Origin of the sequence: Sphingomonas sp. BGYR3 (assembly GCF_025153455.1) — a bacterium.
GTDB lineage: Bacteria > Pseudomonadota > Alphaproteobacteria > Sphingomonadales > Sphingomonadaceae > Sphingomonas.
In genome coordinates this window covers 2,407,946-2,465,220 of the sequence record NZ_JANZNT010000001.1, presented here as the reverse complement: position 1 = coordinate 2,465,220, position 57,275 = coordinate 2,407,946, and the positions used below count along the sequence as shown (strand labels likewise).

Sequence of the window (57,275 nt, the reverse complement as noted above, 5' to 3'; positions counted from 1 at the left end):
GTGTCGACCGGTACCTGGTTGTCAGCCCCAAGGGCGACGACCCCCGGATGCAGCGCGTATCGCACGGCATCACCGTGGTTCGCGGCGTCCTGATCGCCGGGATGATGCTGGTGTCCGCCATTCCGGTGGCGCAGCTCTATGGGGAACCGTCCATCTATCCGTCGCTGATGGTTCTGGCCGTCTATCCGCTGATCGCCGGTTTCGTTCACAATGATGTCCGCACTGTGCAGCGCAACATGAACTTCACACCTGAAGCGATCGTGAACATCTCGGCCGAATGTGTCGCCTTTGTCGTCACCGTGGCGACCGCGTTCGTCACGCAAAGCTATACCGCGATCGTCGTCGGCCTGATCGCCCGGTCCATCGCACAACTGATCGCGACCCATGCGGTCGCGCATCGCCGGTACGAAATCGGCTTTGACCGCGATTATCTGCGGCCGATGGTGCTGTTTGCCCTGCCGCTCTCGCTGAACGGCCTGCTGCTCTATGCATCCGGCCAGGGCGACCGGCTGGTGGTCGGATCGCTGGTCGGCACGCGCGAGCTTGGCCTGTACGCCTCCACCCTGCTGCTGATCCTCTATCCCAGTTCGATGGTCGGCCGGTTTTTCATGAACACCGCGCTGCCGACCATCTCGAAAACGGTGTGGTCAGAAGGCGGCGCCGGGGACAGCGTGCACCGGCTGGGCGTCCGATTCGCCCTGTGGACGCTGGCCATGGCGCTTGGCTTTGCGATCGTGGCGCCGTTCGCCGTCCCCGTCCTGTACGGCGCGGCATTTCAGTTGCCGCTGGTCGTCATCGGCCTGATCGGGATGCTGCAGGGCACCCGATTTGCCCAGCAATGGCTGGGCACGTCGTTCATGGCGATCGACCGGACGCGCGGCACGCTGACGCTCAACATCGTGCGGATTGTCGGCGTGCTGCTGTGCCTGCCGATCATCATTGCCCATCCGACGCTGACCGTCGTCGTCTCGACCGTCTTTGCGGCAGAGGCGGCTGCGCTGTTTATCGGCATCGTGCTGGTCAACCGCGCGATGAAGGTCCGCTGGTATCGCGGCATGGGCAATTTCGGCGCAATCCTGCTTATCCTCATCCTGTTCAACGCGGGTGTCGCGCTGATGATGGAGGGTGGCCAGGCGACCGGCCCGGCTCTGCTGGCGGCATCGCTGATCCTGATGATCGGATGGCTGATCTATCGCCGCACCATCATCCTGGACGAGCTATCGGCATTGCCCGTGATCGGACCACGGCTCATCGCACGCCTGCGCTGAACGTCACCGGGTTCGACCGCAAATGCAGGCGGCAAAGCGGTGCCTGTCCCATCCAATGCTGCATTAATGCTGACTAAGTGCGCACATCCCGCTAGTGCGGTGCGGCGAAAGAGGGAAACGGAATAGATGAACCAATTGCGCTTGGCCCTGCTGTCGAACGAAAAGCTTCATCCGGAGCTGAACTGGACGACGCTGGCCCCGCCAATGTTTTCGGGTCTGTCCGCGCTGGTGCCAACCGAAACCGTCGCACCGGAACCGTTTTCCTGGGATCGCCCGTTGGCGATGATGGAGCAGGTGCGACAGGCACGGACCTGCGATTTCACCTTCGGGCTTCAGCGCAGTTCCCGCCTTGAAACGCCGCTGCTGGCGATTGCCAATCTGGCGCTGGGAACCCGAAAATCGGTGTTCGTCATCGACCCCTGGCGGCATATGCTGTCAAAGCTGACGGTATCGATCCGGGCCCAGAATATCGCGGCCTGCTTCATTCCCTACAAGGAAGCCTTTGCCATCCTGAAAGGAATGCCGGGCGGCGATCGCGTCCATTATCTGCCGTTCGGTATCGACACAAAGGTGTTCACCGAACGAAAGGTGGAAAAGGACGTCGACATTTTCTGGATGGGCCGTCGCTACGCGCCGCTGCACAACGCGATCGAACGGTACTGCGACGCGCATAACCTGACCTATCTGTATCGCGAAAAGACGGGACCGATCGAGGATCCGCAGGAACTGGGCCGGCTGGTCAGCCGCAGCCGCTATTTCGTGGCGACGCCGCCCGATCTGGATGATCCGGCACGCACCGGGGGGTTCAGCCCGCTGGTCATGCGGTATTTCGAGGGGCTGGCCGCGGGCACGCGCCTCTTGGGCGTGCTGCCCCGATCGGGCGAATTCGAGGATTTCGTGCCGCGGGAATCCTTGCTCGCAGTGGCGCCTGATGGTTCCGACTTTGCCGAAAAGTTCGAGGCGGACCAGCAATCGGAAACGGGATGGAACGCATCGCGCGCTGCCGCCAAAACGGTACGCAACCACCACTCGTTCGACGCCCGCGCGAAAGAGATCGTGCGCGTCCTGGGTACCCTGTAAGCCGCTTCCGGCTCAGCTTTTGGCAGCAGCTTCCCGCCGCTGGCGCTGCACGCGTTCGATCAGCACCAGGCTCATGCCGAGCAGGATATACACATAGCTGTGATTTTCCTGTGCGCTCAGCACGGACTTGATGATCAGGAAATTGACCATCGAAATCAGCAGCGGGCCGATAAGCTCGGTTTCGGAATCATGCGCATAGGGCAATGCCCTGGCCAGCAGATAGATTACCCCGATCGTCATGGTGAAAAAGGCGATGAGGCCGATGACACCATATTCAAGCGCCGCGCTCAGATAATAGGAATCGATCGACGCCAGCCCGTTGTTATCGATATATCCCAGCACACGCCCGCCGCTGCCCATGCCCCAGCCCCATGGCCGCTGGATCACCTTGGGCACGCCCAGGCCGTACTGGATCTTGCGCGCCTCGGTGCTGTACTGCGCAGCCCCGCCGCCCCACACGCGGATGCGCACCGCATCCACCGTAAAGCTGGACGCGATGGCCAGCATGAACATCACCGGATAGGCTACCAGGACGGCCATGGCGACCAGGTTCCTGGGCGAGGCACGCCAGGTGCGATACGCCCAGAACAGCAGATACAGGCCGACCGAGATCATCACGCCCAGTACCGCCAAGCGGGAGTCCGTCGCCTTGATGCAGTACAGCATGATCAGGATGGTGAGGACCGCCGCGATCCGGGTGATCCATTTGCGCGACTGAACGACCAGATGCAGCATGAACGGCATGGTCAGCGCCATGAACTCGGCAAAGCCGAGGCTGGTCGTGAACTTGCTTTGCACCCGATAGATGCCGCTGGCCGCGCGGGACGTGCCGGCCAGAAAGCGCTGCACCGCCTCGTCCTCGATCTGCAGAAAGCTGGGGATATGCCCGGCCCACAAAACGCCGCGCTTCCGCGCTTCCAGAACGCCGATGACGCAAACGACGACCGTGATGCCCCACAGCACGCGAACGAGCAGCGTTGCCCGTCCCTGGGGGTACAGCACGATGCACGCCGCAAAGAACACCGACGTCCACGCCATCTGTGCAACCAGAAAGCGGTTCAGCGCCTGGGTCGGCAAAAAGGCGACCGGAATGTTGAGCAGGGTGACGGCGATCATCACCGCCATGGATATCCAGACGATCTTGCCGGCGTTCAGCACGTCGACCACCCGGCGCCGCACCACCGGCGACATGGACAGGGTGACGATCAGCACCAGCATCAACGGCACGCCGGTCAGCCGGATCATCGTGATCCACGGCATTCCGGGCAGCGTCAGCGCCAGATAATCGGGCCAGACGAGCAGGCCGATCAGAAACGTGAACAACAGGATCGACAGCGTGCGGATCGGCGTGCCCGGCACTTCCGGCAACAACCACAGCACCAGGCCGCCGATGATGGCGACCACCGCCCCCATGACGCCCGCCGACACGGGAAAGCCCCAGGACCAGACGCCGCCGGCGACGAGGGCCAGGATCGTCAGCAGCAACGGCATACGGCCGCGCAGGTCCAGCGTCGGGCTGGGCCGGTGATACGGCGGCAGAACGATGTCGATTCCTGCCTGCCCGATCGGCGTCGCGTTGGGAAAGCTAGTCGGTCGGTTCACCCATCACCTGTCTGGCACCTGTGCCGCACGCGCGGCATGCGGGCTATGGCAGCGCCTACACCAACCCTTGCCGCAGTGCGAGGTGTTTATGCCCCGGCACACGGCCGGATGCGTCCCGGGCCGCGACATGGCGATGCCAAAAGGGGGGCCGATCCGCATGGAACGCCCCCCGATTGCACCGTTTCAGCAATGCCGGACGGCGTTACAGCCAGAAATCGCGCGCGGTCAGATCGGTCACGCCATCAACGATGATGGTGAAATCGGCCACCCCGTCTCCATTGACGTCGCCATAAACATGGGTCGAACCGTTGACGACTTCCGTGCGCAGTTCGCCTGCCTTTTTGGTGAAGCTGCTCGTCCCGATAAAGCGGAACGTGTCGTTGGCCGACGTGCGGGTGTTGGCGTCCATCAACGCAAGGTTGATGATGTCGCGATCGGCACGATTGAAATCGGCAATCACATCGACCGTCGATCGGTTGCCTGCATAATCGTCACGAAAGCGGAACTGGTCGGCGCCCGCGTTGCCGTACAACGCGTCGTTGCCGGCCCCTCCCTCGATCGTGTCGTCGCCAAGGCCGCCATAGATCCGGTCGTTGCCGGCCCCGCCCGTCAGCAGGTCGTTGCCGGCATCGCCATAGATCAGGTCGTCGCCATCCTCGCCGCGAAGGTCATCGATCCCGTCGCCGCCATAGATCGCGTCGTTCCCGGCGCCGCCCTGGATCAGGTCGTTGCCGCCAAGGCCGTACAGCGTGTCGATCCCGCCGGATCCGACCAGCCGGTTGTCGAGCGCATTGCCATGGCCGGTCAGGTTTTCCTTCTGCAGCCACAGCTCCTCGACATTGTCGCCAAGCTTGAAACTGACATCGGAATGCACGGTGTCGCGCCCCCTGTCGGCACCCTCCACCACCACGTCATTGGCATGGCGGACGACGTACAGGTCATTGCCCGCCCCGCCATGAAACTCCTCGAACCCCGTCCCGTTCGACACCAGGCGATCCGCCTTGTCCGTGCCCATGACCTTCTTGATTTCTGGCGCTAGGGCGGGCTGGAACTGGGCGGCTGCATCCGCGGTGCCCGCGCTGCCGGCACCGGTTCCCCCCGAACCGCCGCCGCCGATCGCGCCCAGCAGACCAGACAGGGTCGCGGCCAGCAACGATGTCGCCATGGTGGTCAGTTCGGGAACCAGTTTCAGCCGCCCATTGATGTCCGCTGCCGAAACGCTGCTTTCCGCACTGTTGATCAGCTTGTTGTGCGCCTGCTCGACGCTGGACATCGGGCCCCATTCGAAACGGGTCGCCGAATTGTTGCTGATTACCCCGCCGTCGATCACGTGCGGCTTGATCCACGACAGCTGGTCGGCATAGCCGGCAACCTTGTTGTCCGTCACCGTCACGTTCTTGCCGGTGAAGAAAATGCCGTTCCACATGCCGCCGGCGATCAGATTGTTGGTGATCGACAGGCCGATGGGTGGTTTCACACCCGAATTGTCATGGACGAAAATGCCCTGGATCGGCCGCCCTTCGCCCCGGACAAAGACGTTGGAATCGATGTTGATGTTGGTGGCGCTGGCAGTCGTGTTCTCGGTCCAGATCTGGATCGCATCGGCATGGTCGCCGCTGCGCCCGATGTCGCCCTCCGGCCAGAAATTGGTGAACAGATTGCCCTTGATGGTCAAACCATCGACGACGTTGCCGCGAATGCCGTCGACCCGGATGTCGTGAAAGACGTTGTCCGCAATCGTCACGTTCGTATTGCTGACCAGGTTCAGCGCGTTCATTGCCTTGCTGAACTCGCTGTTGGTGAGCGTCACGTCCTTCGACACGCGGATCACGAACGGTTCATGGCTCATGTTGGCGCCGGTGACGTCCAGCCGATCCAGATCGATGGACTTGGAATCCGATACCCGGAACACATAGAGCGGAGCATCGGGCTTGGCGGTCAGATCGACGGTGCTCAGGCTGATGTTCGAGCTGTTCTGGATGCGCAGGTCAGTGAACGTCGCCGGATTGCCGGCATCGGCCGAACGGATATAGACCTTGGACGCAAAGTTCATTCCGATCATCGAAACGTCGGAATAGGTCCCGGCTTTGAGCAGGATCGTTTCGCCGCCCTTCGCCGCCTTCAGTGCCGCAATCAACGATGCAGTCGAATCCACCGTGATGGTCGAACCGATCGTGGGAACAATTGTCCCCCCCGATACGTTGCCACCGAAATAGTTTATCGTTGCAGACTGTTCATTAAAAGCCGTTGCCATCGATTGGTCCTTGCATCGCGATCCGTTGTTCTGGTCGCCCAGATCACCGGGCCCCACATTTGCGTTATGCAGCGCACAATTTGCGATGATTTTAAGCCGCACAGTTAATGGCGGGCACACCATGACGGTTGCTGAATTTGCATTCGCCGAGCATGGCGGACAGCAGTCTGCGGTTAATGCGTAGGCCGCCGCAGAGAAGATCGCGAACAGCGCGAGGGTGATGCCCGCAATCCATCGGAACGGCCGACGGATACGGCTGAGTCGGGTGAAGCGGGGCATGAGGCTGGCCATGCGCCCAAGCTGCGACAAGGATCGTTTCGCTGCAAACGAATTGAGGCCTGTCCGTGCTGCACAGCGACAGGATCAGCGATGACGCTTGTCCGGCTGCTAATTCCGCAGACCGAAGGCAGCGCGAAAGGTTCCAATCCCTGCATAGGGCTGGCTGACCAGATAGCTGCGAGCGGCCTTTGCTGCCCGTGCCCATTGCCGTCCGGCAATCGCCCGCGCCAGTTCATAGGCGATGAAGCCGCCCAGTTCCTGTTTCCAGAACCGCCTTATCGCGGCCCAGCGCGCGGTTCCGATCCCGCCGATCTTCGCCTGCTCGGCCCGGTCGACGACGTCCAGCGCCGCCCACATCATTTCGCTGACATGATGGGTCGCCTGGCCCGGGTGACGCCGGTAATGCGCCACCGGCTCGCCGTGACACAGGCCGGTTGCGCCATCGGCCAGCATCCGCACGTACAGCTCGAAATCCTCGCACATCCGGCGGCCGACCTCGAACCCGCCGGCCCGGCGCACGGCATCGGTCCGCATCACCGTCTGGCTCGGCCGCGGAATGGTGTTGAAGAACACGTCCTCAAGGGCAAAGCGACGAGCGGGCGGCAGCCGCGTGGACAGCACCTTGCCCGAACTGTCGATGTCGTTCGTGCCGCCAAAGGCGATGACGCTTTCAGGATCGTTCCCCAGATGCCGGATGCCCAGGCCAGCCGCATCGGGCAGCAGGATATCGTCCGAATCGAGAAACAGGACATAGGGCGCGGTTACGGCGGCCAGGCCGGTATTTCGCGCCTTTGACACGCCGCCATTGGCTTGCCGGATGACGGTGACGCCGTCGAACCCGTCTGCCACCGCGTGGCTGCCGTCCGACGAACCGTCGTCGACAAAGATGACCTCGACCGTCACGTCCCGCTGGGCAAGCGCGCTTTCAATCGCCTGCCCGCAAAAACGGGCGCCGTTGTAACAGGGTATGACGACCGCAATGTCCGCCCCGTGTCGGGCCGTGACCGGTTCGATGCCGTCCATGCAATGGATCCGCCGATGACACGGCACCACTGCCGCCCGGGGTCATTATCACATGTGTGCGCCGCAGCAACGTCGCTTTGCGTCGGTTCTGGCTCGCCTTATCCCTCCCGGAACGCGCGATTGAACTGATCGGCCAGCGGCTTGAAGAGATAGGAGAGGAACGAACGGCTGCCGGTTTGCAGGAACACCTCGACCGGCATCCCGCTGACCAGCTCGCGCCCGTTCAGCAGCGCAAGCTCGGCCGGGCTGACTTCCACCGCCACCACATAGAAGGACGCGCCGGTGCGTTCATCGACCGTCCGTTCCGGCGCGACGCGCAGCACCCGGCCCTTCAGCTGCGGCGTGGTCTGCGCATTGAACGCGCTGAAGCGAAGCTCCGCCGGCTGATTGACGCGCACCGAATCGATGTCGGTCACCGGGACATGTGCCTCCACCACCAGCCGGTCGCCCGTGGGGACCAGGTTCAGGATGGTCTGACCGGCCGGCACGACGCCGCCGATGGTGGTGAATGCCAGCTTGTCGATCACCCCATCCTGCGGCGCGACGATCAGGCTGCGGTCCTTTTGATCGGACGCGGCGACCGACCGGACCGACTGTTCGTTCAGGCGGCTGGTCACTTCGGCCAGGTCAATGCCCGCCTGTGTGGCCATGGCGATCCGCGCCTGTGCCGCCTGCTGGCGCAATTCGGCGATCTGGGCTCGGATCTGGGCGACCTGTGCGCGCAGGGCGGCACTGTCGCCGTTCAGGCTGACCGATGTGCGCTCGACTTCGTTCAGCCGGGCAACGGTGACCAGGCGGCGCTCGTACAGGCTGCGCAGATTGTCGCGTTCCGGCTCGATCAGGGCAATCTGCCGGCGATTGGCGGTCACCTGGGCGTCCAGCGCCGCGATCTGCTGTTGCGCCTGGCGGATGCGCTCCTCGAACTGGCCGGCCTCGGTCGCGCGCGCCTGACGGCGCAGGGCGAACAGGCGGCTTTCGGCCTCCATCGCCGCCACGGCCGACGGGTTGCTGCGCGACAGCGATGCTGGAAAGGCGATCTGCCCCGCCTGATCCCGCTCGGCGGTCAGCCGCGCCTGCTGCGCCAGCAACTGTTCGACGGTTTCGCCGATCCGCATGACGCTTTCGCCGGTCACGCGGTCATCCAGCCGCATCAGCCGGTCCCCGCGCCGCACCCGATGGCCGTCGCGTACATAGAGTTCGGCGATCACGCCGCCGACGGGATGGGCGATCTTCTTGACCTGATGCTCGACCGTCACCGTGCCCGATGCGACGACCGCTGCCCTGGTCTGGACCAGCGCGGCGGCACCCAGCAGCAGCGCGGCAAGCAGGCCGATGATCAGGATCGCCCGCCGCGCCTGCCCCCGCAACGCGGCCTGGTGCGACTGGAACGGCACGGTCCCGGCCGTCAGGACGGCCGAGGGATGCTGAACGGGGATCAGATAGCTCATGAAATCGGGCCTGCCAGATGAGGGGCGCCATCGCGCGTGTCGGGTTTCTGAAGCGCGGCGCGCACCTGCGCCGGCGGTGCCAGCGCCGCGGCACGCCCGCCGCGAAGGACCAGGACGGTGTCGGACCGGTCGATGATCGTGGCTTCATGCGTGACGACGATCACCATCGCACCCCGTTCGAGCGCCATGTCGATCGCGGATTGCAGCCCCTTTCGCGCGCGCTGATCGGCGCAGGCGGTCGGATCGTCAAGCAACAGCAGGACCGGATCGCCGAAACAGGCCCGGGCAAGCGCAATGCGATGGATCATCGATGCGTTCAGCCGCTCGCCATCGTCGCCGACCTCTGTGTCATAGCCATCGGTCAGGGCCACGATCGCGTCATGCACACCCGCCGTCCGGGCGGCGGCCAGCACTGCCTCGCTGCTGGCCATCGGATCGAAACGGGCGATGTTTTCGGCAATGGTGCCGCGTGCCAGCACGGGCCGCTGGGGCATATAGCCGATGGCCTGATCCAGGATCGCGTCGGTCCAGTGCGGGATCAGCACGCCGTCCAGCCGCACGCCGCCGATGGCAACGGGCAGTTGCCCGGCAATGGCGCGCATCAGCACCGATTTGCCCGCGCCGCCCGGCCCGATCACGGTCAGCATCTGACCGGCATCCAGCGTAAAGGCGATGTTGCTCAGCAACACCCGATGATCCCCCGGCGAGCCCAGCAGGGTAATGTCGCATTCCATCCGCGCGCGCGGCGGCGGCAGATTGGCGGCAGCGGCGGTCTGCACCGGCAGCGCAAGCCAGGTACGGATCGCGCCCCAGCCGGTCAGGCAGGCCGCGATCGTGCCGCTCTGCATGACCAGCACGATCAGCGGCAGCATCCCGATCATCGCCAATGCCTGTGCCGCAGCGATCAGCGGCATCGACGCATGATCGGCCAGCGCCATCCATCCGCCCGCGATGAACAGCGGCAACCACGTCGCCAGCAGGGCAATGGCCACGGCGACCGGCGGCGGACCGGCCGATTGTGCCGCATCCTCGATGGTTCGGCCGGTCAGCAGAACCGGCGCCCAGCCGCTGCGCATCCGCTCGCGCATCCCGGCAGGACGCAGCATGGCGATGGTGCGCACGTCAATTTCGGCGGCACCGGCCGCTTCCTCACGCGCCATGATGGCGTAGCGGGACCGGATACCGCGCCACGACAGGAACAGCATGGCGCCCGCCGCCGCCAGCGCGACCGCGCCGATCCAGGGCACGATCAGCGCCAGGATCAGGCCCGACAACAGGACGCCCGGCACATCCATCAGCGCGCCCGCCGCCGGTCCGTTCAGAAAGGCGCGGATCGCCCGCAGATGCCGCCCGTCATCCTGTTTGATGGCGCACAGCCGTGCCGCCACCATCGGCGGCACGCACGCATCGGCGACCGCGGACATCTGGCCCAGCATCCGCGCACGCGCGGTCCAGGCGACAGCCATCGCAACCAGCGCGATCAGGCCGATTGCGCCGACACCGGCCAGTGTCGGCACGCTGCGTGCCGGCACGGCCATGGCAATCATCTGCCACCCCGTCAGCGCGGCGATCAGAGGCGCGATCCAGATGACCAGGCTCAGCACGGCAAGCCCCGCCCATCCGGCCTTCATCACCCGCTGAAAATCGTTGAAACTGGCCGGAATTGCGGGCGCGTCGGCTTGCTCGATCGCCTGATCGATCCGTCGTTCCCATTCGGCGCGGCGTGATGGATCAAACATCGCTGTGCAAAAAGCCCCTTACTCGTCAGCCCCTGTTTGCCGCAGACCGGTTAAGACGCCCCTAATCATGCTTCAGCAAATATGCAGGAAAGGCATGGTTCAACGCCGTTGAAACTGGCCGAAGCTGGAACAGGGATGCCGGAAAATAACATGGTTCCGCGCTTGCTTGACTTCCGCTAGAGAGACACCGCTTTGGGATGTGCCGGGGGAGAGCCATGAAGATCAGGACAGCGGTTTGTGCGACCGCCCTTTGCTGGAGCGCGACGGCGACGGCGCAGAATGTTTCGCTGCCTTTCGTGGCGAACCAGACGCGGCGTATCGACGTGACGCTGCAGGCGTCGGCCGCGTATGACACCAACGCTGCCCGGCTGACCGATCAGCGGGCCGAGGAACTCGACCTGCAACCGGAAGATTTCCGGTTTTCGCCATCTGCCTCGGTCGACATCTATGTTCCCGTCGGCGGGATTGGCGTCGCCAGCCTGAGCGGCGGCGCGGCCTATGACATCTACAGCCGCAACAGCGGCCTTGATGGCGAACGGATTTCGCTGGATGGCGGCCTGGCATCGCGGCTGTCGATCTGCGACACCACGCTGGGTGCGGGCATTTCGCGTCGACGCAGCAATCCCGGCGATCTTGGCCTGACCGCCGATCAGACCGACGACCGGGTCAGCTTCAGGAACTTCGAGACGACCAAGACGGCGTCGCTGACCCTGGCTTGCGGACCGCAGGTCGGCTTTCGCCCGGTTGCGCAGATTTCGTACACCGACGGCAAGAACACCAACGATCTGCGGCGCGGCGCCAATTACAACACCGTCCTGTATGGCGGCGGCCTGCTCTACGCTCAGCCGTCGATCGGGGAAATCGCCCTGCTGGTCGGGCAGGCGGAAACGGATTTCACCGAGCGTCAGGACAATCCGCTCACCTTTCTGGGCATTGACGGGTTCAAGGTGCGCAGCTTTGGCGTGTCCTTCACCCGCGCCGTCACCCCGACGTTTCAGGGTCAGATTCAGCTGAACTACACCGATGTGATCGCCGGCGGGATCAAGGCGTTCGACGGCATCACCGGCCGTGCCAATGTGCGCGTCTCGCCCGGCGGCCCCTTTGCCGTGTCGTTTACCGGCGTGCGCCAGGCGGTGCCCGCGCTCAATTTCGATATCGATTATTTCATCGAAACCGCGCTGCGCACCGACCTTACCTATGCGCTGTCGCCGCGGCTGAACCTGGTGGGCAGCTATACCTATCGCACGCGCGATTATGTCTCCACCTTCCCGCGTGCGCTGCGGCCATTGACCGACGATACCCAGCATGTCGTAGGTGCCGGCCTGCAGTTTCAGAAGACCCAGCGGCTGTTCTTCGGCCTTGGCGCAACCTATGACACACGCCGCGCCAATGACCCGTTTTATGACTATGACAGCGCTCGCATCGAATTCTCAGTGAGACTCCTTCGTTAAGCTAGAGTAGGGCTTCGCGCATGCACAAAACTTCCAACGCTCTCATCGTCGCGCTTTCGGTGACGGCCATGACGCTTTCCGGCACGGCCGGCGCCCAGACCGCCGGCACCGCGCCGGTTCAGCCCCCGCGTGCCGCACAGGGCGTTCCTGCCGCCCCGGCGGCGCAGGAAAACGTGTCTCTGGTCGATGGCTATGTCCTTGGCGCGGGCGACATCATCGAGGTGAGCCTGCTCGGCCGCGAGGATTTCAAGCCCCGGGTCCAGGTGCAGAGCGACGGAACGATTGCCCTGCCACTGATCGGCAGCATCCGCGCCGCCGACCTGACCGTGCTGCAGTTGCGAGATCAGATTCGCGCCGCCCTGGTCAGCGGCGGCTATTATTCGGCTCCGGTGCTGAACATCTCGATCGTCACCTATGCCAGCCGCTACATCACGGTCCTGGGCCAGGTGGCCAATCCCGGCGTCGTGCCGATTGACCGCGCCTATCGTCTGTCCGAAGTCATCGCGCGTGCTGGCGGCGTGCGCGAAACCGGCGGCGACAAGATCACGCTGACCCCGGCCGGCGGTTCGCCGCGCGAATTGTCGCTGAAGGCGATTGCGACCGGTCGCGGTGAAGAGGATCCAATCGTCAATCCGGGCGACAAGGTCTATGTGGCCGAAGCCGAGACCTTCTATATCTATGGTCAGGTGACGGCGCCCGGCACCTATCCCATCGATCCGGGCATGACGTTGCGCAAGGCGCTGGCCCGTGGCGGCGGCCTGACCCCGCTGGGGTCGGAGCGCCGGACCAAGCTGATCCGCGGACAGCAGGAAATCGGCAGCGCAAAGCTCGACACCATCGTCGAGCCCGGTGACGTGATCGTCGTCGGCCAGAAGTTCTTCTAAGCACGAGGGCCGGATGTATTTTGTCAGCTTCTTTCGTGCACTATGGGCCCGGCGAAAGCTCATCGTCAGCATCATGCTCGCCTGCCTGATCGGCGCCAGCGTCGTCTCGATCTTCGTGCCGACCAAGTACAAGGCGCAGGCCCGCGTGATGCTGGACGTGATCCGTCCGGACCCGGTCACCAATGAAGTGATCAATGCCGGCTTTGCCCGCGCCTTTGCCCAGACTCAGGTCGAACTGTTCGCCGATCCGGCGCTTGCCGCCCGTGCGATCACCGATCTGGGCTGGCCCAAGCGTGAGGATCTGCGCGCCGCTTATGTCGCGTCGACGGATCAGCCCAGCGAACAGGGCTTTATCCGCTGGTTGGCGCAGGGCGTGACGCTGAACACCACCGCCCGGGTGATCGAGGGGACAAACGTCCTCGAAATCGAATTTGTCGATACCAACCCGGATCGGGCGCGCACCATCGCGGACGCGCTGCGTCAGGCCTATATCGAACAGAGCATCGACCAGCGCCGCGAAACCGCGACCCGCAATGCCGACTGGTTCGCCAACCAGACCGAAAAGATCCGCCGCGAACTGAATCAGGCCGAATCGCAGCGCACCGCGTTCGAACGCGCGAACAACATCGTGCTGCAGGACGATTACAGCGACACCGAAAGCGCCCGGCTGAAGGCGCTGGCCGGAACCACGCCGATGCCCTCCATGCCCAGCGTGTCGATCCCGGTCGGTCCGGGGCCGGCCCAGACCCAGCTGGCGCAGATCGATGGGCAGATCGCGGCCCTGTCGCGCGAACTGGGGCCGAATCACCCCGACCTCGTTGCCCTGCGCCAGACCCGGACCGCAGTGGCCCAAGCCGCAGCGCAGGAACGCGCCGCTGCCGCCGCATCGCGCGCGCCTGCGGCCACTGGGCCGTCCATCGCGTCGCAAGTGTCGCAGACCCAGGCAAAGGTCATCGCCCAGCGTGACGAGATCGCGCAGCTGCGTCAGATGCAGGCCAGGATCGACGGCCTGCGCGAACAGTTCAGCAAGGCCGCGTCGCGGACCGCCGAACTGCGTCAACAGGCACAGGCGCGCGAAGGCGGCATCACCTTGCTGGGACAGGCGACCACGTCGAACAAGCCGGTCGGCCCGCTCAAGGCAGTGATCATCGGCGGCGCTGCTGCGTTCGGTCTGGTGCTCGGCATCCTGCTGGCGCTGCTGTTCGAACTGCTTCGCCGCCGTGTGCGCAGCGTTTCCGATCTGTCAATCGAATCGGTGCCGGTGATTGCGATCATCCCGTTCACCAACCCGGATCGTCGCGTTCCCGCGACGGGCGCCTGACCCCTCAAGGCTGGAGCATCATCGTGTCCAAAGCTGCCTCAGCGATTTCTGAGACAACTACACCGGCCGCCGGTGCGGGCAAGGCGCCGCTGCCGGAACCCGTCACCTATTCGGTGTCGCCCGACGTCGTGGTGCTGGATCAGCAGGGCGGCGCCCAGGCCGAATCCATCGGCTCGCTGCGCACGCACCTCATCGCCACGCATATCCGCAACGGCCGCCGCGCGCTGGGGATTTGTTCCAGCGATGGGGAAAGCGGGTCGGAATTCGTGGCCGTCAATCTGGCGGTCAGCCTGGCTCAGGCGGGGATCCGCACCCTGCTGATCGACGGCAATATGCGCACGCCGTTCGTGGAAACGGCCATCATCCCGTCGCGGCCCGTGCCCAATCTGCGCCAGTTGCTGACCGACGAGACCCTGTCGATCAGCGACACGATCCAGGCCGATGTGATCCCGCATCTGTCCGTGCTGTATTCCGGCGGCCCGGCTGCCGATGCGCAGGAACTGCTGAACGGCGCGCGGTTCAAACAGGTGATCGACACCTGCATGCGCGATCACGAATTGACGCTGATCCTGACGCCACCGACCAATCGGTGCGCCGATGCCCGCCGGATCGCATCGGTGGTGCGCTATGTCCTGATCGTCGCGCGCCGCGACGTCAGCTTCGTTGACGACCTGTCGACCCTGGTCACTCAGCTGAACGGCGATGGCGCCATGGTCATCGGTTCGGTGATGAACGTCTGATCCCGCCCCCTCCTCCGGACGCACATCCGGAAGAGGGGGATGAGACGTCACACCCAGCCGCGCGATATCTTCCAGTCGATGACGGCCTGCGCCATGATCGCGTGATGGAACGGGCCGGGGTGCAGGCCGCTGCCATGCGCTGTTGCCCGCACCGGGTTGCCGACCGCCTTGGCCGCCTGCCCGCCCTGCCAGATGATGCCGACGACATAGGGGCCGGTTCCGGTCACACTGGTCACGACGCCATAATGGAACGCCGCCCCGCCCACCGCCAGATAATGGCCGACCAGCGGCGCATCGGTCAGGGTGATGTTGCCCGAGCCGCCATAGGCGGCGGCGACCGTCGTGGTGAACGACTGCACCGGCAACAGGTCACGATCCGCCGCCGTATCCGCGCTGCCATAGCGCCACGGGGCAAAGCTGCCCCGGATGCTGCCATCGGCCCGCAGCTCGGCAGAGGGACTGCCCAGGCCATCCGGCCCGCCAATCGCCTCATTCACCTGCCAGCGGACGCCCGTAGGATAGGTGTTCGGCGCGGTCGGCGTCTGGTTGGCCAGCGTGGCATAGCCATCGGTTGACGCGGGAAGCGCGATCATCTCCACCTGCGTCACCGGCATGGTCGCGCCCAGCACCGCGCGGAACGTCGAATAGACGTTCTTGAGGTGGCCGACCAACTGCGCCTTGGTGACGGTGCCGTTGACGCTGTTGGTGCCGTGCTGGACGACAATCTCGTCAACCGGCGATGCCCCGCCGTTCAGCGCCATCGCCTTGGTCAGGATTTCCAGCTTCAGCGCCACCCGCGATGGCGTGCCGTAATTCTCCGGGTTCTGCCCGGGCACACAGAAGTTGAAGCAGGGGATGCGTTTGCTGGTGCTGGCATCGTCCAGGCCAAGGCCCAGATAGCCGAACTCCGCACGGGCCGACATGACGGCCGCGTTCGCGTACTGATCGGCGCCCGCCCCGATGCTGTCGCCCAGCGCCAGCAATGCCGGGCGACCATCGCCCCCCTTGCCCATCATGGCACAGGGCCGCCAGTGCACCGCATTGCTGTTGTTCAGCGATACCGTGGTCAGCGTCGATGCCAGCGAGGTCGAGCTGCCCCGCTGCGCCTCGTTCGGTGCCGCTGCCGGACCACCGGGACAAGTGCCGGTGCGGGTAAACTCGGTCGCCACGCGCATCGACAGGACAGTGTTTGCAGGCAGAGGGGTTGCGAACGCGCACCGCACCCATTTGCCCGCCCCATCGGTGTTGGGATCAATCGTCTCGTCCCCGGCCGTGATGGTCGCATCCACCCATGTGCCAGAGATCAGGACGGAAATCCGCTCGATCCGCAGCGCGCCCGTCACCTTTGCCTCATGGTCGGCAACGCTGGTCAGGTTGGCAAAGGTGGACCAGAAAAACGCCGCCTCGTTCGTTGCCCATGCGCCCGTCGCAAAGACATGGGCATAGGCCTGGAACAGGAAGCTCGCGTTGATCGTCTGCGTCCCCGTGGGCAGGCGGAACCGCGTGCCCATCGGGCTATACCGCGCGGGCGACGTGCCGCCCGGCGTGGGCGTCGGCGTGCCGCCACCGCCCCCGCCGCTCACCGGCCGTGGCGGCCAGGCACCAAATCCGAACCCGACCATCAGGCGTATGCCATGACGGGAACAGTGGTGCCGGTCTGGCGCACATGGCTGACCCGCACGTCGATGCGCTCGCCATTCAGCACGGGGTGCTGCGTATCGGCGGTATCGCCAATTGCCCGGAACGTGATTGTCCCCGCCCCGCCCGCACGCAAAGCCTTGGTCACATGGGGCAGCGGCTGGCTGTCGCTCGGCACGACTGCAAAGCAATGGCGCGCGGGCGCATCCACGCTGTCCTTAAAGCTGACGAATCGATCGGTCATGAACATTCCCCACCAGTTTGTTTCTGGTTTGTTCTATTCATGGGGATGCGATGTAGGACAGCGGAAAAATGCCGACCCGCCGGTCCGCCCGCCCAACTCAATGCCGGGAACGGTTAATCCTGCGGCGCCTCGTCGATCCGACGGGCGGGATTGCCGATCACCACCGCGCCATCCGGGATGCTGCGCGTGACGATCGATCCGGCATGGACCACGCAGTTTTCGCCAATGGTGACGCCGGGCATCACGATGGCGCGCGGGCCGATATAGCTGCCTGCACCGATGACGGTGTTGAGTTCCAGGTGCCGGGTCACGTCATGGGTCAGGATAACGGCTTCCTCGTCGATGCGCACGCGGTCGCCGATATGCACCCCGGCCGGATAGGTGCGGTCGATCAGCGCGGTCGGCGCAATGCTGGCTCCGGGATGGATATCCATGTTCAGAAGCGCCCGACGAACCCAGCGCTGAATCATTGCCCGCACGCAGCATGCCCTTCCCAAGTCGGCTAGCGCCGCTTTGCCCGACCGGGCGGGGATGCTCAACCCCGGCGGGACGGAAGTTCCGATCCCCCGTCGCCCCGCCATTGCCCAACCGGGGCAAGCGATGGCAAGGGGACGCGCATGGCCCGACGCTCGCTCGATCAGTTGCATTCGGTGCGCATGGCGCTGCTGTCGCTGCGGCGGCGGTGGCTGTCGCTGCGCCACGGGTTGCGGATGCCGGCCAGTTCCAGCATCTCGCTGTCCGGACGGATCGTGGGCGGCGGACCGGACAGCATCGTGATCGGCGAACACAGCCTGGTGGCCTTTAAAACGCTGTTGATCGCGCGCGACAGCCGCACCGGACAGGTCCGGCCGATCCGCATCGGCAACCGCTGCTTCATCGGCGGCGGATCGGTCATCCTGCCCGGCGTGACCATCGGCGACGGGTGCGTCATCGGATCGGGATCGGTCGTCTTCGATGACGTACCCTCGGGCAGCATCGTCGCGGGCAATCCCGCACGCGTGATCAAAAGCGGCGTGACCGTCGGTCCTCGCGGCCGATTGATGCCGGAACCGGTCGGCGAAACAGGGAATTAACCAATCCCGGCTATCCGTGGCCGCTATGTCAGCCCCGTTTTCCATCGGCCAACGGCCCCGCGAATCCGCGGCGGCGGACCTGTCGGCATTCACCCTCTGGGCAAAGCGGTCGATGCGCAGCATCGCGGCGGTCAGCGCGGTGCTCAACGTGCTGCTGCTGGCTGGCTCGATTTACATGATGCTGGTCTATGACATCGTGCTGCCCGGCCGGAACATGCCGACGCTGGCCGGCCTGTTGGTCATCGTGACCATCGCCTATCTGTTTCAGGGGTTGCTGGAGGTGACGCGCGCCCGGATGCTGGTGCATCTGGGGGCCAGCGCGGATGCCGCGATCGGCCGCCATGCCTATGATGCGGCGGTGCGGATGGCGCGCACCGACCCGCGCGGGGATTCGGCAGAGCCGCTGCGCGATCTGGAACGGGTACGCAGCTTTTTGTCGGGCAATGGTCCGGCGGCGCTTTCCGACCTTCCCTGGGTCGCCGTGTTCTTGGTCTTCCTGTTCCTGCTGCATCCCCTGCTGGCGTTGACTGTCGGGCTGGGCGCACTGATCCTGATCGTGTTGGCGGTGGTCAATGATCGGGTCACATCGCGTTCGGCCGCCCCGATCGCCGGTCTGGCGCTGCTGCGCAATCAGGCCGCCGATACCGCGCGCCGCCATGCCGAACTGTCCCATGTCCTTGGCATGGATCAGGCGATGCGCACCCGGTTCGAACGCAGCGCCGTCGAGTATATCGACGCACAGGCCCGGCTGGGCGGCACCGCATCCACGCTGGCCAGCATCGGGCGGATGTTCCGGATGCTGCTTCAGTCGCTGGTGCTCACCATCGGCGCGGTGCTGGTCATCAACGATCAGGCGACGGGCGGCGTGATCTTTGCCAGCTCGATCCTCTCCTCTCGCGCGCTGGCCCCGATTGAACAGGCGATCGCGAACTGGCGCGGGTTCGTCTATGCCCGGCAAAGCTGGCGGCGCCTGTCCGGCACGTTGGGCGAGGCACCACAGCCCGCCCGCATGGCCTTGCCCGCCCCACGCGAACGGCTGGATGTCATCGGCCTGACCGTCGCCCCGCTCGGGACCGACCGCCCCGCCGTGCGAAAGGTCGGGTTCAGCATCGAAGCGGGCACGACGCTGGCCATCATCGGGCCAAGCGGCGGCGGCAAATCGACACTGCTGCGCGCCGTGGCCGGGATCCTGACGCCCTTGTCCGGCCGGGTTCAGCTGGACGGAGCATCGATCGACCAATGGTCCGCCGACCGACTGGCGCCGCATCTTGGCTATTTGCCGCAAACGCCCGAACTGATGGCCGGAACCATCGCGGAAAACATCGCCCGGTTCACGCCAGGGGCGTCCATGGCCGCCATTGTCCGTGCCGCCGAACTTGCCGGGGTGCACGACATGATCCTGCGGCTGGATCAGGGATATGACACCGTCATCGGCGCCAACGGCCTTGGCCTGTCATCGGGCCAGTCGCAGCGCATTGCCCTTGCCCGCGCGCTGTTCGGCGATCCGTTTCTGGTCCTGCTGGACGAACCCAATGCCAATCTGGATGTGGAGGGCGAACGCGCTCTGGCCGATGCCGTCCGCTCGGTTCGCGCGCGACAGGGCATCGTGATCGTCGTCGCCCATCGCTCCTCGATCCTGGCCTGTATCGACCTTGTGATGATCCTTCGCGATGGCGAGGTTCAGGCAATGGGCGCACGCGATGCCGTGCTTCAGCCCGGTACGGCCTATCCGCGCGTGGTCCCGAACGGCGCACCGCCGCCGCCACGTGTCGCTGCGGACCTGTCGGCATGATCCGCCGGCAAGGCACGCTGCCACCACCATATCGGCACATATTGCATTGCAAAATAGCCCTGTCTTACGGGGTGCTTGCAAGCTATGATGCAAACGGCGCAAGGGGAGGCCCGCAGAATGTCGACAGTTGAACGGCTCATTCCGATCGTAGCGAAGCAGCTTGGACGCGATCCCGGCGAATTCAGCGCATCCACCGACCTGCAGGAAGCGGGCTATGAATCGCTCGACGTGATCGAGACGATTTTCGCGATCGAGGAAGAGTTCGGCATCGACGTGAACTACAACGCCAATGTCGATGATCCCGACAAGCTGCGGACGATCGGCGACCTGGCGACCATGGTGGACGAAGCCGTCGCAGCCAAGGGCGCTCAGTGACGCACCGGCGGGTAGCCGTCACCGGAATCGGCGCAATCTCGGCCGCGGGCATGACAGCGTCCGCGACGTGGGAGGCGGTGCGCGATGCCCGCCCGGCGATCGGCCCGATCGACGTGCCGCGATCCGATCGGCTGAACATCAAGATCGCGGCCCAGGTGCGCGGGTTTCAGCCCGAAACGCTGCTGCCCCCGAAAAAAGCGGCGATGATGGACCGGTTTTCCCAGTTTGCCGTGGTCGCGGCGAACGAAGCGGTTGCCGAGGCGGGCCTCGCCCCCGGTGACGAGGCATTGTCGGCCGCGGCGGTCATCATCGGGATCGGCGTGGGCGGCCTCATCACCCTCGATGATTCCTTCTTCCGGCTTTACGGAGAGGGGTCGCACCGGACCCACCCGCTGACCATCCCGAAACTGATGTGCAACGCCGCCGCCAGTCAGGTGTCGATGATGCTGGGTGCGCATGGCATTACCTATGCCATTGCCAGCGCCTGTGCATCGGGCACCCATGCCATCGGCATCGCGGCACAGCTGGTCCGCTCCGGCGCGGTAAAGGTCGCGATCGGCGGCGGCAGCGAGGCGTGCATCACCACCGGCACCATGCACGGGTGGGAGGCGCTGCGCGTCCTGTCGTCCGACACGTGCCGCCCGTTTTCCCGCAACCGCTCCGGCCTGGTGCTGGGCGAAGGCGCGGGCGTACTCGTGCTGGAGGATTGGGATCATGCCGTCGCGCGCGGCGCACCGATCCTTGGCGAAATCCTGGGCTTTGGCGCCAATGCCGATGCCGGCGACCTGACCTCGCCCGATCCGGTTGGTGCCGCAGCCGCGATGACGCTGGCGATCAGGGATGCGGGCCTGACCCCGGCCGATATCGGCTATATCAACGCCCATGGTACCGGCACCACGATCAACGACCGGGTCGAGGCGACGGCCGTTGCGATGACATTCGATGGGGTCAAGGTGCCGCCGATTTCCTCGTCAAAGGGCGTGCTTGGCCATGGCCTGGGCGCGGCGGGCGCGCTGGAGGCGGTGGTCACGGTTCGCGCCCTGGCGGAACAGGTGATGCCGCCGACCGCGAATTGCGACGACCCGGACACTGATCTGGGGCTGGACATGATCCCCAATGAAGCGCGTCCAGCCCGGTTCGAAACCGCGCTGTCGAACAGCTTCGCCTTTGGCGGTCTGAACGCCGTGCTGGCGTTCGGCCGGGCCTGATCCTCCATGGCCGTGACGCTGGACAGTCGCGCCGAGCGCGCGCGCGGCTATGTCGTCATGGCCATCCTGTACGTCCATCTGCTTGGCACCTTCCTGCTATCGCGCCCCGATCCGTCGATCGCGCCGCTGACGTTCATCCAGATCAAGCTGCTGGCCCCGCACGTCTCCGTGTTCTTCCTGCTAGCGGGGATGAGCGCGCCGCGCCTTGGCCAGCGCGGCCTCGCTAGTGTCCTGTCGCAAAGCGTGATGCTGCTCTTGCTGGCGGCGGTATCGCACGCCATCGGCTATTGGATCGGCCCGTTCCTGCATGACAGGCCGGACAGCTGGTCGGCGATCATGGACGGGTTTCTGCGGCCGCTGGTGACCGGCACCGGCTTTTCCACCTTTGTCGCGTGGTTCTTCATCGCCTTCGCCTTTGCCCGTCTGTTCGCCCATCTGCTGCAACGGGACTGGCGCATGTTCGTCGTGGCGGTTGCCGGCATGGCCGCAATCATCTGGGCGGGGCGCAAGCTGGGGATGCCCGACAACTGGCTGGAATGGCGCACCCTGCCCGCGGCAACAGCGTTTTTCCTGATCGGCCAGCGTATTCCGGCCCGCTGGCAGGTGCCGGCATGGCTGGGGGTCCTGTCCCTGTTCGCGACACTGGCGATTGCGTGGTTCAACCGGCCGGGCATCCTGCGCGACGGGCCATGCCTTGCCTGCAATGTCCAGTTCGTCAGCCAGCCGATGGTCGGGCAATTCGGATCGGCTCCGGTGTTCCTTGTTCAGGAACTCAGCTTCCTCCTCTTCCTGCTCTGGGTGACGCAGCCGCTGCCGCAGATCGCATGGCAGCGTGTGCCCCGCCTGTTCGGGCATAATGCCTCGGCCATTCTGCTGCTGCATGGCTGGGTGATTGCGGCGCTGTTCCCGCTGCTGCCGCCGCTGTTTCCGGAGCGGGAGCAGCTCTGGCTGTTTCCGGTGCTGCTGATCGGCGGCGTGGTCGCCCATGCGGGCATGTTTCTGCTGTTCCGCCCGGCGCTGGAGCGTGTGCTGGCGCTGTGCATGGTCACGGCGCGCCTGATCGTCGAAGCGCCGGGCCGCCTCGTCCGCCCGGCCAAGGGGGCAGCAAAGCCGTGACCGCTTCGGCCCTGCCCCCAGACCGGCCCGGCGTCCAGCATCGCCGCTGGTCCGCGGCAACCCCGGTGCCGTCGCCGGATGCGCCCGGCATGATCGTGCTGTGGAACGACTGGCGGCCGATCGGCCATGTCCTGCGCCTTGCCGATGGCAGCATCCGTCAGCGGCTGCCCGATCCCGGCATGATCGACGAGCCGCGACCCGTGGCTATGCCCGCGACCGGAACGATCAGCGTCGTCATCTGCACCCGCGACCGGCCGGACGATATCGCCCATTGCCTTGCCTCACTGGCGCAACAATCGCGCACGCCGGATCAGATCGTCGTGGTCGACAATGCCTCGCGCGACGATCGCACGCGACAGGCGGCACTGGCGGCCGGGGTCGTTTACCTGCGCGAGGATCGGGAGGGGCTGGATTTCGCCCGTAACGCCGGTGTCGCGGCGTCGACCGGAGACCTTGTGCTGTTCACGGACGACGATGTCCTGCTCGACCGCGACTGGGTCGCCCGGATGGCGGCCGCGTTCGACCATCCGGATATTGGCGCAGTCACCGGCCTGGTTCTGCCTGCCGAACTGGCCAGCGACGCCCAGCTCTATTTCGAAAGCCATTGGGGCTTTGGTCAGGGGTATGCGCTGCGCGACGTGACACCCGCTGAATTCAACCGCCATCCCCCCCGCATCGCCTTTCCCGCATGGGATCTGGGCGCGGGGGCCAGCATGGGGTTCCGGCGCGCGGTCTTTGCCGATGTCGGCCTGTTCGACGAACGGCTGGGGGCGGGCCAGTCCGGCTGTTCCGACGATTCGGAATACTGGTATCGCCTGCTCCATCACGGCTGGCGGCTGCGCTACGATCCCCGCATAGTTGCCCACCATGTCCACCGCCGCGACGAAGACGGCCTGTCGCGGCAGATTCATCAATATATGCGCGGTCATGTCGCCGCACTGCTGATCCAGTATGACCGGACGGGGCGGCCGGGCAATTTGTGGCGGGCGCTGTGGGATTTGCCGCTGCTCTATGCCCGCCGCTGGTTGCGCAGGGCGATCGGCCGGCGCGCCGATGCGGCCGACCGCTATCTGGACCAGGAGATTGCGGGCTATTTCAGCGGCATCCTGTTCTATCTGCGCAATCGGGGGCACCGCGCATGACCATGCTGGCTCCGCGGGTGACCATCGTCATGCCTGCCCGCAACGCTGCGGGCACGATCGACGCAGCGATTGCCAGCGTCATTGCCCAGACGGTGGCTGACTGGGAACTGATCGTCATCGACGATGCCTCGACGGACGATACCGCCTCTTGCATCGCCGCCCTTGCCGCGAACGATCCGCGCATCCGGCCGCTGTCCGGTCCGGGCAAGGGCGCGGCAGAGGCGCGCAATCTGTGCATCGCGGCTGGCCGCGGGCAATGGCTTGCCTTTCTGGACGCGGATGACTGGTGGGAACCGGACTTTCTGGGCACCCTGATCGCCGCACTGGATGGACAGCCGGCAGGTGCCATCGCCTATTGCGGGTATCGGCGGGTCATGCCCGATGGCAGCATGGGACCGGCAACGGTCGATCCGCGCGTGGCGCGCGCGCCCTTTGCCGCCTTTGCCCTGCCCTGCCCGGTGACGATCCACACCCTGCTGCTCGACCTGCAACAGGTGCGGGCGGCGGGGGGTTTCGACACCACCCTTGTCACCTGCGAGGATTGGGATCTGTGGCAGCGGCTGTCGCGTGCCGGGGCGCCATGGGTCATGGTGGATCGGCCGCTCGCCTATTACCGCGCCTCTGCCGGATCGCTGACCCGCGCCAGCCACCGCATGATGCAGGATGGCCGTGTCGTGCTGGCCCGCGCCTATGGCCCGGATCCCCGCGTGGCCGATCCGCTGCCGGAACACGCCAACGGCCTGTCCGTCAATTATGAGGGCCAGTCGCTGGCGGAAGTCTATGCCTGGTTCGCCCTGTGGAACCGGGTCGTCGCCCGCATCGACGGCGATACCGCGCCATGGGACGATGCCGCGCTTGCCCCGCTGACCCGGTCGGTCGATTGGAACAACGCCATCGCCGCCTCGATCCTGAATGCCGCGATGGTCGGGTTGCGGCTCACCCTGGCGGACATGGCGGCACATTGGGGCCGCCTGGCCCCTGCCGTGCGCGATGCGGTGTCGGCGGTGACGGGCGCGTGGCAGGCCCCCGACGCCTATTACCGGCTGATCGGCGCGGTCGAGGATCAGGTGCTGCGCGAAAGCCATGCCGATCCCCAGCCGCGCGTGCTCGACACGACGATGCGGCTGCACGTCCCCATCGAAACGCCGCCGCACACCGCCCTGCCCGACGGAGTGGATCGGATTCTGGCGGTCTTTACCCAGCAGGGGCGGCCGATTGCGACCCGTCTGGTCGGGGCGCTGGGCGATCTGGGTCCGGCGGACTGGCACCGGATCATCGGCATGACCGTGCCGCTGCCCAGAACGGCCCGCGCCGCGCTGCGCGCACGGCCGGTGGACACTGCCCTGCGCGTCAGCCGGTCCCTGATCCGTCAGGCGGCGCGCCGCCCGTCGACCGTCCTGTCCTCAACCGGGCTGCGGGCGGCATCGCGGCAGGCATTTGCCGACGCACGGCTTGGCCATCTGTCGACGCTTGCCGCATCGCCGCACCGCGCCCGGATCGATCACCTGCGCACGCGGGCAGCAGCAGCAGCCGGCGCGATCGAGGTCGCGCCGGTGGCGGCACCCCGCCTGGCCGCCCCGCCGGAGGAGGAACGGTCCGGCGACCGCAAGGGATTCTGGGACCGCTATTTCGAAACGGACGATCCGTGGAATTACGGCTCCCCCTATGAACAGGAAAAATATGCGCGGCAGGCGGATATGCTGCCCACAGGGCCAATCGGCACCGCGCTTGAACTGGCCTGTGCCGAAGGGTTCTTCACCCGCTATCTTGCCCCCCGTGTCGACCGGCTGATCTCGACCGACATTGCGGAAAAGGCGGTGGAGCGCGCGGCGGCCCGCAACGCCGACCGGGACAATATCGACTGGCGCACCCTGGACCTGTCCGCCGATCCCCTGCCCCAGGGCATGGACCTGATCGTCTGTTCGGAAGTGCTCTATTACCTGTCCGATGTCGCAGAGCTTGCCGCCGTGGCCCGGCGGCTTGGCGATGCGCTGGCACCGGGCGGCGCGATCCTGACCGCCCATGCCTATGTCCTGACCGACGATCCGGCCAGCACCGGCTTCGACTGGGGCAACCCCTATGGCGCAAAGCAGATCGCCGAAACCTTTGCCGCCACCCCAGGCCTTGTGCTGGAGGAATCGTTCCAGACCGAGCTGTACCGCATCGACCGGTTCAAAAAGACCGCCGATCCCGTCGAACCCGTGGTCCGCCGCGGCGATATCGATGCACCGATCGAGGATGCGGTCGGCCGCGCGATCGTCTGGGGCGGGGCAACGATGCGCCGGTCGACGGCGCTGGCGACGGAGCGGACGACGCGGCTGCCCGTCCTGATGTACCATGGCGTGGCACCGGACGGACCGTCGGGCCTCGCCCGCTGGCGGCACACGCCCGATGCCTTTCGCCAGCAGTTGCGCTGGTTGCGCGCCAATGGCTATCACGGCCTGACCAGCGATCAGGTGCAGTGGCACCTCGCCACCCGGACGCCCTTTTGGGGCCGCCCGGTGTGGATCACGTTCGACGATGGCTATCAGGACTTTGCCGATCATGCCTGGCCGATCCTGCGCGCGCATGATTTTCCGGCGGAGATGTTCATCGTCACCGGGGCGATCGGCCGGTCGGCTGAATGGGATGCCGCGCTGGGGACGCCGCCTGCGCTGATGGAAGCCGCGACGATCACCGCACTGGCGGCAGAGGGCGTCGCCTTTGGCAGCCATCTGCACACGCATCGCGCCGCCGACCTGCTGGCGTCCGACGCCCTTGGCACCGAACTGGCCGATTCGGCCGCCATTCTGGAACGGCTGACCGGACGACGCCCGATCAGCCTGGCCGCGCCGTTCATGGCGCCCGATGCCCGGCTTGGGGCATTGTCGGCGGAATTTGGCTATTCCCTCGCTTTTGTTGCGCGCACCGGCGTTGCCGGGCTTGGCGACCCGCCGCTCGATCTGCCGCGGCTGGAGGTTGAAGGCGGCGTGCCGCTTGACCAATTCGCCGCCATGATGGAGGCCGCGCGGTCATGAGCGCGCCCCTCGTCTCTGTCGTCATCCCCAATTACAACGGCGCGCAAACGCTGGACGAAACGCTGAACAGCGTGCGCGGCCAGAGCCATTCGGCGCTTGAAATCATTGTGGTCGACGATGGATCGCGCGACGACAGCGTTGCTCTGGTCGCCCGCCACGCGGCTGTCGATCCGCGCGTGCGCGTGATTCAGCAGGTCAATTCCGGTGTAGCGGCCGCCCGCAATGCCGGGTGGCGGGCCGCGGCCAGCGATTTTGTCGCCTTTGTCGATTCGGACGATCTGTGGGCGCCGGACAAGATCGAACGCCAGCTGCGGCGGATGCAGGCGGCCGATAATCCCGGCCTCGTTTACTGCGGCTATGCCCTGATCGACCGCGAAAGCCGCGTGCTGGAACGCGAACCGTGCGCCGCCCACGAGGGCGATGTGCTGGGCAAGCTGGTGCAGGGCAACTTCATCGGCAATGGCAGCGCGGCACTGGTGCAACGCTGGGTGCTGGAACGGACGGGCGGGTTCGAACCGGCATTGCACCATGCGGGCGCTCAGGGGTGCGAGGATCTGCTGTTTTACTGCCGTGCCGCCGAACATTGCGGCTTTGGCGCAGTGCCGGACCATCTGGTCGGATACCGCACCCTGCCCGACAACATGTCCAGCGACGGGCGGCGGATGCTGCGGTCGTGGCAGATGGTGATCGACGAAATCGGCGGGCGCCACCCCGAACACCTGCCCGCCCTTGAACAGGGGATCAGCTGGTTTGCCATCTGGACGGCCAATCGTGCCCTGTTTCAGCGAAAACCGATGATGATTGCCCGGATCCTCGCGCATCTTGCGCCCGGCCGTCCTGCGCTGGCCGCGCGCATCCTGATGCTGGAAATGCCGCGCGCGGTTCGCCGGTCGCTGTACAAGCGCCGCCGCATCGCCGCCGCCGTAGAAACAGGCGCAGTGGCCGCCGCCCCGGCCGAACGCTATCCGATCGGCGTTCCGGCATGATCCGGCCGCTCCGCCGTCTGTGGCACGGCATCATGGGCAGGATCGCCGGTCGGGAACAGATTGCCACGCTGACCCGGCTGTTCGCGCTGGTCGGCAAACCGGGCTGGACCACGCCGGCGCTGCTCGGGCTTGGCCTGCTCGCCTCCTTTGCAGAGACGATCGGCATCACCCTGATCCTCCTGTTCCTCTATCTGGCGCTGGGTCAGTCGGGGGCGGAGGTCGGCGGCATGGCCGGCCGCGTGCTGGATCAGCTGGCGGTCTGGTTCGGCAGCTCGGTCTGGCTGGCCGGCGCGATCCTCGTCATGATCATCGCACGGGCGCTGATCGCCTATGCCTATACCCGGCTCAGCTCTGCCGTCGGCGAACAGATCAGCCAGAATGCGCGCGACATCGTGCACAGCCAGTATCTGAACGTCGAATACGGCTATCTTCAGGGCAAGGAACAGGCCGAGCTGATGGAGACGCTGGGCACGGAAACCTGGCTCGCCTCCCGCGCCTATATCAGCTGGACCCGGCTGATGATCAACGGCTGCTCGATCCTCGTCTTCACGCTGGCGCTGCTGTTCCTGTCGTGGAAGATCACGCTGGTCGCGATCCTCGGATCGGGCACGATCTCGCTGATTGCCCGGCGTTTCTCGCGCAATGCCCGCACGCTGGGGGCAGAGGTGCGCGCGGTTCAGCGGGAACTGGGCGCCCATATGCTGATGACGCTGCAGGGGATGCGGACGATCCGTGCCTATGGGCTGGAACCGGACCATGACCGGCGGTTTCGCGATGCATCGGCAAGAGCGCGGGCGGCATCGTTCCGCCAGGATCAGATGACGGCATGGCTGACCCCGGCGACGGAGGTCGGCTATCTGGCGATCCTGTGCCTGATCGTCGGCGGCGTCGGCTGGTGGGGGGTCGGCTTTGCCATCACGCTGGGCGCGGTCGTCCTGTTGTACCGGATGCAGCCGCATGTCCGCGAGCTGGAGGGCAATCTGCTCTACCTGCGCCAGATCGATCCGCAGCTTCAGTCGCTGCGTGCGATGATCGAACAGGATGACAAGGTGTTTCCGCAGGCCGGAACCCAGCCGTTCGCCGGGCTGAACCAGGCCATCCGGTTCGACAATGTCGGCTTCACCTATCCGCGCGGCGACAATCCGGTGCTGAACGGGGTCAGCTTTACCATCCCGGCGGGGCGGACGACGGCGCTGGTCGGGGCAAGCGGCGCTGGCAAGACGACGATCGTCAATCTGCTGCTGCGCCTCTATGAGCCGTCATCCGGCGACATCCGCATTGACGGAACGCCGCTGTCGCAGGTCCGCCGGGACCAGTGGCTGGAACGGCTGGCCGTCGCCGGACAGGATGTCGACCTGGTCGAAGGGACGGTCATCGACAATATCCGCATGGCCGATGCCGACGCCGACATGGACCGCGTCCTTGCCGCATCGCGCGCGGCGGGCGTTGCCGAGTTCATCGAGCCCCTGCCCTGCGGCTATGACAGCTGGATCGGACAGGAAGGGCTGCGCTTTTCGGGTGGGCAGCGCCAGCGCATCGGCCTTGCCCGCGCCTTGCTGCGCGAGGCCGATTTCATGATCCTGGATGAAGCGACCAGCGCGCTCGATCACGCGCTGGAAGAGCGCATCCGGGCCGAAGTGGACACTGCGATGGCCGGCCGCACGGTCATCGTCATCACCCACCGCCTGCACATGATCCGCCATGTCGATCACATCGTCTGGATCGAAAACGGCGTGCTCAGGGCAGAAGGCTCACCGGCCGAACTTGCCGACCGGATCCTGTCGATGAACGCGCAACCTGTCGACGGCGCGGCTGCAACCGTTCAGCACGATGGACTATAAGAATCGGTGCGATGGCCAGCCCGGTCAACAGAATGATTGACCCATGGCGGCTGGCCTCATGCTACCCGATTTCGGCACTGCCGGTGACAATTCATGCGGGTTATCCCGTAATTCGTCTGAGAATGGACCAAATCGGCGGTAGAACAGCGTTAATTTACTGGACGATAAGATTGTTCTGTGACTTCACGAAATCGAGCGGATGCACGCATCCGGGGGTGTAGCAGGGGCTTGGGCTGGTGAGCAGGAAGATACTCGTTTCGGGCGGTGCCGGGTTCATCGGGTCGCATATCGTCGATCGGCTGGTTCAGCGGAACGACTTCGAATCGCTGGTCATCGTCGACAATTTCTGGACCGGGCTTCAGAGCAACCTCGCGCACATCTCCGACCCGCGGGTACATCTCGTGCAGGCGGACGTGGAGACCTTCTCCACCGAAACCCGGTTTGACGAGATCATCCACCTCGCCTCGCCCGCTTCGCCTCCATGGTACATGCGTGAGCCGATCCGGACCATCAACGCCAATCTGATGGGCGCGATGAACCTGATCAACAAGCTGACGCCGGGCGGCAAGATCAGCTTTGCGTCCACGTCCGAAGTCTATGGCGATCCGCTCGTGTCGCCCCAGCCCGAAAGCTATCGGGGCTCGGTCGACTGCACCGGCCCGCGTTCTTCGTATGACGAAAGCAAGCGCTGCACCGAATCGCTGCTGTTCGAATGCCGCCGGACGCAGGGGATCGACCTGCGCATCGTTCGCCTGTTCAACGTCTATGGCCCGCGCACCCGGCCGGATGACGGCCGCGCGGTATCCAATTTCCTCAGCCAGGCGCTGACCCATGGCGAACTGACCGTATATGGCGACGGGATGCAGTCCCGCAGCTGGGGCTATGTCGACGATATCGTGGACGCGCTGGAACGCTATTTCTGGAAGGACGATGTCTCCTATGTCGGGCCGCTGAATATCGGCAACGACAAGGAAATCCCGGTCATCGACATCGCACGGTTCATCACGGAACTGGTGCCCGGCAGCCGGATCAAGATCTGTCCGCCCATCCCGCAGGATCCGACCAACCGCCGCCCCGACCTGACGCTGTGCCGCCAGGTGCTGCCGGGCTGGGAAGCGAACGTCACCTATCAGGACGGCATCGCACGGACCCTGCAATGGTTCAGGGATCAGGTGATGTCCGGTGCGCAGACCAGCGCCCCGACCCCGGTTCGCCTGGCCGACTGACCCCCGGCTGCTATCGTTAGGCCCGCCAGTGGCGCGGGGCGGACGGTTCGTGCATTACGGCACCTGTCGTTCGATACGCGCGGCCTTGCGCAGCCGGTCCAGGATCATTGCGGAAACCGCATTGCGCCGCTCCCGCATCAGGGCAGCGGCCGCATCAGCCTCCATCGCCTGACGCGAAATGCGGATCGGCCATCGCTGAAACACGCGAAGCCGGGCACCGTCCGGCCGCTCGACCCAGCTGTCGATCGCGGCAGCGGCCAGCCGCTGGGCGAACTCGGGCTCGATCGATGCACTGTCCAGCACAACGGCGTTGCCCGCACCATCCGCTGCCGCCACCGCAAATCGATTGGCATATCGATAGGGCAAGGCATTGATCCGCGCTTCGATGGCCGCCGCATCGGGGCGGGCGGCCGCAGGCTGCAATCCCTCCAGATAGCGTTGGGCCAGCGCAAGCTCGTCATTGCGCATGATCGCGATCTGGTAACTGGCCAGCCGGTCGATCCGCGCCTCGCGCGCCGCCTCGACCAGCAGCTTGCGCTCGATCACCCGGTCGAGCGCAGCCTGCTGCGCCGCTGCATCGGTGAACGCGCCGCCGGTAGCGCGCAGCTCCTCGGTCACCTCGCGCCGCGTCACCTCCTCGCCATTGACCACGGCCATCACCTGCCCCTCGGGCGGGCCGGCACGACAGCCGCCACAGGCCGCGATAACGGCAAGGACGATGGCGAACCGTATCCGAACATCGCCCATCATGCGCGCACCCCTAGGACAATCTGCACCGCGCGCGGCGACAGGGCGCGGAACAGATCGGCCTGAAACCGGATCAGGGTGGCAAAGCCGGCTGCATCTGCCGCCGGTCCGCTGCTCAGCGTGGAAAACCGGCACAGCCGGGCCGCTGGCTGGACCCCCATCAGATTCTGGCGGATCAGCGTCAACCGCTGTTCGCTGGCATCGCCGACGAACTGGTCGCCGATCCGCATCCAGTAGAGCAGCAGCTCGCGCCGCCCCTCCCGCTCCGCGATCGCCAGTTGACCCGCGCCGGTCACGCCCGTGCCCGGAAACAGGTCGATCGTGCCCCGTCGGGTGAACTCGAACCCGGCCCATCGGTAACAGGCCGCCGGATCATGGACACCCAGCCCCTGAACATCCTCTGCACCAGCGGCGGCGACCACCATCACCGTCGGCTGCCGGTCCGCCACATAATGCCGCATCGTCAGGTCGGAATAGACCCGGCCGCTCAGGCCATCTTCTTCGGGCAGGATCAGGTCGTTGGACGACACCCCGCGATACGCCCCGACGATGGACGGGATCACCCGATCGAGCGTGCCAGGGGACAGGATGGCATCCTTGTCCACCACGGGCCTGCCAATGACGCCCAGCACGCCGGTGGCAAGCAAGCCGGAGCCGATCAGCATCCCGCGCCGGTTCATCCCGCTCATGCCGCCGCTTCCTTGCGCGGACCGGTCATCAACCGGTCCAGCGCGATCAGCATGGCCATGGCAAAGGCGAACAGGATCAGCCCGGCAACGGGATGCACCCATCCTTGCGCGATGCGGTCGCCAAACTCGATCGTGATTCCCATCAGCGTCAGGATCCGGGCAAGGTTCGCGGCAACCGCGATGGGCACGATCAGGGGCACGACCAGCCATGCCCGCCGCCAGTCGCCGCGATGGCGCAGGTGCAGGTACAGCATGCCCACGGCGAACAATCCGACCAGCGACCCCATCCCCGCACATGCCTCTGCCACGCGCAAGTCATAGGGACCAAGGTGGATCATCGCATCGCTGCTGGATGCAGGCACACCCAGTTGCCAGAAGATTGCCGCCGCGACATCCGACAGCCAGAGACTCAGCGTCAGGATCGCCGGCGCGCTGATCAGGCTGGGCGGAGGGACCAGCAGCGCCATGAACAGCAACGGAAAGGCCATTTGGCGCGCCAGCGGCATACCACCGCGGTGATAGGCGGCCATGGCAGCAACCGCCATCACCACAATCCATTCGACCCAGACAAAATCCACCCGGCGCGCGGCAAGATATCCGACCAGCGACACCGCCAGCCCGGCCCAGAGCGGCCATGGCACGCGTCCGGGCGGGGTCAGCGGCCCGCCCAGCTGACGCACGATCAGCCACACGCCCAGCATCAGCAGGAACGGGCCATGCGCCCCCTGCTCCGTCCGCCATGCCCCGGTCGCTTGATCGACGATCACCGGCGCGGCTATCACGACCAGGCCGAACAGCGTCAGCGCATCGCCCGGCACGACGCGCATCGGCGTGCCCCGGTCGCTGGCCGAATCACTGGCATCCGCACGCGATGGTGCGTTCCGGTCCATCGATTTCACGATTGTCGCCGCCCCCATCCGGTCTGTTCCCTTATGGGGTGTGATGAACGCTACTTCCATCAATACTGAAAATAGCGCATGGCTTTACTGACATGGAGGGGCAAGGGGATTAATCATGGCCACTGCGATCGACCATAACGGCGGACCGATGGACGTCAATGCGCAGCCGGCTGCCCCCTCGCGTCTTCGCCTGGTGGCCATCGGGGCGACGGTGATCATCACCGGATATTTCCTGATCGAATCGATGCTCTATCGCGGACTGTCCGAATGGATCAACGAATGGCAGTTCACCGTCTTTGGTCAGGCAATCCCGGTGATCACCCTGATGCTGCTGGTCACGGTGTTCGCCGGGCCGATCTGGCTCATCTACTGGGCGGGCACGCGCAAGCGGCGCCGCGAAGCTGCGGCGGTGGTTGTACCGGCCAGTGACGATCGCTGGCGGCGCGGGGCGGACCGTTTCCGCCGGCTGGCCGATGGCACCGCCATGGTGCTGGCCGCGCTCGCTATCGGAACGCTGGTCTGGGGCAGCATCGTCATCGGCAATGCGGGGCGCGTGATCGTCGCGCCCTCGGCCCCGGCCCGGCCATCGCAGCAGGTGCAGACCGTGGTCGGCACGGTCGATCCGCGCCTTGCCGCTGTCGTGTCGCAGGGGCTGCTCTTTTCGGAACGCACTGCCCGCTATGCGCCGGTCATCGAACCGGGCGTGGGTCAGACGGTTCGCTATTTCGTCGAGCTGCCCGCCGATCCCGACGCTCCGGCGGTCGATCTTTCCCGGCCGAACCTGTTGTTCAAGGGGCAGTTGCCGGGCGCGGCCCGCATCCTGTTCGAACGGTCGGGCGTGCGCGTGGCCGACGAACGCTATGTCATCGCGCGGGACAGCACCGGCATCCGCACTCCCTATTGGGCGGGCGCACTTGTGTTGCTGATCGTGGCCGTTGCGGCGTTTATCATTGCGCGGCTTCAGGGACGGCGCATTCGCAAGATCGTCGGCGCAGGGCCACGAAAATCAGCCTAAATGCGGGTTTAACCAGACCTGCCCACGCTTAATTGAAGGGCGCACCGTTAATCGTGCGCCATGCAAGAGCGGATTCCTTGGTCGAGCGTTGCCAGCGCGCTGCTGCTTAGCGGTGCGATGACGGCGTTTGCCCATTGGTCCCCGACCGACCGGCACGCCGCCATGTCGGGCCTGGCCGCGGTGCTCGCCGGGCCGCCGCCCGCCGATGCGCCCGGCGATCCCACGCCCGACGCCAGCCCCGCCATGGTCAGCATCGCCCGGTCGTCGGACGGCATGTTCTATGTCACCGCCATGGTGAACGGACAGCCGCACCGGTTCCTGGTCGATACCGGCGCCTCCGTGATGGTCCTGTCGCGGGCGGATGCAGCGCGGCTCGACATTGCCGACATCGTGGACGGGGGCGACACGTTTCGCACAGTCGGTGGCACGCGCAAGGTCAGGATGGGCCATGCACAGGCCGTTCAGATCGGCAATCGGACCATGCGCGACGTCAAGGTCGCCATCGTCGATGATGACGGCGTCGGCGTATCGTTACTGGGGCAGAGCGCCCTGGCTCAGGCGGAAAGCATCACCATCAGCAAGGATCGCATGACGATCCGCTGACGGCCGAAGCCGCCGGCAACGCGTTCAGGCGCGGCTGTCAGCCGTCACCGCGCCCTGAACCAGCAAGCCCGCACGGGCGCGTTCCCGCCGCAACGCGCAACCGGCCATGCCGACGCCAAGGATCAGCATCATCCAGGTCAGCGGTTCCGGCACCGGCGGCACCGGGTTGGTCGGCGTCACGGGGTCGGTCGGCGTCGTCGGGGTGGTCGGATTCGTGGGGGTGGTCGGCGTAGTCGGATTTGTCGGCGTGACCGGGTCCGTCGGGTTTTCGGGACCAGTGGGTGGCGTGGGATCAACCGGCCCGCCACCGGCCTGGCCACCACCGCCCGCTCCGGAAAAGCCGTCGATCGGGCCAGCGCCGGGACCAGCGCCGCCAACACCGCCTCCGCCGACACCCGTGCCGGTACCACCGCCAACGCCGGACGTGTCGGGCAGGAAGCCCTGACCCACCGGCGGTTCGCCAACGCTGCCGGGATCGGTGTTGGCTGCTCCGGCCGTTTCGGTGCCGGTTGCCGGGGTTTCAATGCCGGGAACCGGGTTCGCTGTGCCAGGCTGGGTTGCGGTGCCGCCCGTCGTGCCGCCCGTGCCGGGCAACCGCCGAACCGCGTCCACGGGGCCACCGACGCCGGTTCCGGCGACAGCGCCGTTGGGCAGGGCAGCGGCACCGATCGGGGCCTGCTGACCAGCCGCAGGCGTGAAGGCAGCGGCCATGTCGGTCGGGCCAGCCATCATGCCGCGCGCCAGCGAATAAAGCAGTGTGGCGATCAGGGCGATGACAACGAAAGCAATCAGCGCGTTGCGCTGAAATCGCTGTTCCCGCGCAATGATGTTCTCCGACGCCATATACTGCCCTACCACCAAAGACTCGTTAAAGGGCGCAGATATCACAGGGTCAGAATGATTGCACGCACGTTAACTTTCTTCATGATTTCCCGATTTGATCCAGCGGCCATGGGCGTAGAACAGCCAGAATATAGGCGATGATCAGCATCCCGACGGCAATTGCCGCTACGGCATGGCCTTCATTGCCCAGCCAGTTGGCAAGGGCACAGCCAAGCGCCGGCGGCAGATAGCGGATCGGATGGTCCCCCGCCCGCGCCTGCCCTGTTGACCGCTGAAGAAACAGCATGGTCAATCCGGCAAACAGGATCAGCGTCCCCCAGTCCCAGGCCGTGTTCACCCGCCCGCGCCCCGATCGCGCCGTCTATCGCGGCGGAGCGGCAAGCCGCCGGGCGCTGATGATGCGAACCGGACTGGCCGGCATCTCGCCCTTGAACGCGCCTTGGGAGTTTTTGGCCGGATCGACCGGCGTCTCCAGGATTTTCAGCAGCACGTCCCGCCCCTCGACCACCCGGCCGAACGCGGCATAGCCCAGATTGTCGTCCGGCGCCCCCTTGCCCGCATCCATATAATGGCTGTGATCGCCGATCATGATCGTGAATTCGCCGCGCGCGGTGCCGGGGGCAAGCCGCGCGACGGACAGCACGCCGTCGACATGGGACAGGCCGGTCTGGGTCGTCGGCTCATGCTTGATCGGGGGCAGAATGCGCGACACGTCGGTCAGCGCGCCGAACTGGACAAAGCCGAACGCGTCCTGAACCTTGACCACGCGGTAGAAACCAACGCCGTCCAGCTTTTTCTGGTCGACATAGCGCAGGAAATTGGCGGCGGTGACCGGCGCCTTCTTCGCCTCCACCTCGACCGTCATCGTACCTGCCGTGGTCACGATGGTCACGCGCGGCAGCGGCGGCTCTGCAGGCGGCGCTGCCCCGTCCTGCGCCAGCGCAGGCGCGGCCAGCATCGCCGCCACGATCAGCAGCGCGCGCCGCCCGATCATCCTGCCAGCGCCTTTTTGAGCAGGTCGTTGACCACCGCCGGATTGGCCTTGCCGCCCATCGCCTTCATCGTCTGACCGACGAAAAAGCCGAACAAGGCCTCCTTGCCGCCGCGATACTGCTCCAACTGGCCCGGATTCTTTGCCAGCACCTCGGCTATCACCGCCTCGATCGCGCCGGTGTCGCTGGTCTGCTTCAACCCGCGCTCTTCGACGATCACGGCTGCGTCCTGCCCGGTTTCCAGCATGATTTCGAACACCTGTTTCGACAGGCTGCCCGACAGGGTGCCATCGGCGACCAGCGCCAGCAGGCCGGCGGCCTGAACCGGACTGACCGGGCTGTCGGTGATGTCGCGGCCCAGCCGGTTGAGCGCGCCGAACAGTTCGGCGGCGACCCAGTTGGATGCCTGAACCGGCTTTGCGCCCGCACCCAGCAACGCGTCGAACCAGCGCGCCGTCTCGACCTCTGCGGTCAGCACGGCGGCATTATAGGGGGTGATGCCCAGCCCTTCGTACCGCGCCCGCTTGGCATCGGGCAGTTCGGGCAGGCTGTTGCGACATTCGGTCAGGAAATCCTCGTCCAGCTCAAGCGGCAACAGGTCGGGATCGGGGAAATAGCGGTAATCATGCGCGTCCTCCTTGGACCGCATCGACCGCGTCTCGCCCTTGTCGGGATCGAACAGGCGGGTTTCCTGAACAATCTTGCCACCGGATTCCAGTACCTCGACCTGACGGCGCGCCTCCTGCTCGATCGCCTGCATGACAAAGCGGACCGAATTGACGTTCTTGGTTTCCGTGCGCGTGCCCAGCTCGCTGCCGGGCTTGCGCACAGAGACGTTGACGTCGGCGCGCATCGACCCCTGATCCATGTTGCCGTCGCACGACCCGACATAACGCAGGATCGACCGCAGCTTCGACAGATAGGCCCCCGCCTCTGCCGGCGAGCGCATGTCGGGCCGGCTGACGATTTCCATCAGCGCAATGCCGGAGCGGTTCAGGTCGACATAGGACATGCTGGGATGCTGATCGTGCATCAGCTTGCCGGCGTCCTGTTCCACATGGATGCGCTCGATCCCGATCCGCTTCGGCTCGGCAATCCCGGCCTTTTCATCGGCATCGATGGTCAGCGCGCCCTCACCCACCAGCGGGTGATAGAGCTGGCTGATCTGATAGCCCTGCGGCAGATCGGCGTAGAAGTAATTCTTGCGGTCGAACCGCGACCAGCGGTTGATCTGTGCATCGATCGCCATGCCGGTGCGCACCGCCTGACGGATGCATTCGCGGTTGGGCACGGGCAGCATCCCCGGCATCGCCGCGTCGATCAGCGAAACCTGCGTATTTGGTTCCGCACCGAAAGCGGTGGCGGCGCCGGAAAACAGCTTGGCGTTGCTCGTCACCTGGGCATGGACCTCAAGGCCGATCACGACCTCCCATTCGCCGGTTTCGCCCTTGATCCGATAGTCTGTCGTCGTCTGCGTCACGATCTGTCCGTCATGGATGGTGAAATGGGGATATGCACCCGTCTATCGCGCGTCATCCCGCCAAGGTCCAGACGCTTCGGCATTGCGCGGCTTCCGGGTGTGCATTACGCACTCGGGATCAACGCCGCCCGCGCACGGGCGGCACGCAACAGGGTGGGGCCGTGTCGTCGCAAGTTCATCGCGAGCCGGGCCGGTTCGCCGGCCTGAAGATCGCCGTTCTCCTGCCCTGTTACAACGAAGAGGTCGCGATCGGCCGCACCGTCGCGGCATTTCGCGACGCGCTGCCGACGGCCACCGTCTATGTCTATGACAACAACAGCCGCGACGGCACCATCGCGGCGGCAGAGGCGGCCGGGGCCGTGGTGCGAACCGAACGGATGCAGGGCAAGGGCAATGTCGTGCGCCGGATGTTCGCCGATGTCGATGCCGATATCTATGTCCTGTCCGACGGCGACCTGACCTATGATGCGGGGGCCGCGCCGGAACTGGTCGAAAAACTGGTCGCGGAACAGCTCGACATGATCGTCGGCGCCCGCCGGTCAGAGGTCGAGCTGGCCTATCGCCGGGGGCACCGGCTGGGCAACCGGATGCTGACGGGGATGCTGGCGCGGCTGTTCGGGCGCAGCTTTACCGACATCCTGTCGGGATACCGCGTGTTTTCCCGCCGCTTCGTCAAAAGCTTTCCGGTGCTGTCTGCCGGGTTCGAGATCGAGACAGAAATCAGCATCCACGCCCTGGAACTGCGGATGCCGGTGGCGGAGGTGATGACCAATTATCTCGCCCGGCCAGAAGGTTCGACCTCGAAACTGTCGACCTATCGCGATGGCTGGCGCATCCTGCGGACGATCGTCACCCTGTACCGGATCGAACGGCCGGTCCTGTTCTTTGGCGCGATCGGCGCGGCGACCATCGTGCTGGCGGTGCTGCTGGCGATCCCGCTGGCGATCACCTATGCCCAGACGGGGCTGGTGCCGCGGTTGCCGACGGCGGTGCTGGTCACCGGCCTGTCCATCGTCGGCCTGCTCAACCTGTTCACCGGCCTTATTCTGGACACGGTGGTGCGCGGACGACGGGAAATCCGCCGCCTCGCCTATCTGGCGGTGCCCGCCCCGCGCGCCTAAGCGGCGGGCGAGCGCGTTACCACCAGTCGCCGGGCCGTGCGGTAAAGCCTGCGCGCTGTTCGATGGCCAGACCGGCGTTCAGCACGCCCTGTTCGTCCAGCGGCTTGCCGATGATCTGCAGCCCCAGCGGCAGGCCCTGTGCGTCCAGCCCGCCCGGCACGCTCATCGCGGGCAGCCCGGCCAGCGACGACGGCACCGTGAACACGTCGTTCAGGTACATGGCCAGCGGATCCGCGCTCTTTTCACCCAGCGCAAAGGCGGATGACGGCGCGGTCGGCGTCAGCAGCAGGTCGCACGTCTCGAACGCCCGCTCGAAATCGCGCGCGATCAGGGTGCGGACCTTGGACGCCTGCGTGAAATAGGCGTCATAGAACCCGGCCGACAGCACATAGGTGCCGATCATGATGCGGCGCTTCACCTCGTCACCGAATCCGGCGGCGCGGGTGGCGGCATACATGTCCTGAAGCCCCGCACCCTGCGGCAGTTCGCGCGCGCCGTAGCGCACCCCGTCATACCGCGCCAGGTTGGACGACGCCTCTGCCGGGGCGATGATGTAATAGGTGGGCAGCGCGTATTTGGTATGCGGCAGGCTGACGTCCACCACCTCGGCACCCGCGTCCTTGACCCAGGCAATGCCCTGTTCCCACAGGGCGTCGATCTCGGCCGGCATCCCGTCGACGCGGTATTCCTTGGGAATCCCAATCCGCTTGCCGCGCAGGTCGGCGTTCAGCAGTGCCTCCCAATTCGGCACCGGCAGGTCCAGGCTGGTCGCGTCCCTGGGGTCGAATCCACTCATCGCCTCCAGCATGATCGCGCAGTCGCGTACGTCGCGCGCCATCGGCCCGGCCTGATCCAGCGACGAGGCAAAGGCGATGACGCCGAACCGCGAGCAGCGGCCATAGGTCGGCTTGATCCCCGAAATGCCGGTGAATGCGGCGGGCTGGCGAATCGAACCGCCGGTATCGGTGCCGGTCGCCGCCGGGCACAGCCGCGCGGCGATGGCCGCCGACGAACCGCCCGACGATCCGCCGGGGGCCAGCGCCGCATTGCCGCCATCGTTGCGGCGCCAAGGGGAGATGACATTGCCATAGGCGCTGGTTTCGTTGGACGATCCCATCGCGAACTGATCCATGTTCAGCTTGCCGAGCATCCCCGCGCCCGCTTCCCACAATTTGCCGGAAACGGTCGATTCATAGGGCGGCTTGAACCCCTCAAGGATATGGCTCGCCGCGCGGGCCTCCACCCCCTTGGTGCAGAACAGGTCCTTCATGCCGATCGGCACGCCGGCCAGCGGCTTCAGCGTCTCACCCGCCGCCCGCGCCGCGTCGGCGGCATCGGCCGCGGCCAGCGCATGGTCGGGCGTTTCGATCAGAAAGGCGTTCAGCGGCTTGGCGGCGGCAACGCGCGCCACGAACGCCTCGGCCACCTCACGCGCGGTAAAATCGCCCGCGCGTACGCCATCGCGGATTCCGGCAACGGTCAGATCAGTCAGCGCAGCCATCATTCGATCACCTTCGGCACGCCGAAAAAGCCATGTTCGGCAACCGGCGCATTGGCCAGCACCGCGTCGCGCACATCGCCGTCCGAAACCACATCGTCGCGCAGGCGCAGGCGGTTGGCGATCACCGCCGTCATCGGCTCGACCCCGGTGCAATCCACCTCACTCAGCTGTTCCACCCAGCCAAGGATGTTGTTGAGTTCGGGGACGAGCCGCTCGGCATCGTCATCGGTGATCGCGATGCGCGCCAGCGACGCGATCTTCTTCACGGTTTGCGTATCGACGGACATGGCCCTGCGGCTAGCGCGGGCGGGGCGCAGGCGCAAGGCTACTCGAACGGATCGCCCACCGGCACGCCGCCGACGAACACCTGCCGCCGGGTGACTTCGCGCACCTCCACATCGCCCCGCGCCACGCCCGCCTTGGCGGCGGCAATGGCTTCGGCGGTTTCGGGCAGGCCGGTGTCAATGACTGCCCAGCGATCGCCCTCGCGCCGGACCCGTTTCGGCAGGGCACAATGATTGACCGTGGTTCGGATTTCGACCGCAAGGCCAGGCTGTGTGACCGGCCGATCAGTGGGCGCGAGCGTATCGACACAGCCGCCATCCAGCACCAGCCATTCGCCATCGGGCAGCGCGCGGACGATGCACGGCTTGTCGTCGTCCCCGCACAGCGCATAGCTCGCCGCCGCTTCGACCAGCGATTCGGGCACGGCGGTGCCAGCGGGCAGCACGGTCAGCGACCGGCGACGTTTCGCAACATCGACGGGCGGCTGGAACAAATCCCAGCGATTCTCCGCAGCCAGCGCCTGTTTCGCCTTTTCCGCGAACCGGGTCTGCTGCCCAAGGCGCTTGACCGCCGCCCGCCCCGGATCGCCGAAATCGAACGCGAGCGCCGCCCAGTCCACCCTGCCGGGCTTGGTTCGTCCATCCCTGATTCGCGCCACCTGATCCCGCGTCGCCATCGCGTTGAAGCTGACCAGCGGCGTCGCCAGGATGGCGGCGACGATGCACACCGCCAGCGCGATCCGCAGATTGGCCGAACGGGCCATGCGCGCCCACTCCGCCCGGCCCCGCCCCAGGCTGAACCAATAGGCAAGGCCGACTGTGCAGGAGACGGCCGCGAACACGATGGCCCACAGCCGTTCCGGGGTCAGGCCATATTGATCAATGCGAAGGCCGATGGCGGTCGCCGCCAGCACGGCCAGCGGAAACATCGACAGCGCCAGCAGGATCGCGCCATAGCGGAGCAGGGGATTGCGCGGCTCATCCTCCGGCCCGTTACCGATGATCGCATTGGCCAGGATGAAGCAGCCGATGGTCGCGGACAGCAGCAATCCCGCCGCGCTGCCCCAGCTTTCCCACAGGCCCGACAGGCCGGTAAACGGCAGCGAGACAAGGAACAGCATCAGCGCCGCGCCCAGCACCGGGCCAAGCACGCCCAATATGGCCATCACCACCCGCTGAAGCAGGCGCACGACCTTGTCCTGTTCGCGGATCAGGCCCAGGCCCGCGCCCCACGCCCCACCCAGCATGACGCGCCAGAACCAGTCTTCCCGCAACAGGTCGCGCAGCAGCCTGATCCCGATCAGCGCGAACAATTCAGAGAGCAGGAACAGCATCAGGAAACTGATGCCAGTGAACACCCAGGCGGCAGCAACCATGACCGCATTGGTCCAGGCATGGTCATGGACGCTGCGATAGGGAAACTGGAACCGCCGCCGATCGACGACCCGGACCGACTGAAACAGCGGCGCGGCGATGGCGATGGCCAGGATGATGGCGACCATCCGCCACCCCTCGCTGGCGCTCCAGCTGTTCGTCGGCCCGTTCCACAGCGCGATCAGCCCGGCCAGCACGCCGCAGATCAGCGCAAAGACGATGGATGCGGTCTGCCGCGCGCGTTCGACCACCAGGCCGAACAGCACGGGCGCAACGATGATGAACGCCAGCGCGGCGGTGCGCATCGCGCTGGCATCCATGGTCCGCGATTCGCCGATCACGGCATGGGCCAGCAGCCCCGCGGCCGCGCCCAGCACGGCCAGGATCAGCGGGCGGTGCCGCATCCCCGTTTCATCGTCGGCCGGAATATCCTGATCGGTCACGCACTACCCCCTCACCCAAGGGCGGGCTTGCAACGCGCCGCCCAAACCCCCACCCATGGCCTCGACTCGCGCCGGAGCATGAACGATGCCCAAGCCTAAGGAGGGTGCCGCGTGGCCCGCAAGTTCCTCTATGTCATTGCCGTTCTTATCGTGCTGACCATCGGTGGCGCGTTCGCTTATCGCATCTGGGGCGTTCAGCTGATGCGCGCCGCAATGGTGCCGTCCGCGCCCTTTTCGATGCAGGGGGCGATGGGGCCGGAACGCTATGCCGATGCAAAGATGTGGATCGCCAGGCCCGATCTGCCCGGCAATCCCGCACTGTGGGTGCCCGCAGGCCAGTCGGTCGGCAAGGCGCCCGGCGCGGCGATGTTCTATATCCACCCGACCTCCTACCTGTCGCGCAACGCATGGAATGCGCCGCTGGACGACAGGGAGGCGAATGATCGCGCCGCCCTGTTCCTGCGGGGTCAGGCAAGCGCGTTCAACGCCAGCGCCGCGATCTGGGCGCCGCGATACCGCCAGGCGACGTTCGGCGCGTTCCTGACCGATCAGGGCGCGGCCAGCCAGGCGCTGGACTTGGCCTATGGCGACGTTGCGGCGGCGTTCGACCGCTTTCTGGCCGAAATACCCGCCGACCGCCCGATCATCCTGGCCGGGCACAGCCAGGGCGCGCTGCACCTGACCCGGCTGCTCAAGGACCGGGTTGCCGGCAAGCCACTGGCGACGCGGATCGTGGCGGCCTATGCCGTTGGCTGGCCGATCAGCCGGACGGCCGACCTCCCCGCGCTTGGCCTGCCCGAATGTGCCAGCGCGGATCAAACGGGCTGCATCCTGTCATGGCAAAGCTTTGCCGAGCCGGCGGACCCCGCGCTGGTGACCGAGGTGTTCGACCGCACGCCCGGCTATACCGGCGCGTCGCGCGCGGGCACGGCGATGATCTGTACCAACCCGATCACCGGCACGCCCAACAGCGCGGCGCCGGCCGGTGCCAATCTGGGCACCCTGTTCCCGACCAAGGACATGAGCGATGCGTCGCTGCAGCCGGGCCAGGTCCCCGCGCGCTGCGACGGACGCGGGTTCCTGTTGATCGGACAGCCCCCCGAAGTCGGGCCGTTCGTGCTGCCCGGCAACAATTTCCATGTGTTCGATTACAGCCTGTTCTGGGGCAATGTCCGTGCGGATGCGGCCCGGCGGCTGGCGGCGTTCGCGCGATGAACGTCCATTCCGCCGCCGCCGATTTCGCAGCCGAACTGCCGGATGGCGGCCGGCTGATCGGGCTGGATGTCGGCACAAAGACCATCGGCACCGCGCTGTGCGACGCCGGGTGGAGCTTTGCCAGCCCGGCCGAGCTGGTCCGCCGGACCAAGTTCATGGCCGACCGGGCGGCGCTGGCCGCGCTGATGCAGCGACAGGCGGTCAAGGGGATCGTCATCGGCCTGCCGCTGAACATGGACGGTACGGACAGCCCGCGCACGCAATCGGTGCGCGCCTTTGCCCGCAACCTGACCGATCTGCGCCTGCCCATCCTCTTGTGGGACGAACGCTGGTCCACGGTGGCGGCAGAGCGCGCGATGATCGAACAGGACCTCAGCCGGGCCAAGCGCGCCGAACGCATCGATAACCATGCGGCCGCCCTGATCCTGCAAGGGGCGATCGACGCGCTGGCGCTGGCGGGATAGCAGCGCGCACCCTATCTTCGGGCCATGGCCGCACCCTCCCTTGCCACCCCGGTCCGCCGTGCGATCATCCGCGAGGTGCGGGCGATGTTCAACGATACCGCACGGGGCGAATCGCCGGTTCAGCGCAGCGACAATGCGCTGTTCACGCCCGATGACGTGACATGGCGGGTGCATGGCGATGTCGTGTCGATGCTGGCGGGCGGCGTCGCGTCGCTGATGATGCAGATGTTGCACCCCCGCGTGCTGGCGGGCGTGTGGGATCATTCCAATTTCCGCACCGACATGCACGGCCGCCTGCGCCGCACCGCCCGCTTCATCGCGCAGACCACCTATGGCGATCGCGGTGCGGCAGAGGCAGTGATCGACCGGGTCCGCCGGATCCATGCGGCGGTTGGCGGCACCCTGCCCGACGGCACGCCCTATCGCGCGGACGATCCGCACCTGCTCGCCTGGGTCCATGTCACGGAAACGACCAGCTTTCTCGACGGCTGGATCCGCTATGGCGAACCCGGAATGCGGCGCGCGGATCAGGACCGGTATTTCGCCGAAATGGCGCGGATGGGGCGGGCGCTGGGTGCCGATCCCGTGCCGGAAAGCCGTGCGGAGGCCGAACGGCTGATCGCCAGCTATCGCCCCGAATTGCGGGTGGACGACCGAACCCGCGAAGTGCTCCGCCTGCTGCTGGCACAGCGTGCGCCGTCCGCCGCGGCCCAGCCGGTTCAGGCGCTGACCATGCAGGCCGGGATCGACCTGTTGCCCGGATGGGCGCAGCGGATGCACGGGCTGAACACCCCCATGTTTGCGCGGCCGCTGGTGCGCGCGGGCACTACCGGCATTGCCCGCACGCTGCGCTGGGCGTTTTCCTGAAGGCGAAGGCCGCAGCGGCTTGCACCCCCGCCGCACCCGGTTTAGGCGATCGCTTTAATGCCAGCCATCGATCACAGCCCCGCCGCGCAACTGCCCGGGCGGCTCGCCTTTCCGCACCGGCACCTGACCGGCATCGACGGGTTGCAGCCGCACGAAATCCTGTTCCTGCTGGACGAGGCGGAACAATGGGTGGAGGCGAACCGGACGCGCGCGCCATCCGACCGGCGGCTGGAGGGGATTACCCAGATCAACGCGTTTTTCGAAAATTCGACGCGCACGCTCCTGTCCTTTGAAATCGCCGGAAAGCGGCTCGGCGCCGATGTGGTCAACATGCACGCCGCCCAATCCAGCGTGAAAAAGGGCGAAACGCTGATCGATACGGCGATGACGCTGAACGCGATGCGCGCCGATGTCATCGTCATCCGGCATGGCAGCTCCGGCGCGGTGCAACTGATCGCGGACAAGGTGGATTGCCCCGTGCTGAATGCCGGCGATGGCTGGCACGAACATCCGACCCAGGCGCTGCTCGACGCACTGACCATCCGCCGCCGCCGGGGCAGCATCGCGCATCAGCGCGTCGTCATCTGCGGCGATATCCGCCACAGCCGGGTCGCGCGGTCGAACATCCTGCTGCTGACCGCGCTGGCGTCCGAGGTGCGGGTCGTCGCCCCCGCCACACTGATGCCCGACGGGATCGAACGGATGGGCGTCACGCCCTTCAGCGATTTCGATGCGGCGCTGGCGGGTGCCGACGTGGTGATGATGCTGCGCCTTCAGAACGAGCGGATGAACGGCGGGTTCATTCCGTCCACGCGCGAATTTCACCATCGCTATGGCCTGACGCCGCAGCGGCTGGCGCTGGCCGCGCCGGATGCGCTCGTAATGCACCCCGGCCCGATGAACCGGGGGGTCGAAATCGACAGCGTGGTCGCCGACGACAAGGCGCGGTCGGCCATTACCGAACAGGTGGAGATGGGGGTGGCGGTGCGCATGGCATGCCTGGATGTCCTGACCCGTCGCCAGCGCGGCGTGGAGGGCTGGGCATGAGCACGGTCTTTACCGGCGCGACGCTGGTCTGCCCCGATAGCGGGGTTTCAACCGGCAACCTCTATGTCGGCGGCGATCTGATCGCCCGGCAGGGTCCGGCCGAAACGCAGATCGATGCGGCGGGCAAGCTGCTTGCCCCCGCCATCGTCGATCTTGGCGCGTTTGCCATCGACAAGGCGGCGTTTCGCGCGGGCGGCATCGTCCGCGTCGCATTGATGCCTGATCAGTCGCCGGTGCTGGACGATCCCGGCATCGTCCAGCGCGCGGCAGCGATGGGCAAGCCGGAATTGTGGGTTCACCCCATCGCCGCCGCGACCCAGGGCCTGGCGGGCCGCGACCTGTCCGAAATGGCGATCCTGGCCGAAGCGGGCGCGCGCGCCGTCGCCACCGGGCGGCACTGGATCGCGGATGCGGGCGTCATGCGAAAGGTGCTGGCCTATGCCGCCGACCTTGGCCTGACGGTCATCGCCCATGCGGAGGATGGCGGCCTGACCGGCGATGCGGTGGCAACGGCGGGCGAAACGGCGACGCGCCTTGGCCTGCCCGCCGCACCCGCCTGTGCCGAGGCGCTGGCCGTGGCCCGCGACCTGATGCTGGCCGAGGATACCGGCGCGCGCCTGCATTTCCGTCAGGTGACGACCGCACAGGCGTTCGACCTTATCCGCGCGGCAAAGGCGCGGGGGGTGCGCGTCACCTGCGGCATCACGCCGGCGCACCTGTTCCTGTCCGATATTGCGGTGTCAGATTACCGCACCTTTGCCCATCTGTCCCCGCCGCTTCGCGCCGAACAGGACCGCCGCGCAGCGATCGAGGCGGTGCGCGACGGCACCATCGATGTGCTGACCAGCGGTCATGACCCCCGCGGGCCAGAGGCAAAGCGCCTGCCCTTTGCCGATTCGGCACCCGGTTCGGCGGGGGCGGAAACGCTGCTGGCGCTGGGGCTTGGCCTGGTGCGCGATGGCGTCATTGACCTGCCGCGCCTGTTCGCGATGCTCGCACGCAACCCTGCCCGCATCCTGGGCCTGGACACGGGCACGCTGGCCATCGGGGCACCGGCCGACCTGATCCTCGTGGACGAAGGCGCGCCGTGGCAGATCAGCGCGGACACCATGCGGGCAAAGGCGGGCAATACCCCGTTCGACGGACTGCCGGTTCAGGGCCGCGTGCTTGGCGTGATGAAGGGCGGCGTCCTGGCCGATCCATAAAAGGAGCGGCGCCGATCGCGTGGATCGACGCCGCCTGAGTTCGCTCTGTTATCCCGGATGAACCGGAATTACTTTGAAGCAGCGCGCACGCCGCTTCGGAACCATGTCGCCAGCTTGTCGCCAGCGCCCGAACGCACGAAACACGTGCCGCCTGAACGCTTCACGTCACGGCACAAGCGATCGGCGTCAGGCCGTGCAAAGCCCCCGATGGACAGACGATAATAGCTGACCCCGTTGACCGTCGCGGTCATGCCGGATGGCGTCATGCCCTTCAGCGCGCCGACCCGCTTGGTCAGCCGATTCCACGAATCCTTGGCAACGGCATCGTTTTCGAACGCGCCAAGCTGAACGAAAAATTCGCCGCGCGCGGGCGCTGCATGGGGCTTGGCCTTGCCCGCGACCGGGGCCGGACGATCCATCCGCATAAAGCTGGGCCGCTTGGCCGCGATGGTGCGGACCGGCAGCGGCTGCACGATTTCGGCGCGCGGTGCAAAACTGATCGACGGGCCGACGCCCTGCGTCATGCTGAGGTCAGCGACAGGCGCGACGGCAACCGGCGGTTCCGCCACTTCCGCTACGGGTTCGACGGCCGGGGCTTCGGGTGCGGGCGGCGGCGTTTCGGCCGTCGCATCGGCCACCGATGGCGCAGCGTTCAGCGCCAGATGAACGGGCTGACCCGGATCCTCGACCGGCACCACGCCCAGCAGCGCTGCAACCTGATCAGAGGCGGTGGCCGGACGGGCAAAGGCCGCCCATTCGATCAGCCGCTTTTCAACCTCGGCCGGGGCCAGGTCGACTGCAGCGACCGCCTGTGCCTCGCGCCAGCGGCCCGACAGGGCAAGGACCAGGGCAAAGTTCTGCCGCGTCACGGCATCCGCCGTCGGCTCGCGCGCGGCAACCGCCAGCACCGCAACGCCGCCTTCCGGATCCCCGGCCAGCGCCAGCGCCAGGCCGCGATCGGTCGCGCCGATCTGCGCTTCATAGGTTTTCAGGGTGTCGCGCGCTTCGGCCCACTGGCCAAGCGCGGTCTGCGCCAGCGCCAGGTTCAGCGCGGACCGGCCATTGGCGGGATCCAGTACCAGCGCGTCCGAAAATGCCTGAGCCGCCGAATCGAACCGGCCCGCCGCCAGATAGGCGCGGGCAAGCAGCGAACGATAGGCGGCATTGTCCGGGGCCAGCGCCACGGCATTTTCCGCCTGCGCAATCGCCGTACCATGCTTGCGCGCCAGCAACGCCCGTTCGGCGTTGGCGGCAATCCGCACGGCCTTTTTGGCGTCGGGGGACAGGGCGACCGAGCTGGCGGTCGCAATGCCCATCGGCTGGGTCGAACAACCGACCATCGCCGTGCCCAGGATCAGCACCGACGCGCTCAGCGTGGCAAAGGTCCGGCCGTTCATGATTCCCCCCATTTTCAGCGGCCCTTGCCCGCGGGAAGCTGGGCGACCAGCGTCTCCACTTCGGGAATGGCGTTCAGAAATTGATCCAGTGCCTCGGTCACCAGCTGCTGCGCCGATGCGCGGTGCAGCGCACTGGCCAGGCGCAGCTTCAGGTGCCGTTCCTCGTCCAGCCGCAGCGTGAACGCGGCCTTGCGGCCCTTGTGCCGGGTTTCCCGGCGCAGCCGTTCGGCGGTTTTCACCGACACCGGGCGCAGCGGCGCTGCCTCTGCCGGCGCGGCCGGCTCGGCGGGCGCTTCGGCAACGATATCGGCCGGCACCGGCTGTGCCAGTTCGGCGGCCAGCGCCTCTCGCTGGCGGACCACTTCCGGCACGGCTGCGGTCACGGCGCGGGGCTGAACGCCCTCGCCCATGTCGTTCCAGCCCAGATCCTCGATCGGCGCTTCGGCGGCGGGATAACCGCCGACATAGCCCTGCGGCCGCATGGCAGGCTTTGCCTGACCCTTTCGCGCCAGCAGGCCGGAGGAGAGCGAGGCGGCGGGCTTGACGGTTCCAAACATCGCCATTGCCTCAGCTCACGACCCGGCGGCCAAAGCCGCCCTGGCGGGCCGCGTTGAACGCATGACCGGCGGTCGGTGCGGCAAAGACGGTGCGGCGGAAATTCTTTTCCAGCCGGTCATGGATATAGCTCCACAGGGCCTGCACTTCCGAGGAAGATTTGCCGTGCGGGTCCATTTCCATCACGGTGCGGCCATCGATCATCGACGACGCGAAATCGGTGCGGTGGTGCAGCGTGATCGGCGCGACGGTGCCGTGCTGGGACAGCGCGACAGCCGCTTCGCTGGTGATCCGCGCCTTTGGCGTGGCGGCGTTGACGACGAAGATCAGCGGCTTGCCCGCGCGGTCGCACAGATCGACGGTCGCACCCACGGCGCGCAGGTCGTGCGGGCTGGGGCGGGTCGGGATGACGATCAGTTCGGCGACCTGGATCACGCTCTGGATCGCCATGGTGATGGCGGGCGGCGTGTCGATGACGGCCAGCTTGAAACCCTGCTGACGCAGAACCTCAAGATCGGCGGCCAGCCGCGCCACGGTGGTCTGCGCAAAGGCGGGAAACTCCGCCTCGCGTTCGTTCCACCAATCCGCCAGCGACCCTTGCGGATCGATGTCGATCAGAACAACGGGCCCGGCCCCTGCAAGCTGTGCCTGCACGGCCAGATGACCGGACAAGGTGGTCTTGCCCGATCCTCCCTTTTGCGATGCCATCGCCAGAACGCGCATGAAATCCCCTGAATTCCCGCTGCTACAGCGTTCCAGATGCCATGCGGGATGATAAGAATTGGTAAACGGCCCTGTCGGCGACCATGGATGCCACGCCCCGGGCGTTTAGGATTGCTTTGCCATTCATGGTTAAGCCGCATTATCCTTTGACTGGAAACGGGCGGACTGGGCGCATGAACGCGAAGTTTTTGATGGCAGCCACGCTGCTGACGGCGGGAATCGGCAGTCCCGCGCTTGCTGACGTCAAGGCGGGGCTGGAGGCGTGGGCACGCGGCGATTATGCCGCCGCTGTCGGCGAATGGCGGGCCGATGCCGAACGCGGCGATGCCGATGCACAGTTCAATCTGGGTCAGGCCTATCGCCTGGGCCGGGGCGTCCCGCAGGACCTGGTTCAGGCGGAGGAATGGTATCGCCGCGCCGCGCTTCAGAACCATGTGCAGGCAAGCGACTTTTACGGACTGGCGCTATTTCAGAACGGCAAGAAGCGCGATGCCGTCCGCTGGCTAGAGGCGTCGGCCGCCCGGGGCGAGCCGCGCGCGCAATATGTCCTGGGCACGCTGTACTTCAACGGCGACGTGACGACGCGCGATCATGCCCGCGCCTTTGCCCTGCTCACCCGCGCCTCGGCGCAGGGGATCACGCAGGCGACCCAGACCCTTGAACAGATCGACCGCTATATCGCGCTGCCCGACCGGCAACGCGGCGCCCAGCTGGCCAGCGACTATGAACGGCAGGCAGCAGCAGCGCCCGCAACGACAGCCGCCGTGCCGATCATCGCCGGCCGCGCACCCACGCCCGATGCGCCGGTGACAGCGACGGCCAATCCCGCGGACCTGCCGTCCGATCCGCGCTTTCAGCCAAAGCCGATGGTGGTCGACCGCCCCGCCCCCGCAACCCCGCCCGCGCCAAAGCCCGTAAGGGTGGCGGCGCCTGCGATCCGCGACGGCGGCTGGCGGGTTCAGCTTGGCGCATTCGGCGATCCGGGCAATGCACGGCGACTATGGACACAGGTTCAGGGCCGCTTTCCGGGCCGCCAGCCAAGTTTCGTCCGCGTAGGCAAGCTGACCCGGCTGATCGTCGGCCCCTTTGCCAGTCAGGCGGACGCAAAATCAGGATGCGCCCGCGTCAGCCCCTGCGTCCCCGTTCCGAAATAGGATGTGATGCCGGATATGGTGCCGGTTGCAGGGATCGAACTGGCTCGAAGAAAACCAAGTAAAATCAGCACTTAGAGGTGAGGCGGCCGCGTCCTTTGGACCAAGCGAATGTAACAGCCTTTTTACGCAATCGAAATCAAAAACTCGATCACGTTTTCAGATTTAGGCTACAGCTGGGGATGCTGAACATGAACCTGGTTTTCGCTGACGGATCACAAATATGAAATTGATGTATATGGATGAGCGCTTGGCTCATCCAAAAGACGCTCCGGCAAGTAAAACTACCGCACTAACTGCAGTCTTAATCGATCCTTCCAATCATCTTACATTCCGAAACAAATTCTACGGTTCCCTTTATCGCATATTAGAAATACCAGATAATACAATGCAAATGGCTCCTGAGATTCACGCGATGAATCTCTTTCAAGAAGGATCAGATCAACAACGCATTGATTTTTCCAAATGGTCTCAGACCTTTTAAATGAACTGAAATGCGAAATTTACCGAATTGGTTACAGAGAAAATCGTCACATAGGCGAATCAAAAGATGAAAATTTAGTAGTTTCACTTTGCTATCTTAGTCTATTATTTTGTATTCAGAGCGATAGACCAAAAGAGTTTATTTGGCCAATTATGGAGCTCAGCAGAAATTGGAAAATGCAAGATCAATCTTTTGCAGGATTGATAAAGAACAATGATTGGGTGAGGGCTTGCACAGGTGCCAGCCTCTCTTCACTTGATAACACGAACCTTGGTGAGGTTCTATATAGCACCAAATACTCTATTTATGGCGCGGCAGCTGACTGTGCTTCGTATCTTTTACACATCAAACACAGACGTGATAATGGTGAAGAACTCACTAGTTTTAAGTTGAAATTAGCCAATTTAGCTGAAAGTCTGGATGGAATAATAGTTCGAGATGAAATAATAGATATACGACAAGAAGTGCCGCCGTCAGACTATAAGCCCGATGGGCCTATTAGATGGGTGCATCCCATTGTCCCTTCTGATGACTGATGATGCCACTCAACGACTTGATTACCGCATACCCATGCGACGGGACAAATCTGACCAAGCTGATGCGCGATGCCCCCATAGGTAGGGTGCCCGCTGCCATTATGATACGCCTCCCGATCTGTATGATCGTGCCCGGCGCTGCCACCTTGTCCAACGCTTCACCATTACCCATCCGATCCTAGCCTTGGACATTGGACTGTCCTGACATGACTCACAACTTGTAGCTTATGAGACATGCCGGATTGACCATCTGACTATGCCTCACAAGATAGTTGACAGCGTTATGAGTATTCCTCACAATCCGGTCATAACTTGTGAGGGATAAGCTATGAGCCGTGTTGCCTATTACCGGGTATCAACTGACGCCCAGAGCATTGAAGCCCAGCGCCAAGCCCTTGGAGGCAGCTTTGACAGGGAGTTTACTGACGAAGGCATAAGCGGGGCGACGCTTGCCGCTGACCGGCCCGGCTTTGCTAAGCTGCTGGATTACATCCGGGATGGCGATACGCTGTTCGTCTATGCCTTGGACCGGCTAGGCCGTGATGCTCTGGACGTGCAGGCAACGGTGCGGAAGCTCCTGGATCGCGGCGTTACACTGGATGTACGCGGGCTGGGGCCAATCGGTCGCGGCGTGGGAGAGCTGATCGTCGCTGTGTTGGCACAGATGGCTGATATGGAACGCCAGCGGATCAAGGAACGCTGTGACAGCGGCCGGGCAGCCGCTAAGGCATCGCTGGCAGCCACAGGCATGACGCACCGGGGAAAGGCCGGGCTTGGCCGTCCTTTCGCAGCCGATGCTAAGACGGTTGCCGAATGGCGAAAGGCGAACGGGGCCAGCATCGCACAGACCATGGCGCATTTCGGCATCTCGAAAGCCACCGTATCCCGGTATTGCTCAGCGTGATCCGGATGCAGTTCACAACTCCACTCTCAGAATGTCAGGGCTGCTGAAATGAGCAAAAAACAACGACGAGAGCGCAGCAAGTCTGCCGTCATAATTGATCCAAAAACAGGCGCCCGCTCCAAAGACACTACGTACCTCGTTAGCGATTCTGCAGTCTGGACACCTGCCACAGCCACAGAAAATGCCATCTTCTCTGGACTTAATGCGGATTCGGATCGTTCTGCAGCGATTATAGCTAGCTCGATAATAGACGTTCGTTTGGAAGCCTCAATCCGTAATCGATTGCGTCAAGACCCTAAAGTACAGGAAAATCTATTCAATTCACGTGGTCCGCTAAGTACGTTTAGCGCAAAAATAGATCTCGCCTATAGCATGGGCATTATCAGCAATAATGCAAGATCAGACATTGATATAATTAGGGGTATGTGAAATATATTTGCACACGATTTGAGTGTTATAGATTTTCAATCGCCATCTATAAAGGATAGAACAAGGGCGCTAAAGTTAATCGATACCCATGCAAAAAGTAGGGACAACAGTGTTGGTGCATTCATCGTAAACTTGGAGCCCGGAGCGATACCAAAGGTCGGTATTGTAGATTTGGAAAAGCATAAACTTGAAGCTAGGTTCCGATATATTGTAACTTGTTCTATAATTGTTGTTGCTTTAAGTAATTGTGAACTTCATATTGACAAAGAATTGATTTGACGATCGTAAATCGTCAACAATACTCATTTTTAATAAAGAGCCGTTGCACTAAGTCTTTATCCCCGCGCGTGTACGCGTGTTACCATAGGATGGAGGCTGGATAATTCCGGATCGCAGCGGGATAGGCCGGGCATAAGCGGGGCGCATCTGTCTTGCTTAATCCCTAAGCTGATCCCGCATTGGGCCTTGGGTGCACGGTGAATTGATACCGTCATCCACAGAAGGCCCGCATCTATTTGTTCGGATGCAATCCGGGATTGAACCGGGATGCGGGCTGGATAGCGTCGGGGAAGGGTCAGCCGGGACGCCTGGCACACAAGCAATGGATGATCCGGATGGATACTGGCAACGGACCCGGAAGGCACGACATAGGATCAGCCAGCAACTATCCGAATGAATCAACCCAAGCCGACCCTGATAGGGAGCACTAATGATAATACTAGCATCAAACCTGATATAATGAATAAGAAATCATTCAAGCATTCTGTATGAATAATAAATCAAAACCAATCCATAGAGACTGACCAATAATCTTGGCCCCATTACCCGATATATTTATATTATATATATTTATATAATAGGGTAAACGCTCAGAATACTCTAGATTACCCTTGGTTACATCCCGCATCTCTCCGGCTGCGCCCCCCGGCTATGCGTCCGGGCACTATCTCTCTGTAACACGTGGACACAACCTCACTCCAAAGGATCAATGAACACGGTCACCATCAACGCCGATGCGCTCTACAGCCCTCAGGCGGAACAGTATTTCACCCGGTCTGATCGAAGGATCATGACGGGCTTGCGGGCAACGCTCACCGTCCTCGGCCTGCCTTTCCCTGATTATGCGCTCCGGCGCACTCCCGGCCCTAACCCGGCTGCGGCGGCACTGGCCGCCTTTCACTCAGATAATCCCCAACTGCGGCACCGCGCCGCTGTCCTTCCGCGCCGGGCCAATGCCACGCCGGACAGGGTGGCAGCTGCCCGCGCTTCTTCCAACAGGAACCCAGACCAATGACGACCCGCACCACGCATGACATCCGCGATGACCTGGCCCGCAATGCTCACGCCCTTGCCGCCGCCCGTGAGGATGTTGCCCTTTACGACCGGCTTAACGCTGCGAAGGCCACCGTTACCCGCCTGGCCAAGGAGGGCGAACAGCTAACCGCCGAACTGAGCAAGGCGCTTGATGAGGAAGCCAAAGCCTCCGTTGCAGCGTTTGAAAAGGCTAACCAGAACTTCAAGATTGAGCGCATCCAGCACGATCAGCGCGCCGGTCTTGCTCATGACCGTTTCATCATCTCGTGGGAGAGCCTGCGGTACGACATGAACGCCCGCGAAAATGTCTGGCAGCCACAGTCCGCCGATGGCTTCGAGACGCTGCCTGATACGGTGCTGGGGCACCTGTTGCAGCATAAGCCCAGCCTGATCCCGGCTGACATCCTGAGCCTCATGCCCGGCGACCCGTTCGCAGCGATGAGCAGCTATTTGTCCGGCAAGCGCCGGGGCTATTTCCGGTGATCGAAAGCCAGCGCTGCCCTGTGGTGACGCAGCATTCAACGACCTGAAAATGCAATCCCGACACGCGGCCCTGCCAAGCTCCGCGATGACACAAACATGGGCGTTCCGAATTGGCTAGGCAGGCCACGCTCAAGGAATTGACGCGGAATGCACCCCGGCAGGACCGGCACCTGCGGCCGTTCCGCCGTCCGCCCGCTGGACCTTATCGGCATCCGCAGCGGCCTCGATCCCAGGCGAAGTTGCAGAAACGGCTGCCCGATCATGCAGACCTGGCGTTCCGCGATGCTGAGTTATGCGCCGTGCTCCGCTGGATCGACAGCCCGGACTATGAAGAGCTGGCAGCACCCGCCAGCGTAGCGGCGCTGGCGATCCAGTGCATGATCGACCGGGAATACTGCCGGGCGGGCCTGCCGCTTCCAACCGGCAAGGAGCGTGTCGACCTCCTAGCCCGGCTATCCATCGAAAGCCAGAAGGAAGCGCACCACGTCTATTGCGCCGTGTTCAAGCAATGGGAGCAAGCAGGACGCCCATGCCTGACCGGCGACATCATCGCCAAAGCATATACCTACACCCTCGCCTGTATCCGAAAGAAAGAACGAACCTCACAAAATGACTGCGCTTAATCAGAAGCAACGCGCTCAGATCAACGCCGCCCTCTGCATAGCCCATGCCGCTGGCAAGAACGTCGCCGCCATACAGCAACGGGCACGAACCATCATGGCGACAGGACGCCCCCCCTGGCACGCTCACAAGGCGGCACTGGTCGAATTTGCCAAGGCCAATCCCGGCCTGATCCCGACCATGAAACGGGTGGATGCCCTCATTGAAGCCAGCGACTCCGCCAGCGTCGCCCGCTATGACAGCGCGCTTAGCCAATACATCCGCACCGGCGATGAAGCCGCCGTGGCCGGGCTTGAACCGATGATGCGCGCCGACATGGCCGCAATCGCGGTGCGGAACGGCGAAATCACAGCAGAGGACGCCGCAGCGGGCCGGGTCAACTGGTCGGCACTGGGCATGGGCTGGGATGAGGGCAAGCCGCAGCAATTCGCCTTCGCCACAGCCCCTCAGAGCGCCGCTGAGTGGCAGGCAGCCCCGCCCGCCCCTCCACAGCCTGGACGCCCCTCATTGCCCCCTGGCGGGGCTGGAAAGGACGCCTGGAGCAATCAGGCAGGTGCGAGTGCACGACCGGCCGCCTCCCGTGCCAGCGATGCCCGTGCGGAGCGCGCCTGGGAGGGGCCAGCCGCCCCGCTGGGTGGGTCGTCATTGCCCCGCGCTGCACCGGGCGCTCAGCCCGGCTGGCAGCGGCCTGCCGAAAGCCTCGACTAACTGCCCCGAACCTGCCCCGCCGCTTGCCACGGTGCGGGCAGGATCAGGCCGGGCACCTTTGATCCTGCAATGAGTGGAGGGATCAGTTAATCCCGGTCCTCCAACTCAAATCGCGGAATTTTGCCGATCGCATCAGCCAGCGTTTGCAGCGGGACGCTGCCATAGCTCTGCCCCACGCTGCGCGGTGCGTGTCCCTGAATAGCATCTGCAACCCGCTCAGGGATGTCAGCGGCGCGCGTCATCGTTTTGAACGTATGCCGCCAAGCATGGTTCGGTTGCAGGCCGCTGTCTGTGATGCCGATTTCATCACGGACCCAATCCCGCAAGCGTTCTCCTACCTTTTTGAAATGCCGGTTGCCTATGCCAGGTCGGCGGGTGCGGCTCGGATCGTAGAAGATTGGAGCGTCCCCTGCCGCTTGGGCAACGGCGGGAAA

Annotated in this window: 54 protein-coding genes (2 of these 54 running past the window's edge); 32 read left to right on the top strand and 22 right to left on the bottom strand. The window is 65.0% G+C overall.

Features of this window, described 5'->3' with window-relative positions; all coding sequences use genetic code 11:
- Positions 1–1,268, top strand: partial view of an oligosaccharide flippase family protein gene (locus tag NYR55_RS11675; protein ID WP_347709670.1) — the 3' portion only. 208 nt of this gene lie to the left of the window's left edge; only the last 1,268 of its 1,476 coding nucleotides appear in the window; the start codon falls outside the window, past its left edge; it ends in the stop codon at positions 1,266–1,268.
- 126 nt (positions 1,269–1,394) lie between these two features.
- Positions 1,395–2,348, top strand: a complete 954-nt coding sequence (locus tag NYR55_RS11670; RefSeq protein ID WP_260021482.1) for a glycosyltransferase — start codon at positions 1,395–1,397, stop codon at positions 2,346–2,348.
- A gap of 12 nt (positions 2,349–2,360) precedes the next feature.
- Here the strand turns inward: NYR55_RS11670 and NYR55_RS15000 are convergent, their stop codons facing one another.
- The 5 genes from NYR55_RS15000 to NYR55_RS11645 form a co-directional block, all read right to left on the bottom strand.
- Positions 2,361–3,950: an O-antigen ligase family protein gene (locus NYR55_RS15000; RefSeq protein ID WP_260021481.1), complete on the bottom strand. Its 1,590-nt coding sequence runs from the start codon at positions 3,948–3,950 to the stop codon at positions 2,361–2,363.
- Positions 3,951–4,152: 202 nt separating this feature from the next.
- Entirely contained in the window at positions 4,153–6,204 is a 2,052-nt protein-coding gene (locus NYR55_RS11660; protein ID WP_260021480.1) for a right-handed parallel beta-helix repeat-containing protein, read from the bottom strand.
- A 387-nt stretch (positions 6,205–6,591) separates the two neighbouring features.
- Complete coding sequence (locus tag NYR55_RS11655) at positions 6,592–7,506, bottom strand: glycosyltransferase (protein WP_260021479.1); 915 nt, start codon at positions 7,504–7,506, stop codon at positions 6,592–6,594.
- A 98-nt stretch (positions 7,507–7,604) separates the two neighbouring features.
- Positions 7,605–8,954 (bottom strand): HlyD family type I secretion periplasmic adaptor subunit, encoded by a 1,350-nt coding sequence (locus NYR55_RS11650; protein ID WP_260021478.1) that lies wholly within the window; start codon positions 8,952–8,954, stop codon positions 7,605–7,607.
- Positions 8,951–10,693, bottom strand: a complete 1,743-nt coding sequence (locus NYR55_RS11645) for an ATP-binding cassette domain-containing protein (protein WP_260021477.1) — start codon at positions 10,691–10,693, stop codon at positions 8,951–8,953. The genes NYR55_RS11650 and NYR55_RS11645 overlap by 4 nt, the downstream gene beginning before the upstream one ends.
- Positions 10,694–10,908: 215 nt before the next feature.
- On the opposite strand from NYR55_RS11645, the gene NYR55_RS11640 reads away from it, so the two are divergent.
- Genes NYR55_RS11640 through NYR55_RS11625 form a run of 4 tightly spaced genes read left to right on the top strand, consistent with a single transcriptional unit; the run spans position 10,909 to position 15,089 of the window.
- Positions 10,909–12,144 (top strand): outer membrane beta-barrel protein, encoded by a 1,236-nt coding sequence (locus NYR55_RS11640; RefSeq protein WP_260021476.1) that lies wholly within the window; start codon positions 10,909–10,911, stop codon positions 12,142–12,144.
- Positions 12,145–12,164: 20 nt separating this feature from the next.
- On the top strand, positions 12,165–13,028 hold the full coding sequence (locus NYR55_RS11635) for an SLBB domain-containing protein (RefSeq protein ID WP_260021475.1): 864 nt from the start codon (positions 12,165–12,167) through the stop codon (positions 13,026–13,028).
- Between the two features lie 13 nt (positions 13,029–13,041).
- A complete protein-coding gene (locus NYR55_RS11630; RefSeq protein WP_260021474.1) occupies positions 13,042–14,349 on the top strand; it encodes a Wzz/FepE/Etk N-terminal domain-containing protein in 1,308 nt (435 codons plus the stop codon).
- Between the two features lie 23 nt (positions 14,350–14,372).
- Positions 14,373–15,089, top strand: a complete 717-nt coding sequence (locus NYR55_RS11625; protein WP_260021473.1) for a CpsD/CapB family tyrosine-protein kinase — start codon at positions 14,373–14,375, stop codon at positions 15,087–15,089.
- Positions 15,090–15,136: 47 nt separating this feature from the next.
- Here the strand turns inward: NYR55_RS11625 and NYR55_RS11620 are convergent, their stop codons facing one another.
- From NYR55_RS11620 to NYR55_RS11610, 3 genes are all read right to left on the bottom strand, one after another.
- On the bottom strand, positions 15,137–16,711 hold the full coding sequence (locus NYR55_RS11620) for a hypothetical protein (RefSeq protein ID WP_260021472.1): 1,575 nt from the start codon (positions 16,709–16,711) through the stop codon (positions 15,137–15,139).
- Positions 16,711–16,971: a hypothetical protein gene (locus NYR55_RS11615; protein WP_260021470.1), complete on the bottom strand. Its 261-nt coding sequence runs from the start codon at positions 16,969–16,971 to the stop codon at positions 16,711–16,713. The genes NYR55_RS11620 and NYR55_RS11615 overlap by 1 nt, the downstream gene beginning before the upstream one ends.
- A 113-nt stretch (positions 16,972–17,084) precedes the next feature.
- On the bottom strand, positions 17,085–17,405 hold the full coding sequence (locus tag NYR55_RS11610) for an acyltransferase (RefSeq protein ID WP_260021468.1): 321 nt from the start codon (positions 17,403–17,405) through the stop codon (positions 17,085–17,087).
- A 183-nt stretch (positions 17,406–17,588) separates the two neighbouring features.
- Between NYR55_RS11610 and NYR55_RS14945 the strand changes: the two genes are divergently transcribed.
- The 10 genes from NYR55_RS14945 (at position 17,589) to NYR55_RS11560 (ending at position 30,747) form a co-directional block, all read left to right on the top strand.
- A complete protein-coding gene (locus tag NYR55_RS14945) occupies positions 17,589–18,044 on the top strand; it encodes a DapH/DapD/GlmU-related protein (RefSeq protein WP_279338692.1) in 456 nt (151 codons plus the stop codon).
- Between the two features lie 25 nt (positions 18,045–18,069).
- Positions 18,070–19,836, top strand: coding sequence for a type I secretion system permease/ATPase (locus NYR55_RS11600; RefSeq protein WP_260021658.1), 1,767 nt, complete (start codon positions 18,070–18,072; stop codon positions 19,834–19,836).
- Positions 19,837–19,953: 117 nt separating this feature from the next.
- On the top strand, positions 19,954–20,211 hold the full coding sequence (locus NYR55_RS11595) for an acyl carrier protein (RefSeq protein WP_260021466.1): 258 nt from the start codon (positions 19,954–19,956) through the stop codon (positions 20,209–20,211).
- Positions 20,208–21,419, top strand: coding sequence for a beta-ketoacyl-[acyl-carrier-protein] synthase family protein (locus tag NYR55_RS11590; protein WP_260021464.1), 1,212 nt, complete (start codon positions 20,208–20,210; stop codon positions 21,417–21,419). The genes NYR55_RS11595 and NYR55_RS11590 overlap by 4 nt, the downstream gene beginning before the upstream one ends.
- Positions 21,420–21,431: 12 nt before the next feature.
- On the top strand, positions 21,432–22,535 hold the full coding sequence (locus NYR55_RS11585) for a hypothetical protein (RefSeq protein ID WP_260021463.1): 1,104 nt from the start codon (positions 21,432–21,434) through the stop codon (positions 22,533–22,535).
- Positions 22,532–23,677 carry a glycosyltransferase gene (locus tag NYR55_RS11580; RefSeq protein WP_260021462.1) on the top strand — a complete coding sequence of 382 codons (1,146 nt, stop codon included), beginning with the start codon at positions 22,532–22,534 and terminating at the stop codon, positions 23,675–23,677. Before NYR55_RS11585 ends, NYR55_RS11580 begins: the two co-directional genes overlap by 4 nt.
- Positions 23,674–26,694: a trifunctional glycosyltransferase/class I SAM-dependent methyltransferase/polysaccharide deacetylase gene (locus NYR55_RS11575; RefSeq protein ID WP_260021461.1), complete on the top strand. Its 3,021-nt coding sequence runs from the start codon at positions 23,674–23,676 to the stop codon at positions 26,692–26,694. The genes NYR55_RS11580 and NYR55_RS11575 overlap by 4 nt, the downstream gene beginning before the upstream one ends.
- Positions 26,691–27,680 (top strand): glycosyltransferase family 2 protein, encoded by a 990-nt coding sequence (locus NYR55_RS11570; RefSeq protein ID WP_260021460.1) that lies wholly within the window; start codon positions 26,691–26,693, stop codon positions 27,678–27,680. Before NYR55_RS11575 ends, NYR55_RS11570 begins: the two co-directional genes overlap by 4 nt.
- Positions 27,677–29,521, top strand: a complete 1,845-nt coding sequence (locus tag NYR55_RS11565) for an ABC transporter ATP-binding protein (RefSeq protein WP_260021459.1) — start codon at positions 27,677–27,679, stop codon at positions 29,519–29,521. The genes NYR55_RS11570 and NYR55_RS11565 overlap by 4 nt, the downstream gene beginning before the upstream one ends.
- A 236-nt stretch (positions 29,522–29,757) precedes the next feature.
- Positions 29,758–30,747 (top strand): NAD-dependent epimerase/dehydratase family protein, encoded by a 990-nt coding sequence (locus NYR55_RS11560; RefSeq protein ID WP_260021458.1) that lies wholly within the window; start codon positions 29,758–29,760, stop codon positions 30,745–30,747.
- Between the two features lie 54 nt (positions 30,748–30,801).
- Here the strand turns inward: NYR55_RS11560 and NYR55_RS11555 are convergent, their stop codons facing one another.
- From NYR55_RS11555 to NYR55_RS11545, 3 genes are read right to left on the bottom strand one after another with little or no spacing between them, the layout of a single operon-like run.
- On the bottom strand, positions 30,802–31,497 hold the full coding sequence (locus tag NYR55_RS11555) for a hypothetical protein (protein ID WP_260021457.1): 696 nt from the start codon (positions 31,495–31,497) through the stop codon (positions 30,802–30,804).
- Positions 31,494–32,183 carry an exosortase C-terminal domain/associated protein EpsI gene (locus NYR55_RS11550; RefSeq protein ID WP_260021456.1) on the bottom strand — a complete coding sequence of 230 codons (690 nt, stop codon included), beginning with the start codon at positions 32,181–32,183 and terminating at the stop codon, positions 31,494–31,496. Before NYR55_RS11550 ends, NYR55_RS11555 begins: the two co-directional genes overlap by 4 nt.
- The gene (locus NYR55_RS11545; RefSeq protein WP_260021455.1) at positions 32,180–33,100 is read right to left on the bottom strand and encodes an exosortase/archaeosortase family protein; all 921 of its coding nucleotides are present in this window, start codon (positions 33,098–33,100) and stop codon (positions 32,180–32,182) included. The genes NYR55_RS11550 and NYR55_RS11545 overlap by 4 nt, the downstream gene beginning before the upstream one ends.
- Positions 33,101–33,197: 97 nt before the next feature.
- Here NYR55_RS11545 and NYR55_RS11540 point away from each other — a divergent pair, with 97 nt between their 5' ends.
- Both NYR55_RS11540 and NYR55_RS11535 read left to right on the top strand, forming a co-directional pair.
- The gene (locus NYR55_RS11540) at positions 33,198–34,097 is read left to right on the top strand and encodes a hypothetical protein (RefSeq protein ID WP_260021454.1); all 900 of its coding nucleotides are present in this window, start codon (positions 33,198–33,200) and stop codon (positions 34,095–34,097) included.
- 60 nt (positions 34,098–34,157) lie between these two features.
- On the top strand, positions 34,158–34,700 hold the full coding sequence (locus tag NYR55_RS11535; RefSeq protein ID WP_260021452.1) for a retropepsin-like aspartic protease: 543 nt from the start codon (positions 34,158–34,160) through the stop codon (positions 34,698–34,700).
- A gap of 24 nt (positions 34,701–34,724) precedes the next feature.
- Here NYR55_RS11535 and NYR55_RS11530 read toward each other — a convergent pair whose 3' ends face one another.
- The 4 genes from NYR55_RS11530 to gatB all read right to left on the bottom strand — a co-directional run bounded on the left by NYR55_RS11530 (position 34,725) and on the right by gatB (position 38,018).
- Positions 34,725–35,558 (bottom strand): PEPxxWA-CTERM sorting domain-containing protein, encoded by an 834-nt coding sequence (locus NYR55_RS11530; RefSeq protein WP_260021451.1) that lies wholly within the window; start codon positions 35,556–35,558, stop codon positions 34,725–34,727.
- A 64-nt stretch (positions 35,559–35,622) separates the two neighbouring features.
- Positions 35,623–35,880 (bottom strand): XrtV sorting system accessory protein, encoded by a 258-nt coding sequence (locus tag NYR55_RS11525; protein ID WP_260021450.1) that lies wholly within the window; start codon positions 35,878–35,880, stop codon positions 35,623–35,625.
- 24 nt (positions 35,881–35,904) lie between these two features.
- Complete coding sequence (locus NYR55_RS11520; RefSeq protein WP_260021449.1) at positions 35,905–36,537, bottom strand: peptidylprolyl isomerase; 633 nt, start codon at positions 36,535–36,537, stop codon at positions 35,905–35,907.
- A complete protein-coding gene (gene gatB, locus NYR55_RS11515) occupies positions 36,534–38,018 on the bottom strand; it encodes an Asp-tRNA(Asn)/Glu-tRNA(Gln) amidotransferase subunit GatB (RefSeq protein ID WP_260021656.1) in 1,485 nt (494 codons plus the stop codon). Before gatB ends, NYR55_RS11520 begins: the two co-directional genes overlap by 4 nt.
- Before the next feature lie 158 nt (positions 38,019–38,176).
- On the opposite strand from gatB, the gene NYR55_RS11510 reads away from it, so the two are divergent.
- Positions 38,177–39,136 carry a glycosyltransferase family 2 protein gene (locus NYR55_RS11510; RefSeq protein ID WP_260021448.1) on the top strand — a complete coding sequence of 320 codons (960 nt, stop codon included), beginning with the start codon at positions 38,177–38,179 and terminating at the stop codon, positions 39,134–39,136.
- Positions 39,137–39,152: 16 nt separating this feature from the next.
- On the opposite strand, the gene gatA is transcribed toward NYR55_RS11510, so the two are convergent.
- From gatA to NYR55_RS11495, 3 genes are read right to left on the bottom strand one after another with little or no spacing between them, the layout of a single operon-like run.
- Positions 39,153–40,637 (bottom strand): Asp-tRNA(Asn)/Glu-tRNA(Gln) amidotransferase subunit GatA, encoded by a 1,485-nt coding sequence (gatA, locus tag NYR55_RS11505; protein ID WP_260021447.1) that lies wholly within the window; start codon positions 40,635–40,637, stop codon positions 39,153–39,155.
- On the bottom strand, positions 40,637–40,924 hold the full coding sequence (gene gatC / locus NYR55_RS11500) for an Asp-tRNA(Asn)/Glu-tRNA(Gln) amidotransferase subunit GatC (protein ID WP_260021446.1): 288 nt from the start codon (positions 40,922–40,924) through the stop codon (positions 40,637–40,639). Before gatC ends, gatA begins: the two co-directional genes overlap by 1 nt.
- Before the next feature lie 38 nt (positions 40,925–40,962).
- Entirely contained in the window at positions 40,963–42,738 is a 1,776-nt protein-coding gene (locus NYR55_RS11495) for a DUF4153 domain-containing protein (RefSeq protein ID WP_260021445.1), read from the bottom strand.
- A gap of 111 nt (positions 42,739–42,849) precedes the next feature.
- Between NYR55_RS11495 and NYR55_RS11490 the strand changes: the two genes are divergently transcribed.
- Genes NYR55_RS11490 through NYR55_RS11470 form a run of 5 tightly spaced genes read left to right on the top strand, consistent with a single transcriptional unit; the run spans position 42,850 to position 47,536 of the window.
- A complete protein-coding gene (locus NYR55_RS11490) occupies positions 42,850–43,953 on the top strand; it encodes a DUF3089 domain-containing protein (protein WP_260021444.1) in 1,104 nt (367 codons plus the stop codon).
- Complete coding sequence (gene ruvX / locus NYR55_RS11485) at positions 43,950–44,417, top strand: Holliday junction resolvase RuvX (protein WP_260021443.1); 468 nt, start codon at positions 43,950–43,952, stop codon at positions 44,415–44,417. Before NYR55_RS11490 ends, ruvX begins: the two co-directional genes overlap by 4 nt.
- Positions 44,418–44,441: 24 nt before the next feature.
- A complete protein-coding gene (locus NYR55_RS11480) occupies positions 44,442–45,284 on the top strand; it encodes an oxygenase MpaB family protein (RefSeq protein WP_260021442.1) in 843 nt (280 codons plus the stop codon).
- Positions 45,285–45,341: 57 nt separating this feature from the next.
- Complete coding sequence (locus NYR55_RS11475; protein ID WP_260021440.1) at positions 45,342–46,331, top strand: aspartate carbamoyltransferase catalytic subunit; 990 nt, start codon at positions 45,342–45,344, stop codon at positions 46,329–46,331.
- Positions 46,328–47,536, top strand: a complete 1,209-nt coding sequence (locus NYR55_RS11470; protein ID WP_260021439.1) for a dihydroorotase — start codon at positions 46,328–46,330, stop codon at positions 47,534–47,536. Before NYR55_RS11475 ends, NYR55_RS11470 begins: the two co-directional genes overlap by 4 nt.
- 68 nt (positions 47,537–47,604) lie before the next feature.
- On the opposite strand, the gene NYR55_RS11465 is transcribed toward NYR55_RS11470, so the two are convergent.
- From NYR55_RS11465 to NYR55_RS11455, 3 genes are read right to left on the bottom strand one after another with little or no spacing between them, the layout of a single operon-like run.
- Positions 47,605–48,933 carry an SPOR domain-containing protein gene (locus tag NYR55_RS11465; protein ID WP_260021438.1) on the bottom strand — a complete coding sequence of 443 codons (1,329 nt, stop codon included), beginning with the start codon at positions 48,931–48,933 and terminating at the stop codon, positions 47,605–47,607.
- Between the two features lie 14 nt (positions 48,934–48,947).
- A complete protein-coding gene (locus NYR55_RS11460) occupies positions 48,948–49,496 on the bottom strand; it encodes a hypothetical protein (protein ID WP_260021437.1) in 549 nt (182 codons plus the stop codon).
- A 4-nt stretch (positions 49,497–49,500) separates the two neighbouring features.
- On the bottom strand, positions 49,501–50,211 hold the full coding sequence (locus tag NYR55_RS11455; RefSeq protein ID WP_260021436.1) for a ParA family protein: 711 nt from the start codon (positions 50,209–50,211) through the stop codon (positions 49,501–49,503).
- 173 nt (positions 50,212–50,384) lie between these two features.
- Between NYR55_RS11455 and NYR55_RS11450 the strand changes: the two genes are divergently transcribed.
- The 8 genes from NYR55_RS11450 (at position 50,385) to NYR55_RS11415 (ending at position 56,841) form a co-directional block, all read left to right on the top strand.
- Positions 50,385–51,365 carry an SPOR domain-containing protein gene (locus tag NYR55_RS11450; protein WP_260021435.1) on the top strand — a complete coding sequence of 327 codons (981 nt, stop codon included), beginning with the start codon at positions 50,385–50,387 and terminating at the stop codon, positions 51,363–51,365.
- Positions 51,366–51,585: 220 nt separating this feature from the next.
- On the top strand, positions 51,586–51,846 hold the full coding sequence (locus NYR55_RS11445) for a hypothetical protein (RefSeq protein ID WP_260021434.1): 261 nt from the start codon (positions 51,586–51,588) through the stop codon (positions 51,844–51,846).
- Positions 51,828–52,382 (top strand): hypothetical protein, encoded by a 555-nt coding sequence (locus NYR55_RS11440; RefSeq protein WP_260021433.1) that lies wholly within the window; start codon positions 51,828–51,830, stop codon positions 52,380–52,382. Before NYR55_RS11445 ends, NYR55_RS11440 begins: the two co-directional genes overlap by 19 nt.
- Positions 52,383–52,710: 328 nt before the next feature.
- On the top strand, positions 52,711–53,286 hold the full coding sequence (locus tag NYR55_RS11435; RefSeq protein ID WP_260021432.1) for a recombinase family protein: 576 nt from the start codon (positions 52,711–52,713) through the stop codon (positions 53,284–53,286).
- A 1,417-nt stretch (positions 53,287–54,703) separates the two neighbouring features.
- A complete protein-coding gene (locus NYR55_RS11430) occupies positions 54,704–55,009 on the top strand; it encodes a hypothetical protein (protein ID WP_260021430.1) in 306 nt (101 codons plus the stop codon).
- Positions 55,006–55,512: a hypothetical protein gene (locus NYR55_RS11425; protein WP_260021429.1), complete on the top strand. Its 507-nt coding sequence runs from the start codon at positions 55,006–55,008 to the stop codon at positions 55,510–55,512. Before NYR55_RS11430 ends, NYR55_RS11425 begins: the two co-directional genes overlap by 4 nt.
- Before the next feature lie 239 nt (positions 55,513–55,751).
- Complete coding sequence (locus tag NYR55_RS11420) at positions 55,752–56,135, top strand: hypothetical protein (RefSeq protein WP_260021428.1); 384 nt, start codon at positions 55,752–55,754, stop codon at positions 56,133–56,135.
- Between the two features lie 94 nt (positions 56,136–56,229).
- Positions 56,230–56,841 (top strand): hypothetical protein, encoded by a 612-nt coding sequence (locus NYR55_RS11415; RefSeq protein WP_260021427.1) that lies wholly within the window; start codon positions 56,230–56,232, stop codon positions 56,839–56,841.
- 86 nt (positions 56,842–56,927) lie between these two features.
- Here the strand turns inward: NYR55_RS11415 and NYR55_RS11410 are convergent, their stop codons facing one another.
- Positions 56,928–57,275 carry the 3' portion of a DUF6538 domain-containing protein gene (locus tag NYR55_RS11410; RefSeq protein ID WP_260021426.1) on the bottom strand. The gene runs 1,215 nt beyond the window's last position, so only the last 348 of its 1,563 coding nucleotides appear in the window; its start codon lies beyond the right edge, outside the window — the gene reads right to left on this strand; it ends in the stop codon at positions 56,928–56,930.

Excerpts from the sequence above, each read along its gene's own strand:
- NYR55_RS11670 (WP_260021482.1), top strand. The coding sequence starts at position 1,395 with ATGAACCAATTGCGCTTGGCCCTGCTGTCGAACGAAAAGCTTCATCCG.
- NYR55_RS11660 (WP_260021480.1), bottom strand. The coding sequence starts at position 6,204 with ATGGCAACGGCTTTTAATGAACAGTCTGCAACGATAAACTATTTCGGT.
- NYR55_RS11655 (WP_260021479.1), bottom strand. The coding sequence starts at position 7,506 with ATGGACGGCATCGAACCGGTCACGGCCCGACACGGGGCGGACATTGCG.
- NYR55_RS11650 (WP_260021478.1), bottom strand. The coding sequence starts at position 8,954 with ATGAGCTATCTGATCCCCGTTCAGCATCCCTCGGCCGTCCTGACGGCC.
- NYR55_RS11645 (WP_260021477.1), bottom strand. The coding sequence starts at position 10,693 with ATGTTTGATCCATCACGCCGCGCCGAATGGGAACGACGGATCGATCAG.
- NYR55_RS11640 (WP_260021476.1), top strand. The coding sequence starts at position 10,909 with ATGAAGATCAGGACAGCGGTTTGTGCGACCGCCCTTTGCTGGAGCGCG.
- NYR55_RS11635 (WP_260021475.1), top strand. The coding sequence starts at position 12,165 with ATGCACAAAACTTCCAACGCTCTCATCGTCGCGCTTTCGGTGACGGCC.
- NYR55_RS11630 (WP_260021474.1), top strand. The coding sequence starts at position 13,042 with ATGTATTTTGTCAGCTTCTTTCGTGCACTATGGGCCCGGCGAAAGCTC.
- NYR55_RS11620 (WP_260021472.1), bottom strand. The coding sequence starts at position 16,711 with ATGGTCGGGTTCGGATTTGGTGCCTGGCCGCCACGGCCGGTGAGCGGC.
- NYR55_RS11615 (WP_260021470.1), bottom strand. The coding sequence starts at position 16,971 with ATGACCGATCGATTCGTCAGCTTTAAGGACAGCGTGGATGCGCCCGCG.
- NYR55_RS11610 (WP_260021468.1), bottom strand. The coding sequence starts at position 17,405 with ATGGATATCCATCCCGGAGCCAGCATTGCGCCGACCGCGCTGATCGAC.
- NYR55_RS14945 (WP_279338692.1), top strand. The coding sequence starts at position 17,589 with ATGGCCCGACGCTCGCTCGATCAGTTGCATTCGGTGCGCATGGCGCTG.
- NYR55_RS11600 (WP_260021658.1), top strand. The coding sequence starts at position 18,070 with ATGTCAGCCCCGTTTTCCATCGGCCAACGGCCCCGCGAATCCGCGGCG.
- NYR55_RS11595 (WP_260021466.1), top strand. The coding sequence starts at position 19,954 with ATGTCGACAGTTGAACGGCTCATTCCGATCGTAGCGAAGCAGCTTGGA.
- NYR55_RS11575 (WP_260021461.1), top strand. The coding sequence starts at position 23,674 with ATGACCATGCTGGCTCCGCGGGTGACCATCGTCATGCCTGCCCGCAAC.
- NYR55_RS11570 (WP_260021460.1), top strand. The coding sequence starts at position 26,691 with ATGAGCGCGCCCCTCGTCTCTGTCGTCATCCCCAATTACAACGGCGCG.
- NYR55_RS11565 (WP_260021459.1), top strand. The coding sequence starts at position 27,677 with ATGATCCGGCCGCTCCGCCGTCTGTGGCACGGCATCATGGGCAGGATC.
- NYR55_RS11555 (WP_260021457.1), bottom strand. The coding sequence starts at position 31,497 with ATGATGGGCGATGTTCGGATACGGTTCGCCATCGTCCTTGCCGTTATC.
- NYR55_RS11550 (WP_260021456.1), bottom strand. The coding sequence starts at position 32,183 with ATGAGCGGGATGAACCGGCGCGGGATGCTGATCGGCTCCGGCTTGCTT.
- NYR55_RS11545 (WP_260021455.1), bottom strand. The coding sequence starts at position 33,100 with ATGGGGGCGGCGACAATCGTGAAATCGATGGACCGGAACGCACCATCG.
- NYR55_RS11540 (WP_260021454.1), top strand. The coding sequence starts at position 33,198 with ATGGCCACTGCGATCGACCATAACGGCGGACCGATGGACGTCAATGCG.
- NYR55_RS11535 (WP_260021452.1), top strand. The coding sequence starts at position 34,158 with ATGCAAGAGCGGATTCCTTGGTCGAGCGTTGCCAGCGCGCTGCTGCTT.
- NYR55_RS11520 (WP_260021449.1), bottom strand. The coding sequence starts at position 36,537 with ATGATCGGGCGGCGCGCGCTGCTGATCGTGGCGGCGATGCTGGCCGCG.
- gatA (WP_260021447.1), bottom strand. The coding sequence starts at position 40,637 with ATGGCTGCGCTGACTGATCTGACCGTTGCCGGAATCCGCGATGGCGTA.
- gatC (WP_260021446.1), bottom strand. The coding sequence starts at position 40,924 with ATGTCCGTCGATACGCAAACCGTGAAGAAGATCGCGTCGCTGGCGCGC.
- ruvX (WP_260021443.1), top strand. The coding sequence starts at position 43,950 with ATGAACGTCCATTCCGCCGCCGCCGATTTCGCAGCCGAACTGCCGGAT.
- NYR55_RS11480 (WP_260021442.1), top strand. The coding sequence starts at position 44,442 with ATGGCCGCACCCTCCCTTGCCACCCCGGTCCGCCGTGCGATCATCCGC.
- NYR55_RS11475 (WP_260021440.1), top strand. The coding sequence starts at position 45,342 with ATGCCAGCCATCGATCACAGCCCCGCCGCGCAACTGCCCGGGCGGCTC.
- NYR55_RS11470 (WP_260021439.1), top strand. The coding sequence starts at position 46,328 with ATGAGCACGGTCTTTACCGGCGCGACGCTGGTCTGCCCCGATAGCGGG.
- NYR55_RS11465 (WP_260021438.1), bottom strand. The coding sequence starts at position 48,933 with ATGAACGGCCGGACCTTTGCCACGCTGAGCGCGTCGGTGCTGATCCTG.
- NYR55_RS11460 (WP_260021437.1), bottom strand. The coding sequence starts at position 49,496 with ATGGCGATGTTTGGAACCGTCAAGCCCGCCGCCTCGCTCTCCTCCGGC.
- NYR55_RS11455 (WP_260021436.1), bottom strand. The coding sequence starts at position 50,211 with ATGCGCGTTCTGGCGATGGCATCGCAAAAGGGAGGATCGGGCAAGACC.
- NYR55_RS11450 (WP_260021435.1), top strand. The coding sequence starts at position 50,385 with ATGAACGCGAAGTTTTTGATGGCAGCCACGCTGCTGACGGCGGGAATC.
- NYR55_RS11445 (WP_260021434.1), top strand. The coding sequence starts at position 51,586 with ATGAAATTGATGTATATGGATGAGCGCTTGGCTCATCCAAAAGACGCT.
- NYR55_RS11440 (WP_260021433.1), top strand. The coding sequence starts at position 51,828 with ATGGTCTCAGACCTTTTAAATGAACTGAAATGCGAAATTTACCGAATT.
- NYR55_RS11435 (WP_260021432.1), top strand. The coding sequence starts at position 52,711 with ATGAGCCGTGTTGCCTATTACCGGGTATCAACTGACGCCCAGAGCATT.
- NYR55_RS11430 (WP_260021430.1), top strand. The coding sequence starts at position 54,704 with ATGAACACGGTCACCATCAACGCCGATGCGCTCTACAGCCCTCAGGCG.
- NYR55_RS11425 (WP_260021429.1), top strand. The coding sequence starts at position 55,006 with ATGACGACCCGCACCACGCATGACATCCGCGATGACCTGGCCCGCAAT.
- NYR55_RS11415 (WP_260021427.1), top strand. The coding sequence starts at position 56,230 with ATGGCGACAGGACGCCCCCCCTGGCACGCTCACAAGGCGGCACTGGTC.